54 protein-coding genes and 1 riboswitch are annotated in these 55,863 nt (G+C 64.0%); of the genes, 28 read left to right on the top strand and 26 right to left on the bottom strand.

The window, feature by feature from the left end; translation table 11 throughout:
- Positions 1–51 precede the first annotated feature (51 nt).
- A complete protein-coding gene (locus tag OUY36_RS05610; protein WP_063544655.1) occupies positions 52–1,497 on the top strand; it encodes a mannose-1-phosphate guanylyltransferase/mannose-6-phosphate isomerase in 1,446 nt (481 codons plus the stop codon).
- Between the two features lie 321 nt (positions 1,498–1,818).
- Entirely contained in the window at positions 1,819–2,040 is a 222-nt protein-coding gene (locus tag OUY36_RS05605; RefSeq protein WP_110777896.1) for a hypothetical protein, read from the top strand.
- Positions 2,041–2,119: 79 nt separating this feature from the next.
- Here OUY36_RS05605 and OUY36_RS05600 read toward each other — a convergent pair whose 3' ends face one another.
- The 3 genes from OUY36_RS05600 to purU are packed head-to-tail and all read right to left on the bottom strand — an operon-like array spanning position 2,120 to position 4,667.
- The gene (locus OUY36_RS05600) at positions 2,120–3,586 is read right to left on the bottom strand and encodes a helicase HerA-like domain-containing protein (RefSeq protein WP_253747627.1); all 1,467 of its coding nucleotides are present in this window, start codon (positions 3,584–3,586) and stop codon (positions 2,120–2,122) included.
- Positions 3,587–3,628: 42 nt separating this feature from the next.
- Positions 3,629–3,802, bottom strand: coding sequence for a hypothetical protein (locus OUY36_RS05595; protein ID WP_166082497.1), 174 nt, complete (start codon positions 3,800–3,802; stop codon positions 3,629–3,631).
- 13 nt (positions 3,803–3,815) lie between these two features.
- Complete coding sequence (purU, locus tag OUY36_RS05590) at positions 3,816–4,667, bottom strand: formyltetrahydrofolate deformylase (protein ID WP_063544647.1); 852 nt, start codon at positions 4,665–4,667, stop codon at positions 3,816–3,818.
- Between the two features lie 339 nt (positions 4,668–5,006).
- Between purU and mvaT the strand changes: the two genes are divergently transcribed.
- Positions 5,007–5,387, top strand: coding sequence for a histone-like nucleoid-structuring protein MvaT (gene mvaT, locus OUY36_RS05585; RefSeq protein WP_063544645.1), 381 nt, complete (start codon positions 5,007–5,009; stop codon positions 5,385–5,387).
- A gap of 119 nt (positions 5,388–5,506) precedes the next feature.
- Here mvaT and sbcB read toward each other — a convergent pair whose 3' ends face one another.
- Positions 5,507–6,943, bottom strand: a complete 1,437-nt coding sequence (gene sbcB / locus OUY36_RS05580; protein WP_267937125.1) for an exodeoxyribonuclease I — start codon at positions 6,941–6,943, stop codon at positions 5,507–5,509.
- Positions 6,944–7,172: 229 nt separating this feature from the next.
- On the opposite strand from sbcB, the gene OUY36_RS05575 reads away from it, so the two are divergent.
- From OUY36_RS05575 to OUY36_RS05550, 6 genes are read left to right on the top strand one after another with little or no spacing between them, the layout of a single operon-like run.
- Positions 7,173–7,880, top strand: a complete 708-nt coding sequence (locus OUY36_RS05575) for an RDD family protein (RefSeq protein ID WP_063544641.1) — start codon at positions 7,173–7,175, stop codon at positions 7,878–7,880.
- A complete protein-coding gene (locus tag OUY36_RS05570) occupies positions 7,877–8,860 on the top strand; it encodes a stage II sporulation protein M (protein ID WP_267937124.1) in 984 nt (327 codons plus the stop codon). The genes OUY36_RS05575 and OUY36_RS05570 overlap by 4 nt, the downstream gene beginning before the upstream one ends.
- Positions 8,847–10,400, top strand: a complete 1,554-nt coding sequence (locus OUY36_RS05565; RefSeq protein WP_267937122.1) for a DUF4129 domain-containing protein — start codon at positions 8,847–8,849, stop codon at positions 10,398–10,400. The genes OUY36_RS05570 and OUY36_RS05565 overlap by 14 nt, the downstream gene beginning before the upstream one ends.
- A complete protein-coding gene (locus tag OUY36_RS05560) occupies positions 10,397–11,572 on the top strand; it encodes a DUF4350 domain-containing protein (RefSeq protein ID WP_267937121.1) in 1,176 nt (391 codons plus the stop codon). Before OUY36_RS05565 ends, OUY36_RS05560 begins: the two co-directional genes overlap by 4 nt.
- The gene (locus OUY36_RS05555) at positions 11,569–12,582 is read left to right on the top strand and encodes an AAA family ATPase (RefSeq protein ID WP_230725156.1); all 1,014 of its coding nucleotides are present in this window, start codon (positions 11,569–11,571) and stop codon (positions 12,580–12,582) included. Before OUY36_RS05560 ends, OUY36_RS05555 begins: the two co-directional genes overlap by 4 nt.
- Entirely contained in the window at positions 12,579–13,910 is a 1,332-nt protein-coding gene (locus OUY36_RS05550) for a DUF58 domain-containing protein (RefSeq protein WP_267937120.1), read from the top strand. The genes OUY36_RS05555 and OUY36_RS05550 overlap by 4 nt, the downstream gene beginning before the upstream one ends.
- Positions 13,911–13,915: 5 nt before the next feature.
- Here the strand turns inward: OUY36_RS05550 and OUY36_RS05545 are convergent, their stop codons facing one another.
- The 3 genes from OUY36_RS05545 to OUY36_RS05535 are packed head-to-tail and all read right to left on the bottom strand — an operon-like array spanning position 13,916 to position 15,229.
- Complete coding sequence (locus OUY36_RS05545) at positions 13,916–14,344, bottom strand: hypothetical protein (RefSeq protein WP_063544773.1); 429 nt, start codon at positions 14,342–14,344, stop codon at positions 13,916–13,918.
- 44 nt (positions 14,345–14,388) lie between these two features.
- On the bottom strand, positions 14,389–14,811 hold the full coding sequence (locus OUY36_RS05540) for a DUF4124 domain-containing protein (protein ID WP_102840645.1): 423 nt from the start codon (positions 14,809–14,811) through the stop codon (positions 14,389–14,391).
- Between the two features lie 40 nt (positions 14,812–14,851).
- Positions 14,852–15,229: a tetratricopeptide repeat protein gene (locus OUY36_RS05535; protein ID WP_063544627.1), complete on the bottom strand. Its 378-nt coding sequence runs from the start codon at positions 15,227–15,229 to the stop codon at positions 14,852–14,854.
- A gap of 151 nt (positions 15,230–15,380) precedes the next feature.
- Here OUY36_RS05535 and pyk point away from each other — a divergent pair, with 151 nt between their 5' ends.
- The gene (gene pyk / locus OUY36_RS05530) at positions 15,381–16,829 is read left to right on the top strand and encodes a pyruvate kinase (protein WP_267937119.1); all 1,449 of its coding nucleotides are present in this window, start codon (positions 15,381–15,383) and stop codon (positions 16,827–16,829) included.
- Between the two features lie 51 nt (positions 16,830–16,880).
- On the opposite strand, the gene OUY36_RS05525 is transcribed toward pyk, so the two are convergent.
- Together OUY36_RS05525 and OUY36_RS05520 are read right to left on the bottom strand one after the other, a co-directional pair.
- Positions 16,881–17,828, bottom strand: coding sequence for an iron-sulfur-binding ferredoxin reductase (locus OUY36_RS05525; protein ID WP_267937118.1), 948 nt, complete (start codon positions 17,826–17,828; stop codon positions 16,881–16,883).
- Positions 17,821–18,951, bottom strand: a complete 1,131-nt coding sequence (locus OUY36_RS05520) for a GGDEF domain-containing protein (RefSeq protein WP_230725162.1) — start codon at positions 18,949–18,951, stop codon at positions 17,821–17,823. Before OUY36_RS05520 ends, OUY36_RS05525 begins: the two co-directional genes overlap by 8 nt.
- Before the next feature lie 196 nt (positions 18,952–19,147).
- On the opposite strand from OUY36_RS05520, the gene OUY36_RS05515 reads away from it, so the two are divergent.
- Positions 19,148–20,671, top strand: coding sequence for a fumarate hydratase (locus OUY36_RS05515; protein WP_063544616.1), 1,524 nt, complete (start codon positions 19,148–19,150; stop codon positions 20,669–20,671).
- Positions 20,672–20,742: 71 nt separating this feature from the next.
- Here OUY36_RS05515 and OUY36_RS05510 read toward each other — a convergent pair whose 3' ends face one another.
- The 4 genes from OUY36_RS05510 to OUY36_RS05495 all read right to left on the bottom strand — a co-directional run bounded on the left by OUY36_RS05510 (position 20,743) and on the right by OUY36_RS05495 (position 23,995).
- Positions 20,743–20,964, bottom strand: coding sequence for a VF530 family DNA-binding protein (locus tag OUY36_RS05510; protein ID WP_020306428.1), 222 nt, complete (start codon positions 20,962–20,964; stop codon positions 20,743–20,745).
- Between the two features lie 84 nt (positions 20,965–21,048).
- Positions 21,049–21,630 (bottom strand): DJ-1/PfpI family protein, encoded by a 582-nt coding sequence (locus OUY36_RS05505; protein ID WP_267937117.1) that lies wholly within the window; start codon positions 21,628–21,630, stop codon positions 21,049–21,051.
- A 53-nt stretch (positions 21,631–21,683) separates the two neighbouring features.
- On the bottom strand, positions 21,684–22,841 hold the full coding sequence (locus tag OUY36_RS05500) for a phospholipase D-like domain-containing protein (protein WP_267938094.1): 1,158 nt from the start codon (positions 22,839–22,841) through the stop codon (positions 21,684–21,686).
- 260 nt (positions 22,842–23,101) lie between these two features.
- Entirely contained in the window at positions 23,102–23,995 is an 894-nt protein-coding gene (locus OUY36_RS05495; RefSeq protein ID WP_267937115.1) for an acyl-CoA dehydrogenase, read from the bottom strand.
- 166 nt (positions 23,996–24,161) lie between these two features.
- On the opposite strand from OUY36_RS05495, the gene olsB reads away from it, so the two are divergent.
- The 3 genes from olsB to OUY36_RS05480 are packed head-to-tail and all read left to right on the top strand — an operon-like array spanning position 24,162 to position 26,288.
- Complete coding sequence (gene olsB, locus OUY36_RS05490) at positions 24,162–24,905, top strand: L-ornithine N(alpha)-acyltransferase (RefSeq protein WP_048328673.1); 744 nt, start codon at positions 24,162–24,164, stop codon at positions 24,903–24,905.
- The gene (locus OUY36_RS05485) at positions 24,906–25,679 is read left to right on the top strand and encodes a lysophospholipid acyltransferase family protein (protein WP_253747601.1); all 774 of its coding nucleotides are present in this window, start codon (positions 24,906–24,908) and stop codon (positions 25,677–25,679) included.
- 39 nt (positions 25,680–25,718) lie between these two features.
- Positions 25,719–26,288: an acyl carrier protein phosphodiesterase gene (locus OUY36_RS05480; protein WP_267937086.1), complete on the top strand. Its 570-nt coding sequence runs from the start codon at positions 25,719–25,721 to the stop codon at positions 26,286–26,288.
- A gap of 12 nt (positions 26,289–26,300) precedes the next feature.
- Here OUY36_RS05480 and OUY36_RS05475 read toward each other — a convergent pair whose 3' ends face one another.
- Together OUY36_RS05475 and OUY36_RS05470 are read right to left on the bottom strand one after the other, a co-directional pair.
- Positions 26,301–27,077, bottom strand: a complete 777-nt coding sequence (locus OUY36_RS05475; protein ID WP_110777915.1) for a class II aldolase/adducin family protein — start codon at positions 27,075–27,077, stop codon at positions 26,301–26,303.
- A 105-nt stretch (positions 27,078–27,182) separates the two neighbouring features.
- Complete coding sequence (locus tag OUY36_RS05470) at positions 27,183–27,635, bottom strand: flavodoxin (protein ID WP_267937082.1); 453 nt, start codon at positions 27,633–27,635, stop codon at positions 27,183–27,185.
- 205 nt (positions 27,636–27,840) lie between these two features.
- Between OUY36_RS05470 and OUY36_RS05465 the strand changes: the two genes are divergently transcribed.
- The 6 genes from OUY36_RS05465 to cysZ all read left to right on the top strand — a co-directional run bounded on the left by OUY36_RS05465 (position 27,841) and on the right by cysZ (position 31,305).
- A complete protein-coding gene (locus OUY36_RS05465) occupies positions 27,841–28,467 on the top strand; it encodes a hypothetical protein (RefSeq protein WP_063544601.1) in 627 nt (208 codons plus the stop codon).
- 67 nt (positions 28,468–28,534) lie between these two features.
- On the top strand, positions 28,535–29,239 hold the full coding sequence (gene folM, locus OUY36_RS05460) for a dihydromonapterin reductase (RefSeq protein ID WP_110777916.1): 705 nt from the start codon (positions 28,535–28,537) through the stop codon (positions 29,237–29,239).
- 17 nt (positions 29,240–29,256) lie between these two features.
- Entirely contained in the window at positions 29,257–29,631 is a 375-nt protein-coding gene (folX, locus tag OUY36_RS05455) for a dihydroneopterin triphosphate 2'-epimerase (RefSeq protein WP_003285881.1), read from the top strand.
- Positions 29,632–29,707: 76 nt separating this feature from the next.
- Positions 29,708–30,001, top strand: coding sequence for a DUF1244 domain-containing protein (locus OUY36_RS05450; RefSeq protein ID WP_063544771.1), 294 nt, complete (start codon positions 29,708–29,710; stop codon positions 29,999–30,001).
- Positions 29,998–30,336, top strand: a complete 339-nt coding sequence (locus OUY36_RS05445; RefSeq protein ID WP_063544597.1) for a HopJ type III effector protein — start codon at positions 29,998–30,000, stop codon at positions 30,334–30,336. Before OUY36_RS05450 ends, OUY36_RS05445 begins: the two co-directional genes overlap by 4 nt.
- 213 nt (positions 30,337–30,549) lie before the next feature.
- Positions 30,550–31,305: a sulfate transporter CysZ gene (gene cysZ, locus OUY36_RS05440; protein WP_063544595.1), complete on the top strand. Its 756-nt coding sequence runs from the start codon at positions 30,550–30,552 to the stop codon at positions 31,303–31,305.
- A gap of 175 nt (positions 31,306–31,480) precedes the next feature.
- On the opposite strand, the gene OUY36_RS05435 is transcribed toward cysZ, so the two are convergent.
- The 4 genes from OUY36_RS05435 to OUY36_RS05420 all read right to left on the bottom strand — a co-directional run bounded on the left by OUY36_RS05435 (position 31,481) and on the right by OUY36_RS05420 (position 34,476).
- Positions 31,481–32,590 carry an NADH:flavin oxidoreductase gene (locus tag OUY36_RS05435; protein WP_152480932.1) on the bottom strand — a complete coding sequence of 370 codons (1,110 nt, stop codon included), beginning with the start codon at positions 32,588–32,590 and terminating at the stop codon, positions 31,481–31,483.
- Between the two features lie 15 nt (positions 32,591–32,605).
- The gene (locus OUY36_RS05430; RefSeq protein WP_110777919.1) at positions 32,606–33,250 is read right to left on the bottom strand and encodes a TetR/AcrR family transcriptional regulator; all 645 of its coding nucleotides are present in this window, start codon (positions 33,248–33,250) and stop codon (positions 32,606–32,608) included.
- 143 nt (positions 33,251–33,393) lie between these two features.
- Entirely contained in the window at positions 33,394–33,876 is a 483-nt protein-coding gene (locus tag OUY36_RS05425) for a glutathione peroxidase (protein WP_063544589.1), read from the bottom strand.
- Positions 33,877–33,990: 114 nt separating this feature from the next.
- Positions 33,991–34,476, bottom strand: a complete 486-nt coding sequence (locus OUY36_RS05420; protein ID WP_063544587.1) for an FKBP-type peptidyl-prolyl cis-trans isomerase — start codon at positions 34,474–34,476, stop codon at positions 33,991–33,993.
- 239 nt (positions 34,477–34,715) lie between these two features.
- Here OUY36_RS05420 and OUY36_RS05415 point away from each other — a divergent pair, with 239 nt between their 5' ends.
- From OUY36_RS05415 to OUY36_RS05405, 3 genes are all read left to right on the top strand, one after another.
- Positions 34,716–35,903 (top strand): acetate kinase, encoded by a 1,188-nt coding sequence (locus OUY36_RS05415; protein WP_063544585.1) that lies wholly within the window; start codon positions 34,716–34,718, stop codon positions 35,901–35,903.
- A gap of 162 nt (positions 35,904–36,065) precedes the next feature.
- Entirely contained in the window at positions 36,066–38,162 is a 2,097-nt protein-coding gene (gene pta, locus OUY36_RS05410; protein WP_063544583.1) for a phosphate acetyltransferase, read from the top strand.
- 131 nt (positions 38,163–38,293) lie between these two features.
- A complete protein-coding gene (locus tag OUY36_RS05405) occupies positions 38,294–39,202 on the top strand; it encodes an acyltransferase (RefSeq protein WP_152480931.1) in 909 nt (302 codons plus the stop codon).
- Positions 39,203–39,209: 7 nt separating this feature from the next.
- On the opposite strand, the gene OUY36_RS05400 is transcribed toward OUY36_RS05405, so the two are convergent.
- From OUY36_RS05400 to OUY36_RS05385, 4 genes are all read right to left on the bottom strand, one after another.
- Positions 39,210–41,339 (bottom strand): two-component system response regulator, encoded by a 2,130-nt coding sequence (locus OUY36_RS05400; protein ID WP_152480930.1) that lies wholly within the window; start codon positions 41,337–41,339, stop codon positions 39,210–39,212.
- 125 nt (positions 41,340–41,464) lie between these two features.
- A complete protein-coding gene (locus tag OUY36_RS05395; protein WP_152480929.1) occupies positions 41,465–45,181 on the bottom strand; it encodes a CHASE domain-containing protein in 3,717 nt (1,238 codons plus the stop codon).
- A 215-nt stretch (positions 45,182–45,396) separates the two neighbouring features.
- Positions 45,397–46,050 (bottom strand): OmpA family protein, encoded by a 654-nt coding sequence (locus OUY36_RS05390; protein WP_063544575.1) that lies wholly within the window; start codon positions 46,048–46,050, stop codon positions 45,397–45,399.
- A 140-nt stretch (positions 46,051–46,190) separates the two neighbouring features.
- Positions 46,191–46,835 (bottom strand): MBL fold metallo-hydrolase, encoded by a 645-nt coding sequence (locus OUY36_RS05385; protein WP_102840624.1) that lies wholly within the window; start codon positions 46,833–46,835, stop codon positions 46,191–46,193.
- A gap of 180 nt (positions 46,836–47,015) precedes the next feature.
- On the opposite strand from OUY36_RS05385, the gene OUY36_RS05380 reads away from it, so the two are divergent.
- A complete protein-coding gene (locus tag OUY36_RS05380; protein ID WP_152480928.1) occupies positions 47,016–49,055 on the top strand; it encodes an ATP-binding protein in 2,040 nt (679 codons plus the stop codon).
- A 21-nt stretch (positions 49,056–49,076) separates the two neighbouring features.
- Here OUY36_RS05380 and OUY36_RS05375 read toward each other — a convergent pair whose 3' ends face one another.
- Both OUY36_RS05375 and OUY36_RS05370 read right to left on the bottom strand, forming a co-directional pair.
- Positions 49,077–50,744, bottom strand: a complete 1,668-nt coding sequence (locus tag OUY36_RS05375; protein WP_230725175.1) for a fatty acid--CoA ligase — start codon at positions 50,742–50,744, stop codon at positions 49,077–49,079.
- Positions 50,745–50,850: 106 nt separating this feature from the next.
- Positions 50,851–51,480, bottom strand: coding sequence for a LysE family transporter (locus OUY36_RS05370; protein WP_125868309.1), 630 nt, complete (start codon positions 51,478–51,480; stop codon positions 50,851–50,853).
- A gap of 71 nt (positions 51,481–51,551) precedes the next feature.
- Here OUY36_RS05370 and OUY36_RS05365 point away from each other — a divergent pair, with 71 nt between their 5' ends.
- The 4 genes from OUY36_RS05365 to OUY36_RS05350 all read left to right on the top strand — a co-directional run bounded on the left by OUY36_RS05365 (position 51,552) and on the right by OUY36_RS05350 (position 54,957).
- Complete coding sequence (locus OUY36_RS05365; RefSeq protein WP_230725177.1) at positions 51,552–52,511, top strand: 2-hydroxyacid dehydrogenase; 960 nt, start codon at positions 51,552–51,554, stop codon at positions 52,509–52,511.
- Between the two features lie 70 nt (positions 52,512–52,581).
- Complete coding sequence (locus OUY36_RS05360) at positions 52,582–53,580, top strand: class I SAM-dependent methyltransferase (protein ID WP_267937071.1); 999 nt, start codon at positions 52,582–52,584, stop codon at positions 53,578–53,580.
- A 54-nt stretch (positions 53,581–53,634) separates the two neighbouring features.
- A riboswitch (yybP-ykoY riboswitch) is annotated at positions 53,635–53,751 on the top strand.
- A 90-nt stretch (positions 53,752–53,841) separates the two neighbouring features.
- On the top strand, positions 53,842–54,429 hold the full coding sequence (locus tag OUY36_RS05355; protein ID WP_267937069.1) for a TMEM165/GDT1 family protein: 588 nt from the start codon (positions 53,842–53,844) through the stop codon (positions 54,427–54,429).
- Between the two features lie 84 nt (positions 54,430–54,513).
- Positions 54,514–54,957: an ester cyclase gene (locus OUY36_RS05350; protein WP_063544561.1), complete on the top strand. Its 444-nt coding sequence runs from the start codon at positions 54,514–54,516 to the stop codon at positions 54,955–54,957.
- Positions 54,958–54,983: 26 nt separating this feature from the next.
- Here the strand turns inward: OUY36_RS05350 and OUY36_RS05345 are convergent, their stop codons facing one another.
- Complete coding sequence (locus OUY36_RS05345; RefSeq protein ID WP_063544559.1) at positions 54,984–55,802, bottom strand: M48 family metallopeptidase; 819 nt, start codon at positions 55,800–55,802, stop codon at positions 54,984–54,986.
- Positions 55,803–55,863: the final 61 nt, after the last annotated feature.

Below are 55,863 nucleotides of genomic sequence, written 5' to 3'. Positions count from 1 at the left end.
GCGTCGACGAACAAGTAGAACGACCTTCGAAACGATTCAGGAGAGAGCACTATGATCCCGGTTATTCTTTCAGGTGGCAGCGGTTCCCGACTGTGGCCCCTTTCCCGCAAGTCGTTCCCCAAGCAGTTCCTGGCCCTGACCGGTGAACAGACATTGTTTCAGCAGACCGTCGAGCGCCTGGCTTTCGACGGCATGCAGCAGCCTCTGCTGGTGTGCAACAAGGACCATCGCTTCATCGTCAAGGAGCAGCTGGCGGCGCGCAAACTGGGCGTCCAGGGCCTTCTGCTCGAGCCCTTCGGTCGCAACACGGCGCCGGCCATCGGCATCGCCGCGATGAAGCTGATCGAAGAAGGCCGCGACGAGCTGCTGCTGGTCCTGCCGGCCGATCATGTGATCGAAGACCAGAAGGCTTTCCAGCGCTCCCTGGCACTGGCAACCAACGCCGCCGAGAACGGTGAGATGGTGCTCTTCGGCGTCCCACCGACCCGCCCCGAAACGGGCTATGGCTACATTCGTGGCAGCCAGGACGCCAATGCGGGCCTGCCAGAAGGCATCAAGCGCGTCGCCCAGTTCGTCGAGAAGCCCGATGAGGCACGTGCCCAGAGCTATCTGGAATCTGGCGACTACTACTGGAACAGCGGCATGTTCCTGTTTCGCGCCAGCGTCTTCCTGGATGAATTGAAAAAGCACGACCCGGACATTTACGACACCTGCTGGGCAGCGCTCGAGCGCAGCGTGAAGAATGGCGATGAAGTGCTGATCGACCCAGCGACCTTCGCCTGCTGCCCGGACAACTCCATTGACTATGCCGTGATGGAAAAGACGCAACTGGCCTGCGTGGTGCCGATGTCTGCGGGCTGGAGCGATGTCGGCTCCTGGTCCTCGATCTGGGACGTGCATGAAAAGGACGAGAACGGCAATGTGCTCAAAGGCGATGTGATCGCCGAAGACACGCGCAATTGCCTGGTTCACGGCAACGGCAAACTGGTCACCGTGCTGGGTCTGGAAGATGTCGTCGTGGTGGAAACCAAGGACGCCATGATGGTCGCTCACAAGGACAAGGTGCAGGACGTCAAGAAACTGGTGAGCAAGCTCGATGCCCAGGACCGCAGCGAAACCAAGAATCACTGTGCCGTCTACCGGCCGTGGGGCTGGTACGACTCGGTGGATATGGGCGGCCGCTTCCAGGTCAAGCGTATCTGCGTTAATCCCGGCGCCAGCTTGTCACTGCAGATGCATCACCACCGGGCAGAGCACTGGATCGTGGTTTCCGGTACAGCGCAGGTTACATGTAACGAGAAGACCTTCCTGCTCACCGAAAACCAGTCGACTTATATTCCGATCACCTCGGTACATCGCCTGGCCAACCCTGGCAAGATTCCGCTGGAGATCATCGAAGTCCAGTCCGGCAGCTATCTGGGTGAAGACGACATCGAGCGTTTCGATGATGTTTATGGTCGCGCGGAGCAGAGCAACGAAGCCAAAGTGGCCCGTTGATCACTTCAACCGATAGTGAAAAGCCCGCGCACATTGCGGGCTTTTCTTTTTCCATGCCCCCTGGCCCGCCTTGCTCGAAAGCAGGCATACTTTCACTCGCTTGGCGCGGATGCTGATTTCCGTACGGACAGCGATGTACGTTCACGCCTATTTTTTTGAACTACGCCTCGCTTCTCCGGCTTGCGCCCATTCTGCGCAAACCTTTTCAATTGAACCACGTCATAACAATCACGGTTACCGGGAAAACTCCGGCAAACTTCAGTTACAACTAGGCAATTCCAGGCAACTTACAAGCAATCGCTTCAATACAGGATCTCTTACGTGACGAAAGACGAACTGCGCGCCGAACTCGAACGCCAGGCACAGCGCTTTACGAAAGTCTACGGAGGCGAGATTACGACCTATGCCGCCGAACGCGAGCCTGAGCGTAAACCCTGGCGGAAAAAACCTTCGCTTAGAGATCAGGTGTTTCAACAGGAACTCGAGAAGCTCGAACAGGAAAAACGTGCCGGATTCGAGAGTTCGGCTGCACCACAAGCCTGAACGCTAACCAAACGACAGTCGAAGCGCCGCGCACCGCAATAAGGGTGCTGCATCGATAGCTCAGCAGAAATTCTTTAATTCAGCGCTTACCGCCCAGTAGCGAGCCCAGCAGCCCCCTGGCCAGTTGTCGGCCCAGTTGGCCAGCCGCCTGACTCAGGGCACTTTTCACGACTCGCCCGGCCAGCTCACCCAGATCGATGTCGTCACGCCCCCTGCCCTGCTTCGGCTTTTGCGCCTGCGGCTCGCTGGCCTGCCTGGCGCGAGCACTCAATATTTCGTACGCGGATATCCGGTCGACAGGCTTGTCGTAATGACCTCGCAGGGCAGAGCCGGCGATCAGCGCCGCACGCTCCGCATCACTCAATGGCCCGATGCGTGATTGCGGGGGCGCGATCGCCACTCGCTGCACCATGGCCGGCATACCCTTTTCCTCCAGCCCACCGACCAGCGCCTCGCCAATCCCCAGCTCCGTCAGGACCTCCAGCGTCTCGAAATCCGGATTGGCGCGAAAACCGTCAGCCACTGAGCGCAACGCCTTCTGCTCTCTGACGGTGAAAGCGCGGAGCCCGTGCTGGATGCGCAACCCCAGCTGCGCCAGCACCTGATCAGGGAGATCGCTCGGCGATTGCGTTACGAAATACACGCCAACCCCCTTGGAGCGGATCAGCCGGACCACCTGGACCAGACGTTCCTGCAGTGCCTTCGGCGTATCGCCGAAGAGCAGGTGCGCCTCATCGAAGAACAGCGCAAGCAGCGGCCGGTCGGCGTCACCGCGCTCCGGTAGCTGTTCGAACAGTTCGGCCAGCAGCCAGAGCAGAAAGGTCGCATACACCTTTGGCGCCTCATGCACCAGCACACTGGCATCGAGCAAATGGATAGGGCCACGCCCATCAGCGGCAGGCCGCAGCAGATCCTCAAGCTGCAGCGCGGGCTCGCCGAACAGCGCCTCGGCGCCCTGCTGCTCCAGCGTCGCCAGACGCCGTAGCAACGCCTGGGAAGATGCTCCGGTGAACAATGCACTGTCCTCGCCGAGCAGCTCGGGTTCTGCCTTGAGATGGGCGAGCAGCGCCTTGAGGTCTTTCAAATCCAGCAGCAGCAAGCCTTGCTGATCCGCCACCTTGAACGCCGCATACAGCGCCGACTGTTGACTGTCTGTCAGCTGCAGGAGATTACCGAGCAGCAGCGGGCCCATTTCGCTCAGAGTCGTTCTCAGCGGATGGCCGCTGCGACCATGCACATCCCACAGGGTGACGGGATAGGCCCGCGGCTGGTGCTGCAGCCACGGCATGCTGGCGATGCGTTCGGCGATCTTGCCCTGCGGCGCGCCTGCAGCACCGAGACCGCAGAGGTCGCCCTTGATGTCAGGGGCAAAAACCGCAACGCCGGCATCGCTGAATTGCTCGGCCAGGCGCTGCAGGGTTACGGTCTTGCCAGTGCCGGTCGCGCCAGCGATCAGGCCATGCCGATTGGCCAGTCGCAGGGACTGAGTGCTGGGCTCGCCGGTTACCTCGGCGCCGAGTACCAACCGATCGTTCGAAGCCTTCATCAACCCTCTCCTTCTCGTTCCCCGCACACTGCCACAGCCGCATCAATGCTCGTCGACGGGCTCCCGATCGGCTTGCAGCTCGGCCCAGAGCGCCTCGGCTTCCGGAAAGTCGGTGCCCAGCTCGGACGACAGCGCCTCGGGATCGTATCGCTGGGTACAGCCACCACCAATGATAGGCGGTGCCTTGGCAGCGGCGCGCTCGAACGGATCGGCCATCGTCATCCCCCTGTCAGTTGAATACCAACGTCTTGTTGCTGTGCACCAGTACACGATCCTCAAGGTGATAGCGCAGGCCGCGCGACAGCACCATCTTCTCTACGTCCTTGCCGAGCCGAACCATGTCCTCGATGCTGTCGCGATGACTGACCCGCACCACGTCCTGCTCGATGATCGGGCCGGCGTCCAGCTCCTCCGTGACATAGTGACAGGTGGCGCCTATCAGTTTCACGCCGCGTAAGGATGCTTGGTGATAAGGCTTCGCGCCGACGAAGGACGGCAGGAAGCTGTGATGGATATTGATGACCCGCTGGGCGAACTCGTCGCACAGCTCTGCCGGCAGGATCTGCATGTAGCGCGCCAGCACGATCGCGTCGGCACGCTGCTCGCGCACCAGTCTGGTCACCTCGGCGAACGCCTCCTGCTTGTTCATCGGATCGACCGGAACATGGAAATACGGAATGCCATGCCACTCGACCATGCTGCGCAGGTCATCGTGGTTCGAAATCACGCAGGGAATATCGCAATCGAGTTCGCCGCTGTGCCAGCGATGCAGCAGATCCGCCAGACAATGGGACTCGCGGCTCGCCATCAGCACGACCCGCTTGCGCTGCTCGGAGTCGGTGATGCGCCACTCCATGGAAAACTCACGGGCAATCGGTGCAAAGGCGTGACGAAATCCGTCCAGGTCGAAGGGTAGCGAGTCCGCGCGGATCTCGTGGCGCATGAAGAACCAGCCACTCTGATGATCGGAGTGATGGTTGGCCTCGGTGATCCAGCCGTTGTAGGTAGCGAGAAAGTTGCTGACCTTGGCGACAATGCCAACGCCATCTGGACAGGCAATGACCAGCCTGAAAGTGCGCATTAACGGTTACTCCGGCTCAAAGGAAACGCGGCATTCTAGCCCAGCTGACAAAAGCACAGCCATCGCATTAACGGCAACGTTTCCGTCAACTAGCAGCATCCAGCGTGGAGGTGCATCGCCCGGAAGATTGGCATCCGGCAGTACCCCGCCTGAAAACACCAAGAAAGTTGTCCATTTAAACAGGCATACATTCATTAACCCGTTGTTTCGACGCATGTCCGTACGTGAAATATCCCTTCAAATAGTAATCCCGCTTTTTTAACCGGCTATATTTACTTGCGCATACGGCAGGACTATGATTGCCAACACTTGCGTTCAAGCCTATCTCAAGGAAGCCACATGTCACTGATCAACGAGTATCGCGCCACTGAAGAGGCCATCAAGGAACTTCAGGAGCGACTGAAGTCCCTTTCCGAAGATGACAAGCTGAAAAAGGAACTGGAGTTCGAGGGTAAGCTGCGCGAACTCATGGGTGAATATCAGAAGTCGCTGCGAGACATCATCGCCCTGCTCGATCCGGATGCCTCGCGCAGCAGCAAGAGTCCGCGCGCTGCAAAGACGCCTACCACCAGCAAGCGCGCTCGCCGCGTGAAGCAGTACAAGAATCCGCATAGCGGCGAAGTAATTGAAACCAAAGGCGGCAACCACAAGACGCTGAAAGAATGGAAAGCCCAGTGGGGTTCCGACACCGTTGAAAGCTGGGCCACTCTTCTGGGCTAAGCAATAGCGGTTAATAGAAACGCCGTTTCTCGACGCGCTTATCGAGAAACGGCGTTTTTCATTTCAGGCCTTGCCAGTACTGCGTTGCAGCAGGACTGCCGGAAGGACAGCTGACGACGTCAGAGGCGCAATCCATAACGCTCGCCCAGCCCTCGGCCATACTCGAGCCATTGTTGCAGCAGTTGTTGCTGCGCCACGGTGATAGTGGGCATCAGCCGCGCAATTTCAGTTTCAAACTGCGCCAGGGTATTCGGCCCGCCATGTGCCGCATCGCTCAGCCGCTGCTGACAGAACGACCTCCACTGCGATTGCTCCTGCACGGATAATCCTTCGGGAAAGTTGCGTGCGCGATAGCGAAACAGCAACGCCTCCAACCGCACATCTTCGAAGCGGCACGGGTGCCTGGCCAATTCGGCCGGCCTGAGCCCACGTATCTGCTCGCACAGGCGCCGGTCTCGCTCGCCGAGAAAGCCGTCATACAGCTGCTGCTCCGGATCGTCGCTGCCGCCAAAGCCTTCCTCGGCATAGATCTCGGCCAGCTTATCGGCCCAGACGTGCCGACGCTCGCGCAACAGCGCCGCCCGCTCATGACACAGCGACAGGTCCAGAGCCAGACGCCGGACATCGTCGTCGCGCAGCACCTTGAGCGGCACCAGCACCGGACACTTGTTGATGTGCACCAATTTCAACGGCACCGGCAGCTCACCCTCGCCAAGCTGCTCGCGACGCGTGTAGAGGCGCTGCCGCAACGTCTGTGCACTTTCCTGCCAGAGCGGCTCCACTTCGCCCTGCAGATCGCAGACGATCAGCGCATTGCGATTGCGCGGATGCCAGGCCAACGGCAGAACTATCGACAGGAAGTGGCGGCCTGCGGCGAAGCGCCCCGAGACATGCACAAGCGGCTCGAGCAGGGTGATCTGATCCATCACTGCCTGTTTGCGGCGCAAATTGAAAAGGTACTCATACAGACGTGGCTGGCGCTGGCGAATGAGCCTGGCCAGCGCGATGGTGGCGCGCACATCGGACAGCGCGTCATGGGCATTCAGATGCTCCAGCCCGTTGGCAGCGCTCAAGCGTTCGAGCTTGAGCGTCACTCGCCCGTCCTCCTCCGGCCACACCAACCCTTCGGGACGTAGCGCATAAGCCGTGCGCACCAGATCGATCAGGTCCCAGCGGCTATTGCCGCCCTGCCATTCACGCGCGTAAGGATCATAGAAGTTTCGATAGAGGCTGTAGCGTGTGACCTCGTCATCGAAGCGCAGGCTGTTGTAGCCAGCGACACAGGTACCCGGGGTAGCCAGCTCCTCATGCAGACGGCGAACGAACTCCGCTTCGCTTAGCCCTTGCTGCTGCAGTGTTGCCGGCGTGATCCCGGTAACCAGGCACGCCGCCGGATGGGGCAGGATGTCGTCACTGAGACGGCAATAAAGATTCAGCGGCTCGCCAACTTCCTCGAGTGCTTCGTTGGTGCGAATACCCGCCACCTGCATCGGTCGGTCGCGGCTGGGCGATATCCCTGTGGTTTCGAAGTCGTACCAGAAAATGCTTGGAGTCACGGGAGGGTCCTTCTCGATCGGCGCGCAGCAGTCTAACAGCCCTCACGCCTGCAACGCGCCAGCGGCCGCTGGCGCTGCGACGACACCCACGACGACAACTCTGCGAACGACATCCGACATCGACGCAGGCATTTGGCCATAATCGCGCCTCACGCACCGTATCGTAGATTGCCGCCGGCACGCTTGGCGCATAGCATCGCCCTAGCCTGCACCTGGACGACCTTATCTCTTGCTCCCGACTCTCGCTCGATCACCGCTGCTGGACAATCGCCTGCGCGTGGAAACGCCAGAAGGCGTAGATCTGCTGTTGCGGCCTGCCGGCCTCGTTCCTCGCGCGCTGGCCTTCGCCGTGGATCTGGCGATTCGCGGCGCGATACTGCTAGCGCTGTTTATCAGCCTGGGCCTGCTGGGCAAGTTCGGGATGGGGCTCGGCGCGCTGCTGCTATTTCTGGTGCAGTGGTGGTACATGGTGCTCTTCGAGGTGCTGAACCAGGGGCGCACACCCGGCAAGCACTGGCTGGGCCTGCGCGTCGTGCACGACGACGGCACGCCGGTGGGCTGGGCCTCTTCGCTGACGCGCAATCTGTTGCGTTTCGTCGATCTGCTGCCGTTCGGCTATTTCCTCGGCGCTCTCAGCTGCCTCGGACATCCGGCGTTCAAGCGCCTTGGTGATATCGCAGCCGGCACGTTGGTCGTCTATCAGGAAAAGCCTGCCGAACGCCCTGCGCTTGCGCCGGCCGAACCGGTGGCGCCACCGGTCGGCCTCAGCCTTGACGAGCAACGTGCACTCATTTCCTTCGCCGAGCGCCAGGCCAGCCTGTCCCCGGACCGTCGCCGCGAACTCGCCGCGATCCTCGCCGAGCCGCTCGCCACGACACCTGAGGACGCCGAGCGAACTATCCAGGGAATTGCCCGCGCGCTGATGGGGGCAACGTGAAACAGGCCGAATTCGAACGTCAGCATCAGCAGCTTTGGCTGGCATTGACCACGCAGCTCGATCTGCTCGAACGGGGCCGGCCGCTGGACGAGCCTTCGCTGGACGCGTTTCCTTCCGCCTACCGTCAGCTTTGCCAGCATCTGGCGTTGGCCGAATCGCGTGGCTACAGCGGCCAGCTGATCGATCAGCTGCATCAGCTGGCCTTGCGTGGTCACCAGCAGCTCTACCGGCACCACAGTACCCTGCTTGGCCGGCTGCTGGGCTTCATCACTGGCGGCTTCGCCCGGTCGGTCCGCGAACAATGGCGTTACCTGCTGGCGGCCAGCCTGCTGTTCTACGGCAGCCTGCTCGGCATGGCTGCGCTGGTCTACGCCTTCCCTGATCTGGTTTACAGCATCCTGCCACCCGACCAGGTCGCGCAGATGGAGCAGATGTACGATCCGGACGCCAGCCGCTTGGGGCGCTTTGCCGAACGAGGTGCCGGCGACGATTGGCTGATGTTCGGCTACTACGTGATGAACAACATCGGCATCGCCTTCCAGACCTTCGCCAGTGGCCTGCTGTTCGGCCTTGGCACGCTGTTCTTCCTGCTGTTCAACGGCATGACCATCGGCGCCGTGGCAGGCCACCTGAGCGGTATCGGCTATCACCTGCCGTTCTGGTCCTTCGTCATCGGCCACGGTGCATTCGAGCTGACCGCCATTACCCTCGCTGGCGCGGCGGGCCTGCAACTGGGCGTGGCACTGCTGGCACCGGGTCGAATGACACGCGGCGATGCCCTGCGCCAGTCGGCCCGGCAGGCCATCCGCCTGGTCGGTGGAGCTATCGTGTTCTTGCTGATCGCGGCCTTCGTCGAGGCGTACTGGTCGTCCATGACGCTGAGTTCACCGACGATCAAGTTCATCGTCGGCGCATTGCTCTGGCTGCTCGTCGCCGCTTATTTCTCCTTCGCCGGACGCAGCCGTCATGCAGCTGACTGAAGCCAACGTCGCGATCCGCCCTCGCACCCCATGGGAAGCTATCGACCTCGGCACGCAGCTCGCCAGGCGCCATGCGCCTCTGTTGATGGCGGGCTGGGCCGCCGTCACGCTGCCTGTCTTCGCCGTGCTCAGCCTGCTGCTGTGGCAGCACCCGAGCCTGGCACTGCTGCTGTTCTGGTGGCTGAAGCCGCTGTACGAACGACTGCCGCTGTTCATCCTTTCCAGGGCGCTGTTCGGCGAAACACCCAGCCTCGGAGAGAGCCTGAAAGCGGTCCCCGGGTTGTGGCGCCCACAATGGTTCGCCAGCCTCACCTGGCGTCGGTTGAGCATGACGCGAAGCTTCGACCTGCCGGTTCAGCAACTCGAAGGGCTCGACGGCAGCGCCCGCAGACAGCGACTGGTGACGCTCGGTCGACGCGGTGGGCGCGCCGCAAGCTGGCTGACCGTAGTCGGAGTGCATCTGGAGGGCGCCCTCTGGCTCGGCCTGCTGGGGCTGCTCTACCTCATGCTGCCCGCCCAGCTGGTGCAGAGCTGGAACTGGGAGGATCTGCTCGGACTCAGCGCGCAATGGCTCTGGCTGGAGCATCTATCCAACCTGCTCTATGCGCTGCTGTTGATCATCTGGGAACCGGTCTACGTTGCCTGCGGGTTCAGCCTCTACCTCAATCGCCGCACCCATCTGGAGGCGTGGGACATCGAGCTGACTTTTCGCAAGCTGCGCCAGCGCCTGCTCGGTACTCTGCCGCTGCTTGCGCTTGCCTGCAGTCTTTTGCTCGTCCCGGCCGAGCGCACCGCCTGGGCAGCCGCCGAAACCGCTACGGATAGCGCTTCGTCCGGCCCGGACAGCGGCAGGCTGCTCAATCAACCTCTGACCAGCGAGGCCTCGCGCCAGCGCATCGGCGAGCTGTTGGATCAGCCGCCCTTCCAGCACCGCGAAACGGTTACCCGCTGGCGTCTGGGCGATGCCGACCAGGCGGAAGAAACCGGCACGCTGGCACGCCTGATCGAAAACCTGCTGAAAGGCGGCTCCTTCTGGCGCAGCCTCGAACATCTGGCGCAGGTGCTGGAGGTGCTGCTGTGGAGCGCGCTGGCGATTCTGGTCGTGCTGCTGTGCTGGCGCTATCGCGACTGGCTGCGCACCTTCGCGGGCCGGAGTCGAATACCGACCCGAGCGCAGGACCCGAGCCCAACGCAGATGTTCGGCCTGGACGTCGCCCCGGAAAGCCTGCCGAGCGATGTCGCTGGCGAGGCTGAGCGACTCTGGAGCGAAAACCCCAGAGCCGCGCTCGCACTACTCTACCGCGGCCTGCTCAGCATCCTGCTGCATGAGTTCCGGCTGCCGCTCAAGACTGCGCACACGGAAGGCGAAGTACTGGCCGCCGTGCACCGACTGGCTCAGCCGCAGCTGGTGCGGTTCGCCGAGTGCGTCACTCAGCACTGGCAGCGCCAGGCCTATGGACATCAGGATGCGGACGAGACTGTACGCGACAGACTCTGCGCCGAGTGGCGTGCCCTGTTTTCGACGGCGAGGCCGACATGAGCCGGCTTGGTTCGCGCCTGCTGATCGCGGTCTTCGTGGTGCTCGTCGCGCTCGCGGCCAGCTGGCTGTTTGCCAAGCTGCAGCCCTATGAGGAGGTGGTCGAACACGGCCCGTCTCCTGAAGCACAGCGCAATACTTATCTCGCCGCCGAACTGTTCCTGCGCTCTCTCGACCTGCAGGTGACTCAGCTCGAGAGTTCGGCAGGCCTCGAGACCCTGCCGAGCCGTGGTCAGACTCTGCTGTTGCTCGGCGACCGGCGCAACCTGACGCCGCGACAAACCGATCGCCTGCTGGAGTGGGCCGCAGCTGGCGGTCACCTGGTCGTGGTCGCCGAGCGAATCTGGGATGAGCAGGCGGGCAAGAGCGGCGATCTGCTGCTCGACCGCCTGAATATCCAGCAGTACCAGGCCGAGGATCTGGACGACGAAAGCGCACGCGCTTCCGTCCAGGGTACCGCCGACGATCATCCTCAGCTAACCAAGCTCTATCTGGAAAACGAGACTGCGCCGGCCTACCTGGCCTTCGATACCGACTATCACCTGTACGACGCCGACAATCGCGCCCACGCCTGGGCCAACAGCGCCGGCGCCACCCACATGCTGCAGCTGCAACATGGCGATGGGCTGATCACCGCACTGACCGACAGCTGGCTCTGGCAGAACCGCAACATCGGCAAATACGACCATGCCTGGCTGCTCTGGTACCTGACCCAGGACAGCGCAGTGACGCTGGTGCACCGCAGCGAGCATGACGGATTGTTCACGCAGTTGCGCCGCTACTTCCCGGAGCTGCTGGTCATTCTCGGCCTGCTCATCCTGCTCGGGCTCTGGCACGTCGGCCAGCGCTTCGGCCCGCTGCAACCGCCGGCCAGTCACGCCCGCCGCCAGCTGCAGGAGCACCTGCGCGGTACGGCAGAATTCCTGCTTCGTCACGGTCGCCAACATGGCCTGCTGCAGCACCTGCAGCACGACATCCGGCGCAGAGCCAATCTTCACCATCCCGGCTTTGACCGGCTTACCGAGCCTGCACAGCGCTCCGTGCTCGCGCGCCTCAGCAACATGCCGGTCGCCAGCATCGAGGCGGCCATGCAACCACGGCCGGCGCAACGGATGTCAGCGGTTGAATTCACCCGGCAGGTGACCCACCTGCAAACCCTCAGGAATGCGCTATGAGCGAATACACCCCCGAATCCAGCAGTCCCGCCCCGAACAGCAATCCAAGCAGTCAGCGCATACGAGCCAGTCAGCTGGCCCAGGCCCTGCGCGACGAACTGCACAAGGCGGTGATCGGCCAGGACGAGGTCATCGACGGTGTGCTGACCGCCTTGATCGCTGGTGGTCATGTACTGATCGAGGGCGTGCCCGGTTTGGGCAAGACGCTGTTGGTACGTGCTCTGGCGCACTGCTTCGGTGGCGGATTCTCGCGCATTCAGTTCACGCCAGACCTGATGCCCAGCGACATCACTGGCCACGCCGTGTACGACCTGCAAAGCGAGCAGTTCAAGCTGCGCAAGGGGCCGGTGTTCGCCCATCTGCTGCTGGCAGACGAAATCAACCGCGCGCCCGCCAAGACCCAGGCAGCGTTGCTCGAGGTGATGCAGGAGCGTCAGGTGACTCTCGAAGGCAAGGCGCTGCCCGTACCCCAACCCTTCCTGGTCATGGCCACGGAGAACCCCATCGAGCAGGAAGGCACCTACCCGTTGCCCGAAGCCGAACTCGACCGCTTCATGCTGATGTTGCGCATGGACTATCCGCAGGCCGAGGAAGAGCTGGAGCTGGTGCGTCAGGTCACCCGTTCGGCACGTGCCGACATGCTCGATGTCAGCGCCCTGCGCCAGCTGGTACAGCCGCGCGATGTGCTGGCACTGCAGAAAATCGCCAGTGAGCTGCCACTGGACGATCAGGTACTGGACTATGCCGTACGCCTGGTGCGCAGTACCCGCAGCTGGCCGGGACTGACGCTGGGGGCCGGGCCGCGCGCATCGATCGCACTGGTTCGCGGCGCCCGCGCACGGACCCTGCTGCGCGGCGGCGAGTTCGTGACGCCGGACGACGTCAAGGCCTGTGCAACGGCCGTGCTGCGCCATCGCGTACGACTCTCCGCCGAGCTGGACATCGAGGGAGTCGCCGTCGATCAGGTTCTGCAGCAGCTGCTCGACCAGGTGGCGGCACCGCGCGCATGACACCGTCTCGCCGTCTCCTCGCTGCGCTGGCCGCATTGGCGCTGCTGGCTTTGCCGCTTGGCGTCTGCGCCGCGCTCGATGTAGCGCTGGCCGACAGCTGGCACAGCGCATGGTGGGGGGCGCTGCTGGCCCTCTTCGGGTTTGCTTTGTTCGATGCCCTCACCCTGCGGCGTTTGCCCGTTCCGGCCGTACAACGGCAGCTGGCGGGCAATCTGCCGCTCGGACACTGGAGCGACGTGCAGCTGGTGGTTCGCAACCACCATACCCGCGCGCTGCAGATCGAGCTGTTCGATCATGTCCCGAATGGCATGCGTTTCGAACAGCTGCCACAAGGGCTGCGCCTGCCGCCTGGGCAACACTGCCTGCTTCACTACCGCCTTCGCCCGCTTCAGCGCGGCCATTTTCAGTTCGAGCGCTGCGATATCCGGCTGACCAGCCCTTTCTGTCTTTGGCGCCGCCGCCATCGCGTGGAGCGGGTCGACGAGACGCGTGTCTATCCTGACTTCGCCCAGCTGCAGGGCGCCGGCATGCAGGCCATCGACCTCTGGCTGAACCGCCTTGGTGTACGCCCGCAACCCCGCCGCGGCCTGGGGCTGGAGTTTCACCAATTGCGCGAGTTTCGCGAGGGCGACACGCTGCGCCAGATCGACTGGAAGGCCACTGCCCGCACCCGGACGCCGATCGCCCGCGAATACCAGGACGAACGCGACCAGCAAATCATGCTGATGCTCGATTGCGGCCGCCGGATGCGCAGCCAGGATGACGAGCTGACCCATTTCGACCACGCGCTCAATGCCAGCCTGCTGCTGGCCTATGCCGCCCTGCGTCAGGGCGATGCCGTCGGGCTCTGCACCTTTGCCAGCGACAGCCCCCGGCACATCGCGCCAGCCAAGGGCCAGCAGCAGCTACGGGTGCTGCTCAACGCGGTCTACGATCTGCAGGCCACTCGGCGCCCCGCCGACTACAGCGAGGCGGTAGAACGGCTGCTTGCCCGCCAGCAGCGGCGGGCACTGGTCATCGTGCTGAGCAATCTGCGTGATGAGGAGGACGCCGGCCTGCACGCAGCGCTGACACGCCTGTCGCGCCGACATCAGGTGCTGATGGTGAGCCTCAGGGAGGAGATTTTGGACCGGCTTCGCCTGCGCCCGGTACAGACCCTTGAAGATGCCCTGGACTACTGCGGCGCGCAGGACTACCTGTGTATCCGCGAGAATCTGCACAAGCGCCTGCATGCCCGCGGAGTGCCTGTACTCGATGCACGCCCCGGTGATCTGGGGCCGGAGCTGGTCGGGCGCTACCTGGCCTGGAAGAAAGCCGGATCGCTGTGACCGCGCTACAAGCCGTGACAGCAATCCTTGTCCGTAAAGCGGTTGGAGGACGGGCTCGGATGATGCGCCATGGGTACGTGCGGCATCGGCTGAAAACTGAAGTAATGGTGCAAGGCCAGGATCATGTCGCGGATTTCGATCGGTGGCTCGATCAGCGAAAAACCGGTGTCGTAGCTGCCCGGCGTGACATCCTCGTGGCTCCAGAGACTGAGCGCACTGAAATCCACATGACGCAGCTGCCCGGCCTTCCCGGGAATCTTCAGGCGCATTTCGAAACGCACCCCGAGCATCATCGGATAGGGGCTGATCAGCATGAGCCCGCCTTCGGACAGGTTGCCGATGAAACCCAAGGGCCTGTCGGTGAAACGGTTGAATACGTTGAGGTAGTACGGCAACTGTTGCCGCTGAATACGACGCTGGTTCGCCATGTTCATGTCGTCGAAGCCTTCTACCTTAGCCTTGTGCGAGTCCTTTCGGCTCAGCTGCATACCTGGCTGATTCGCGCCGCCAGGTGCTGTCGAGCCGCCTCTAGTTCACTGTCACTGTAGTAGACGCGCTCTCCGGCTGCATCGTTACGGAAAAAGCGTCCGCCGAGCTGCAGCTGCGATAAACGGTTGCGCAAGCTCTGACATTCCTGCTCCTGCGCCGCCCGAGTCTGGCTGGCCTGCTCTCGTGCCGCCTGCTGTTCCTGCCGGCGCGCATCGAAGAACCGTTCGCTGCGCGCTTCGCGCTCACGGGTCTGATCGTCGCGCTCGACTACCTGTGGCCGCACCTCGATCTGTTCGGCTCCTGCAGCAGGTCGCTGGCCGAAGTGGACGCGCCCCTCGGCGTCCGTCCAACGGTAGATCTGCGCTGATGCAAGGGTCGGCAACAGCAGGGTAATCAGCAATAGAGTTCGCATGGTCCCTCACATGAACAGTCATGAACAGTTCGCTACGGCATCAAGGTTTCGCCGGGTGAATTGCCGGCTGCGCCTCGGCATCATAGTGGCCTAGCTGTCGCAGCGTCTCCAGTCGGGCGCGGGCGCGATAGGCATATTCGCTCGCTGGGAAGCGCTCGATGATGAAACGGTAGGTTTGCGCGGCATCGACGAACAGGCTCTGTCGCTCCAGGCATTGGCCGCGCAACAGCGAAATCTCCGGCTGCACCTGGCTACGCGGCTTGCTGCTACGCTCGGCCTGCGATAGCGACTGCATCACCCGCTCGCAATTGTCCGCTTCGTAATGCCGGTATGCCTCATCCAGATGGCGATCGGACGCATGACGGGCGCTGCAGCCAACGGTGAGCAGGGTCAGAAAAAGGATCATCAGGGTGCGCATGGGGTTCCTCCGTTTTGCCGCTGTATCGACCGCGCCGGAAAAACCTGCAGACAGCCCGTCAAATGCGCCGAAAGAGTAGTGGCTGGCGAGCGATGACTACAACGGACGAGCATAGTAGCCTCGCTGCCAGCCAGAAAAAGGAGCCATTTGAATGATTCAGCGTCGCACCAAGATCGTCGCCACCCTGGGCCCGGCCAGCAGCTCACCGGAGGTGCTGGAGAAGATGATCATCGCCGGGCTGGATGTCGCCCGTCTGAACTTCTCACACGGCAGCCCCGACGAGCACCGTGCCCGGGCCGAACTGGTCCGCGAGATCGCCGCCCGTCATGGCCGCTTCGTCGCACTGCTGGGCGACTTGCAGGGGCCGAAGATCCGCATCGCCAAGTTCACCGACAAGCGCATCGAGCTGAAGGAAGGCGACCAGTTCCGCTTTTCCGTCACCCACCCGCGCGACGCCGGCACCCAGGAAGTGGTCGGCATCGACTACCCGGATCTGGTCAAGGATTGCGGCGTCGGTGACGAACTGCTGCTGGACGACGGGCGCGTGGTGATGCGCGTGGACAACGCCACGGCTGACGAACTGCACTGCACCGTGTTGATTGGCGGCCCGCTGTCGGACAACAAGGGGATCAACCGTCGTGGCGGCGGTCTGACCGCGCCGGCGCTGACCGCCAAAGACAAGGCCGACATCAGACTGGCCGCCGACCTCAAGCTGGACTACCTGGCGGTTTCCTTTCCGCGCGATGCCGCCGACATGGACCTGGCGCGCCGCCTGCGTGACGAAGCCGGTTCCAGCGCCTGGCTGATCGCCAAGATCGAACGGGCCGAAGCCGTGGCCGATGACGAGGCGCTGGACGGCCTGATCCGCGCCAGCGACGGTGTAATGGTGGCGCGCGGCGACCTCGGCGTGGAAATCGGCGATGCCGAGCTGGTGGGTATCCAGAAAAAGATCATTCTGCACGCGCGCCGTCACAACAAGGTGGTGATCACCGCGACCCAGATGATGGAGTCGATGATTCACAGCCCGATGCCGACCCGCGCCGAGGTATCCGATGTAGCCAACGCAGTGCTCGACTACACCGACGCGGTGATGCTCTCGGCGGAGAGCGCCGCTGGCGAATACCCGATCGAAGCGATCAAGGCCATGGCGCGCGTCTGCTGCGGTGCGGAAAAGCACCCGACCAGCACCAAGTCCGGTCACCGCCTCGGCCAGCAGTTCGAGCGCTGCGACGAAAGCGCGGCGCTGGCGGCGATGTACACGGCCAACCACTTCCCCGGCGTCAAGGCGATCATCGCGCTGACCGAAAGTGGCTACACGCCGTTGATCATGTCGCGCATCCGCTCCTCGGTGCCGATCTTCGCCTTCTCGCCGCACCGCGAGACCCAAGCGCGCGTCGCCCTGTTCCGCGGCGTGCAGACCGTGCCGTTCGACCCGGCCGCGCTGCCGGCAGACAAGGTCAGCCAGATGGCCGTGGAGGAGCTGCTCAAGCGCAACATCGTGCAGCCGGGCGACTGGGTGATCCTGACCAAGGGCGACAGCTACCACGACAGCACCGGCGGCACCAACACCATGAAGATCCTGCGCGTCGGCGATCAGTAATCGCTCCAGCGCAGCAGTAAAAAGGCCGGCATTTGCCGGCCTTTCTGTTTTTCAGGGAACGTCGCCCCGATTGGCCCTGATGAAGGCATCGCCGAATATCTGTCCGCGCGGTAGGCCGGCGAGGTACAGGCGCCTGGCACAGGCCTCGACGAACGACGGACTGCCACAGACCAGCGCGACATCGCGACGCGAAGTGGGCCGCAGCGTACCCAACATACGGTCTCGCCCATCCGCCCCAATCCATTCCAGCTGCAGGTTGTCATGCGTCTGCGCGAGCGCCTGCAGCGGCTCCTTCAGGTAATGCCCGTCGCGACAGGTATGCAGCAACCTGATCGGGCCCCGGTGGCCTTGGCGCAGGCTCTCGCGCAGCAAGCCCCAGAGAGGTCCGAGGCCGGTTCCGGCCGCCAGCAACAGCAACGGCCGCTCGGCCCACTCCCGCTCGTAGTGCAGAGCGCCCCCGTGCAATTCACCCAGCCGCAGCAGGTCGCCGGGACGCAGCTGACGCGCGAAGTCAGAGAAAGCGCCGGGCCGGCTGCAGTCGATATGAAACTCCAGCCACGGGTCATCGTCGGGAAGACTGGCCAGCGAATACGGCCGAGCCACGCCCGTAGCCGTCCATAGCAGCAGGTGCTGACCGGCTCGATAACGCAGCGGCCGCTCCGGCAGCACACGCAGGCGCAGCACACTGCTACCCAGCCATTCCAGGCTTTTCACGCGCGCCGCCAACCCATCGCGGTGGGGATCGAAGACCTCCAGGCTCAGATCGCCTTCGACCCGGCACTGGCATGCGAGCCGCCAGCCGGCATGACGCTGCTCGGGACGCAACAGGTCCGGCTGCAGGTCATGCGGCTCGCCCTCAAGACAGCGCACCAGGCAGGCGTGACAGCTTCCGGCCCGGCAACCGGAGGGTACCGGCACGCCGCCGTGGATCAGGGCATCGAGCAGATTGCTTGCCGCTGCCACCTGCCAACGCCTCCCGGCACAGCAGAGTTCAGGCATTGCAGACATCCCACGCCGCCTCGCAGCGGTTACGCCCGGCGCGCTTGGCGCGGTAGAGCGCCTCGTCGGCACGTTGCAGCGCGGCATCCAGGTTATCCCCGGCATTCAGCAGGGTCAGCCCGATGGACAGGCTGAGATGTCCCGACGCGATGTCGGCATCCTCCGGCTCGGCATTGGCGAACGCTTCGCGCAAGCGCTCGCAGCAGGCGCGGAACTGCTCGGCGTCGGTTTCCGGCAGCAACAGCACGAACTCCTCGCCGCCGTAACGGGCCAGCACGTCGTCATCACGCAGACAGGTCCGCGCCACCTTGGCGAACGTCTGCAGCACGCGATCACCTGTGGCGTGGCCGTGGATATCGTTGATTCGTTTGAAGTGGTCGAGGTCGATCAAGGCCAGCCCGGACTGATGCCCCCTGCGCAGGCGGCTCAGGTCGCCCTCGGCAATCCGCAGGAAGCGGCGACGGTTGTAGAGGCCGGTCAGCTCGTCGGTGGAGGCCAGATCCTCCAGTTGCCGCATCATGCCGCGCAGGGTGTCCTGATGCGCCTGCAGGGCGAATCGCCTTTGCCGCATGCGCTGCCGCAGGCGGTACACATGCCCCGTGAGCAGGCACATCCAGATCAGCGTGACCAGCAGCACGCAGGCCTGCAACAGAAACACCGTGGCATCCACCGTCCGCTGCAGGTAGTAGTCCATTGCGGCAAGCCCGATGAAGCTGAGAAAAGCCAACGTCGCATAGCGAACGAAAACCTTCGGCGGCAGGAACACGGCGAACATCAGGACCAGCAGATACAGCACCAGGAGCGAACCGCGGGCGCTGCCCAAGTTGAACAGGAAGTAAGTCAGCCACACCAGCGCGACCAGTACCTGGGGCTCCGTCAGGCTGGGGTCCTTGAAGCGCAGATTGATGCCGCGATAAAAAAGCCAGAAGAACGCCAGTTGACTCAGCACGATCAGCGCCGAATGCACGACCGCACTGGAAATGGTCGCCTGGTAGAAGCCGCCCGCCACCGCGACCCATGTCAGCAGAAGCGCAAGTCCATAAGTCACCGAAGCCATCGCGAATCGCCGCGTCACCAACTGCTGCAGCGTCCGCTCATCGGTCTCGTCACGTACCGGGCTCATAGGGATCCATCCCGCTGTGGCAATTTGCCGCACTCTACGCCTACCGAAAACAAAAACCTAGCCGGCATTCCCATCGCTCCTGGTCCGTCCGTGTACCGCGCAGCCCGACGCGTTATACTGCCGCGCATTTTTTTCGCGGCGCGTCGACTGCCACTCCCGACGCGCCTCTTACCGCCCCGCCATGAGGACGCGCTGCATGACCGTGATCAAGCAAGACGACCTGATTCAAAGCGTCGCCGACGCTTTGCAGTTCATTTCTTACTACCATCCCGTGGATTTCATTCAGGCAATGCACGAAGCCTACCTGCGTGAAGAATCCCCGGCCGCGCGCGACTCCATGGCGCAGATCCTGATCAACTCGCGCATGTGCGCCACCGGTCATCGTCCGATTTGCCAGGACACCGGCATCGTCACCGTCTTCATCCGCGTCGGCATGGACGTGCGCTGGGACGGCGCCACCATGAGCGTCGACGACATGATCAACGAGGGCGTACGCCGCGCCTACAACCTGCCGGAAAACGTCCTGCGTGCTTCGATCCTGGCCGACCCGGCAGGTTCCCGCAAGAACACCAAGGACAATACCCCGGCCGTCATCCATTACTCCATCGTCCCGGGTGACAAAGTAGAGGTGGATGTGGCCGCCAAGGGCGGTGGCTCGGAGAACAAGTCGAAGATGGCCATGCTCAACCCGTCCGACTCCATCGTCGACTGGGTCCTGAAGACCGTTCCGACCATGGGCGCCGGCTGGTGCCCGCCGGGCATGCTCGGCATCGGCATCGGCGGCACCGCGGAGAAGGCCGCGGTGATGGCCAAGGAAGTGCTGATGGAATCCATCGACATCCATGAGCTGAAAGCCCGCGGCCCGCAGAACCGCATCGAAGAGCTGCGCCTGGAGCTGTTCGAGAAGGTCAACCAGCTGGGCATCGGCGCCCAGGGTCTGGGCGGTCTGACCACCGTGCTCGACGTCAAGATCATGGATTACCCGACCCATGCCGCATCCTTGCCGGTATGCATGATCCCCAACTGCGCCGCCACCCGTCATGCGCACTTCGTACTCGACGGCTCCGGCCCGGCCAGCCTGGAAGCGCCGTCGCTGGACGCCTACCCGGAAATCGTCTGGGAAGCCGGCCCGAGCGCACGCCGCGTCAACCTCGACAGCATCACCCCGGAAGAGGTGCAGAGCTGGAAGCCGGGCGAGACCATCCTGCTCAACGGCAAGATGCTCACCGGTCGCGACGCCGCGCACAAGCGCATGGTCGACATGCTGAACAAGGGCGAAGAGCTGCCGGTAGACCTCAAGGGCCGCTTCATCTACTACGTCGGCCCGGTCGATCCGGTCGGTGACGAAGTGGTTGGCCCGGCTGGCCCGACTACCGCGACGCGCATGGACAAGTTCACCCGTCAGATTCTCGAGAGCACTGGCCTCTTGGGCATGATCGGCAAGTCCGAGCGCGGCCCGATCGCCATCGAGGCGATCAAGGACAACAAGGCCGTCTACCTGATGGCCGTGGGCGGCGCCGCCTATCTGGTGGCGCAGGCAATCAAGAAGTCCAAGGTGCTGGCGTTCGCCGAACTGGGCATGGAAGCGATCTACGAGTTCGAAGTGAAGGACATGCCGGTCACCGTTGCGGTGGACACCAACGGCGAGTCGGTGCACATCACGGGACCTGCGATCTGGCAGAAGAAGATTGCCGACAGCCTGGCGGTCGAAGTGCAGTAATCGCCCCGGTGGAAAACGAAAAGCCCGGCCTCAGTGCCGGGCTTTTCGTTGTCAGCGTCAGACCGGATCGATCAGCCGCGGCGGTGCAACTGGACGAACAGCGCTTCCACCTTCTGCCGCGCCCAGGGCGTCTTGCGCAGGAATTTCAGGCTCGACTTGATGCTCGGCTCGCTCTTGAAGCAGCGGATGTCGACGCGCTGGGCCAAACCGTCCCAGCCGTAGTGGGCATGCAGCTCGGTGAGTATGGCTTCCAGGGTGACGCCATGAAGGGGATCGTTGGGAGTTGCAGACACGGATGGCGCTCTTGCTGAAGCGGCACGAGCCGCGGGGTTTGACATGCGTGCCGCCGGCAAATGCGGGACGGCACGCCGCGCATCCTACAGCTTTATCTCGGTGCCGAGCAGCTTGAGAAAGCCGGCCAGCCAGGCCGGATGCGCCGGCCAGGCCGGGGCACTGACCAGATTGCCTTCGGTGTGCGCCTGGTCGACCGGAATATCGACGTAGTCGCCGCCGGCCAGCTTCACCTCTGGTGCGCAGGCTGGGTAAGCGCTGCACGCGCGGCCCTGCAACACACCGGCAGCGGCCAGCAGCTGTGCGCCATGACAGACGGCGGCGATCGGCTTGCCGGCTTCGTCGAAGGCCCGCACCAGCGCCAGCACTTGCTCGTTCAGGCGCAGATACTCCGGTGCGCGGCCGCCGGGAATAACCAGGGCGTCATAGTCCTCGGCACGCACCGCGGTGAAATCGAAGTTCACCGCAAAGTTGTGGCCCGGCTTCTCGCTGTAGGTCTGGTCGCCCTCGAAATCATGGATCGCGGTGCGTACGGTGTCGCCGGCCTTCTTGTCCGGGCACACCGCATGCACGCGATGGCCGACCATCTGCAGTGCCTGGAACGGCACCATGGTTTCGTAATCCTCGGCGTAGTCACCCACCAGCATCAAAATGTTCTTTGCTGCCATTGCATCGTCCTCTTTCGCGCGGGTTTGGAGCATCGCTCCGGTACGCAACGGCCTCAGCCATTGCGGTTGAAAATGTTCACCAGCAGGCGGTCCATTGCGCCCCACATGCGCTGATAGAGCCGCACGTGCAGCGGCCTGGCGTACCAGCCGGCCAGGTCGATCTCCCTGCTGTGCTGAAAGTCGCGCTCGAAACTCTGTTGGACCTGCGCACTGAAGGCGGCATCGATGGCTTCGAGATTGGCCTCCAGATTCCAACGCAGATTCCAGTAGTCGAAGTTGCACGAGCCGACGCTGACCCAGTCATCGACCAGCACCATTTTCAGGTGCGAGAAGTGTGGCTGATATTCGTAGATCCGCACGCCGGCACGCAGCAGACGCGGGTAGAAGCGCTGGCCGGCATAGCGAACCGGCGGGTGGTCGGTGTTGCGACTGGTGAGCAGCAGGCGCACGTCGACGCCACGGCGTGCCGCGCGGATCAGCGCACGGCGCACCTTACCGGTGGGCAGGAAATAGGGCGTCGCCAGCCAGATACGATTCTGCGCGCGGCGCAGGTTGCGCAGCAGGCTGAGCAGGATATCGCGGTGTTGACGCGCCGCGGCATAGGCGACGCGGCCCAGGCCCAGCCCTTCAGGCACATGCGGGATGCGCGGTGCGCGGCTCGGCAGCGGCAATTGCCAGATCCGTCGCTTCAGGCAGTGCACCCATTGGCTGTCGAACAGCGCCTGCCAGTCCTGCAACAGCGGGCCGAACATCTCGACCATCACCTCGTGCCAGTGCACCGCAGGCTTGCGCGGGTTCCAGAAGTCATCGGTGATGCCGGTGCCGCCGACGAAGCCGACGCAGCCGTCCACCAGCAACAGCTTGCGATGATCGCGGTGCAGATTGCGCAGCTTCAGGCGCAGCGACAGCGGGTTGTACAGCCGCAGCTCGACTCCGGCCGCGGTCATCCTATCGCGATTGGTCTGGCTCATCTTCAGGCAACCGAAGCCGTCGAACAGGCAGCGCACACGTACGCCCCGCTCCGCCGCGCGCAGCAGCGGCTCGAGCAAGCGTTCCAGACAATAGCCGTCCTCCACCAGATAGAGCTCGAGATCGATGCGCCGCTCGGCGCGCTCGATCGCTTCGATCATGGCGGGAAAGAACTGCGGCCCGTCGACCAGCAGACGGAAGCGGTTGTCGCTGCGCCAGGGGAATACCGCACCAGCCAGCATCACCTGGGAACACCCGGGTTGAACGCGCCAGCAGTCCAGCGAAACGACTTGGCAGACCAACAACGATACGACATGAAATCCCTTTTTCCGGCGGGCATCCCGAAGCAAAACGGAAGTGCTACATCGATCCGCGCAAGACGGACGCAGCGCGGTAGCTTACCCGCCCGTCTCGGCAAGGCAATGGCCGGCATGAACGACGCCGGCGCAATGCGGTGACTCCTATAGGCTCGCACCGAGCGGGCAGAGTTCCCGAATTGGACCTACCCCAGTCCGAGCGCGCTACAGGCCTGTTCCAGGCGTCGTGCCTGGGCACCGCGTGCAAGCGTCAGGACAGCTCGATCGCGTTGCCACAGCGCGGCGCAGTGCCCTCCCGCATGCGTCATGGCCGAATCCAAATCGGCTTGCAGCGCAGCGAACTGCTCGAGCTGTGCAGCCAGCAGCAGATGCGTGGCGGGCTCTTTAGCCGGCAAGCGGGCCACTTCCGCAGCGCCGCCGAGAATCGCTAGCAGACGAAGCTGCAGGCCGAGCGGCCACCGCTCGCGCAGCGCCACGCCATAAAGCCAGGCACTCAGCGCTGCCAGCAGGTGCAGATCCTCATGGGTACGGAAGGGTTTGACATAGTCGCTCCAGCCATCACCAGCCAGCCGCGTTGCCGGTGCACCATCGAGCTGCAGACGGGCGTGCGGGATGTCAGGCACGATCGGCAGGCTCGGTCCCTGCTTCAGCACCACGCCCGCAGCGGCTGGTTCGACGAAGAACAGACCGAGGCATGGTGCCTCGTCGACGCTCTCCTCACGGGCCGACACCAGCAACCACTGCACCGCATCGCCGGCCGTGACGAAGTCCTTGCTGCCGCTCAGCTGCACGCCGTCCCAGCGCGTGGACATGTCCGCCGGCCGCAATGTGCGTCGCTCGGTGGCGCACAGCGCTCCCAGCCCTGCCGGCGCGTCGGGCCACAGCGCACGCAACGCCGCCTGATAACCGGCAAGAAAGGCCAGCCCCGGCGTCGCCGCCAGACGCCCGCCGAGTACCGCCAGCCCCAGCGAATCTGCGTCGCCAGCCGCGCCGCACAGCTCTTCGTACCAGCCACGTAGCCCGGCGCTTGCCGCAACGGGCTGCAACGGACCGATCAATCCTGCCCAAGACATGCTCATCTCCAAGGTTTCACGCCGTCATCCAACCATCATCCGTTCGTCACAGCGGCGACATGCCTCGTCCCTAGCCTGATCCAGCCAGACCAGGCGAGCCCAACGATAACAACCAGACGCTCGCGATGCATCGCCAACCCGCCACTGCCACGGCGGACAAGGAGACAGAGCAATGAATGCCATCGTCGACCGCAGCACACGCCAGCTTCAAGCCGAACGCCTGCAAGGCGCAGAGGCCCTGCGCGAAGCCCAGGCCCTGCGCTACCGCGTATTCAGCAGCGAGTTCGAAGCTCGGCTGCAGGGCGCCGAACTGGGCCTGGACATGGACGATTTCGATAGCCACTGCCGGCATATCGGCGTGCGTGACCTGGCCAGCGGCGAACTGGTCGCCACCACTCGCCTGCTGGATCACCTTACCGCTCGCCAGCTGGGCCGCTTCTACAGCGAAGGCGAGTTCGCCCTGCATGGCCTGGCCCAGCTGGACGAGCCGGTACTGGAGATCGGTCGCACCTGCGTGGCGCCGGCCTATCGCAACGGCGCGACCATCGCGGTGCTCTGGAGCGAGCTGGCCGAGGAACTCAACCGGGGCGGCTACCGCTACCTGATGGGCTGCGCCAGCATCCCCATGCGCGACGGCGGCATCCAGGCCCACGCCATCATGCAGCGACTGCGCGACAGCCACCTCAGCACCGAGCTGCTGCATGCCGAGCCGCGTACCCCACTGCCCGCGCAAGAGCTGCCGGACAACGTCACCGCCCAGCTCCCGCCGCTGCTCAAGGCTTACATGCGCCTCGGCGCGAAGATCTGCGGCGAGCCCTGCTGGGATCAGGAATTCCAGGTGGCCGACGTGTTCATCCTGCTCAAGCGCGAGGAGCTCTGCCCACGCTATGCGCGCCACTTCAAGGCAGCGGTATAGATGCCGCGCCTGCGCCGGTACTGGCGCCTGCTGCGGGTCGCCGGGGTGGTGCTGAGCGGTCTGATCGTGGCTGGCGCACTGGGTATTGCCGAACGCTGCGCGATACCCGTCTCGGCCTTGCGCAAGCAGCGGCTGACCCAGTGGTTCCTCACCCGGCTGGCGGCCGCCCTGCCCTTTCGCCTACGCGTCACGGGCGAGCTACCAACTCAGCCGATGCTGTGGGTCGCCAATCATGTCTCCTGGTGCGATATCCCGCTGCTGGGCATGCTCGCACCGCTATCCTTTCTGGCCAAAGCCGAGGTCCGTGCCTGGCCGGCCCTCGGCTGGCTCGCTCAGGCCGCCGGCACGCTGTTCATACGCCGCGGCGGCGGTGACGCGGCGCTGGTCAATCGGCAACTGGCCACGCAGCTGGTACAGGGGCGCCATCTACTGATCTTCCCCGAAGGCACCTCGACCGATGGCACCGACGTGCGAACCTTCCACCCCAGGCTGTTCGCCTGCGCGCTCGAGGCCGGCTGTGCCGTCCAGCCGGTCGCCATTCGCTATTGGCGCAACGGCAAGCCGGACACCGTCGCCCCCTTCGTCGGCGACGACGAATTGCCCGCCCATCTGCGCCGCTTGCTGACGAGCGATATCTGCGACGTGGAAATCCAGCTGTTGCCACCAATCGATGTGATGGCGCTCGATCGCAAGACCGTTGCGATGACCGCGCAGCAAGCGATCGCCAACGCGCTACTGGTCGAGCCCCGTGCGCAGATCAGCAAGGCCGCCTGAGGCGTACGGAAAAACAGGTGGCTGCGCTAAGCTTCGCCCATGAACTATCTTGCACACCTTCACCTCGGCGGCCCGCGGCCGGGCGACCTGCTCGGCAGCCTCTACGGCGATTTCGTCAAGGGGCCGCTACAGGGTCGCTGGCCGGCCGAGATCGAAGCCGGCATCCGCCTGCATCGCCAGATCGACGCCTTCACCGACAGTCATCCGCTGGTCCTGCAGGCCAAAAGCCGCTTTCCCAGCGAACGGCGCCGCTACGCCGGCATCCTGGTCGATCTGTTTTTCGATCATTGCCTGGCGGCCAACTGGGCGGACTACTCCACAGAACCGCTGGAACGCTTTACCCAGCGCGTCTACGGCGTGCTGGCCGCCGAACCCGAACTGCCAGGCAAGCTCGCGGTGATCGCGCCGCACATGGCGGCGCACGACTGGCTGGGCAGTTATCGCGAATTCGGTGTACTGGAACGAGTGCTGGCCAATATGAGCCGGCGCCTGAGCCGACCGGATGGCCTCGCCGGCGGGCTGGCCGAGCTGGAGCAGCTATACGAGCCGCTGCTCCAAGACTTCCGTGACTTCTATCCAGCCCTTCAGCATTTCGCCCGAACGGCCTGAGCCACTGCTGCCTCAGGCACCGTAGCCGGGGCTTTGCATATCCAGCTTGCGCAACAGGGCCGGCCAGGCCAGCGCACCGCCCATGCCCGAGCGGGAACGGGTCACCCCGGCTGCCATGGCCTTGGCGCCGGCCAGGATCTGCTCCGGAATGGCGATCAGTTCGCTGCCACCAGATTGCGCCATGACCTGAATTTCGCAGGCGCGCTGGAAGATGAACATCATCAGAAAGGTGTCGGCGATGCTGCCACCGCAGGTCATCAGGCCGTGGTTGTGCAACAGCATGAAGCCGGTCTCGCCCAGATCGGCCTGCAGCCGCGCCTTTTCGTCGTGGTTCAGCGCAACGCCCTCGTAGCCATGCGTCGACAGGCTGGCCAGTACGAACAGCGATTGCTGGCTGATGGGCAGCAGGCCCTGGCGCTGTGCCGACACCGCGACCCCGGCGGAGGTATGGGTATGCATCACGCAGGCGACGTCGTGGCGTACCTCATGCACCGCACTGTGGATGGTATAGCCGGCGGGATTGATCTCGTACGGACTGTCCATCACCTTGTTGCCGGCCAGGTCGACCTTGACCAGGCTCGAAGCGGTGATTTCGTGGAACATCAACCCGTACGGGTTGATCAGGAAGTGCTCGGTGTCGGGAATCTTCGCCGAGATATGGGTAAAGATCAGGTCATCCCAGCCGTGCAGCGCCACCAGGCGGTAGCAGGCGGCGAGATCGACCCGCGCCTGCCATTCGGCGGGGCTGACCTGGGACTGAAGCGAAGGCAGGCTGTGCAGCGCAGTCATCGATGGCACCTCTTGTTATTGTCATGAAGGTGCCATCGATTCTAGCCAGCCACCGACAGCGCGGCAGTTGCCTTTGCAGCCAGGCCGCTGACCCGGCGAGCCAGGTCAGCCACGCAGGGCCGCGGCGAACGCCTCCAGCCAGGGCTCGGCATCGCTTTCCGGGGTGACCGTCTCGCTGGCATCGAGACGCAGCATCTCCACCACTTCCCGCACGCCCAGCTCGGCGTACAGCTCGCGAATCAATTCGCCACCGCCACAAAAAGTATCGCCGTAGCTGGCATCACCCAGCGCAATGACGCCACCGGGCAGGCCGCTCCAGGCTGGAAACTGGTCCCGAATGGCTGAATACAACGGAATGAAGCTGTCCGGCAGTTCACCCATGCCAGTGGTCGAGGTGACGGCCAGCAAGGCATCGGGCGCGAAGTCGATGATCTGCTGCAGCTGGGCACGAGGGTCGTGCCAGGTTTCGAAGCCAGCGGCCTTGAGCTGGTGTTCGGCGTGGCGAGCGACATCTTCGGCAGTGCCGTAGACGCTTGCGGAAAGAATGGCGACTTTCATGTGCAGCTCCGAGACGAATCGAGCCGCGCATTATGCCGCATTCGCCGTCCGCGAGCGGCGCTGGCACGAGCGGCATGCCCATTGCTGAAGTTGAACTAAAATGAGAAACGCCAGTCATAGCGCCGATTGCCACAATGCAGCCAGCTGCTGCACCCGCATGCAGCGACGCTGGACGGGAGAGGCATTGCCCTCCGAGGTTATCCGCATGGCGGAACAGACGATTCTCAGCAAAGACGAACTGACCTTCATCCGCAAGTTGATGCAACGCAATGGCGAGGCCAGTGGCGAACGCCCGACAGGCTTCCGGATCGACGGTGGTACGCACTCCAACGAGCTGCTCATGCAACTGGCGGCCCGTGCCAACCTGTCGTTGCAAGCCGAGTTCGAAGATTTCTGCATGTCGTTTCCCGTGCAGCTCGAGGAGGACGAGCTTCACAGCCTCAATCTGCAGCTGGCGCCTCCGGTGATCTACGAACGCGGCCCGACGACGCGCGCCTGGCGTCTGCACCTGGACGAACCGCTACCCTTGCTGGAGAACGACGGTGGCAAAAGCTCGCTCAGCGTGCATGAGCTTTCTCCCCACGGCCTGCTGGTGGAGTCCGGCAAACATCGTAGGCCACCCAAGCATTTTCACCTGCGCCTGGCCCTGCCGGACGACGCACCATTGGAAATCGATGCCCATCGTGTACGCGAGCTGACCGGAGGACTGGCCGCCTACGAGGTGGAATTCCCGCAGGAACGGGACGCTGAGCGCATCCGCTCGTTCCTCTACCGTCAGCACCAGCGGCTACACCCCCGCCTGCAGCCTGAGCCGCCAACCGATCTGGTGTAAGCTGCCACGCCTGTAGCGGCCGCTGGCAAAGACCAGCGGCCCATTCATGATCCGGCAGTGGACTTTCATGCATCAGGCACCGATTCTAATCACCGGAGCCAGCCAGCGAATCGGCCTGCATTGCGCCGAGCGGCTGCTGGATGACGGCTTCCCGATCATCGTCACCTATCGTCGCGAGCGCGACAGCATCACTCGTCTGCGTGCCCGCGGTGCGCTGGCGCTGCAGGCGGACTTCGGCACCGAAGCCGGCATCCATGACTTCATCGCAGCCATCCGGCAACAGATCTCCAGCCTGCGGGCCATTATCCACAACGCCTCCGAGTGGCGCGCGGATACCCCTGGGCAGGAAGCCGAGGCGTTTCGCCAGCTGTTCCAGGTGCATATGCTCGCGCCTTACCTGATCAACCTGCACTGCGCCGAGCTGCTGCGCCATGGCGGCCCAGCGGATATCGTGCACATCGGTGACGACGTCACCCGCAAGGGCAGCAAGAAGCACATCGCCTACGCCGCGAGCAAGGCCGGTCTGGACAACCTGACGCTATCCTTCGCTGCCAGCCTGGCGCCGCAGATCAAGGTCAACGGCATTGCACCGGCGCTGATCCAGTTCAATCCGGACGACGATGAGGACTATCGCCGCAAGGCGCTGGCCAAGTCCGCACTGGGCATCGAGCCCGGCGCCGAGGTGATCTACCAGAGCCTGCGCTATCTGCTCGACAACCCCTACGTCACCGGCACCACACTGACCGTCAATGGCGGTCGCCATCTGATCTGACACGACAAGGAGACGACATGCCCAGACTGGAACCCGCGATGGCGCGCATCCGCGTCAAGGACCTACGGCTGCGCACCTACATCGGCATCAAGGAAGAAGAAATCCTCAATCGCCAGGACGTGCTGATCAACCTGACCATGCTCTACCCTGCCGCCGAAGCGGTACGCGAGAACGATATCGAGCAGGCACTGAACTACCGCACCATCACCAAGGCGATCATCCAGCACGTCGAGGACAACCGATTCGCCCTGCTGGAGCGGCTGACCCAGGAAATCCTCGATCTGGTGATGCGTTATCCGCAGGTCCGTTATGCCGAAGTCGAGGTCGACAAGCCCCACGCGCTGCGCTTCGCCGAGTCGGTATCGATCACCCTGGCAGCCCATCGGGATTGACCCTGCGCAAGGCTGGTTCGCTCAACGACGCGAGGTTATGATCCGGCCGACCTCAGCCAACGCCGAGACCCGAGAGATGAACGAGCAAGAACGCACCGAACTGGAAGCTGCCGCTTTCCGCCGCCTGGTCCAGCACCTGCGCACCCGCCCCGACGTCCAGAACATCGAACTGATGAACCTGGCTGGCTTCTGCCGCAACTGCCTGTCGAAGTGGTACAAGGCCGCCGCGGACGACCTGGAAGTCGAAGTGAGCATCGACCAGGCCCGCGAAGAGGTATACGGCATGCCTTACAGTGAATGGAAAAAACGTTATCAGAAGGAAGCGAGCGCCGAGCAGCAGGCCGCTTTCGACAAGGCACAGAAACCATGAACGACCTCAAGGACTTCCGCGCCAGCCTGCGCAATCGCAACCACGCGTTCAGTGAAACGCTCGCCTTTATCGAGGCCGCCTATGACTACCAGCCCACTCGTTTCGTCAACGGAGCCGTCGAGAACGCTGCTGGCGAGAACGAAGGTTCCTGCAAGGCACTTGGCCTGGCGGTACTGGAAGGTTTCAGCACCGAAGAGGCCTTGCTCGCATTCGGCGAACACTACCAGGCGGTGCTGGCCAACCCGAACGGCAGCGACCACCGCAACATTCGCGCGCTGATGGAAACCGGGTTGCCAGGCGTGCGCTTCGACAGCGTGCCGCTCAAGCGCAAGTAGACGCCGTGCGTTGCGAGCCGGTTCGCCCGACTCGACTGAAATAAAAAGGGTCATCCAAGCACTTGGGGAAGGCTTAAGGAGCGGATGACCCGAAAAGCGATGGGCGCCACCTTACCCATGCCGCAGTGCTGCGGATAATTCAGCTTTTGCATCCTGCCCATAGTCGTGGACTATCCCGCCTTCCCGTCGCGACAACGCCTCACAGGAGATGCCATGCCCGTATCCGCTCTTTCCGGCCCGCAGTACCTGCGCGAAGGCCTGCGGCTGGTGCTCAGCCCGGGGCTGCGGCTGTTCGTGATCCTGCCGCTGACGGTCAACGTGCTGCTGTTCTTCGGCCTGATCTGGCTCGCCGTGGGCCAGTTCAGCGGCTGGGTCGACACCTTCATGCCGAGCCTGCCGAGCTGGTTGGCCTTTCTCGAATATCTGCTCTGGCCGCTGTTCGTTGCACTGGTGGTGCTGATGGTGTTCTTCACTTTCACCATGCTGGCCAACATCATCGCCGCGCCGTTCAACGGCTTTCTCGCTGAAAAGGTCGAGGTGGTGGTACGCGGGGAAGATGCCGCCCCGCCTTTCAGCTGGACCGAGCTGCTCGCCATGCTACCGCGCACCATCGGTCGTGAATTGCGCAAGCTGGCCTACTTCGCACCGCGTGCGCTGGCCCTGCTGGTGCTCTCGTTCATCCCGGTGCTGAACCTTGCGGCTGCACCGTTATGGCTGTTGTTCGGCGTGTGGATGATGGCGGTGCAGTACATCGACTATCCGGCGGACAACAACAAGCTGAGCTGGGCGGACATGATGACCTGGCTGCGCCAGCGCCGCTGGCAGAGCCTGAGCTTTGGCGCGGTGACCTATGCGGCGTTGCTGGTGCCGGTGCTGAACCTGCTGATCATGCCCGCGGCGGTGGCGGGGGCGACGCTGTTCTGGGTCCGGGAAGGCGGGCCGAATCGGCAGTTGGACCGACCCGCATAGACGTCAGGCGTCGCGCTCGGCGGTCACGGTTCCAGCGCCGCAAGGTGTGAGGGTTAGAGTCTCTCCGTCCGCACCACGTCACCATGCTGACAGCTCAGCACGAAGGCCTGGCGAGACCGGATGCTGCCGGGTAAGGGGGAATCGGCAGCCAGATCACCCTGGCTGCCGCCGTCACTCACGCCAGCGTCTTCAACGCTTCCCGACTGAACGGCAGGATCTCTTCCATCCGCCCTTCACGCACCTTCACCGCCCATTCCGGATCGCAGATCAGGGCACGTCCCACAGCGACCAGATCGAACTCGGCCTTGTTCAGCCGCTCCAGCAATCCCTCGATGTTGGCCGGCTGCGCCACCTTGTCGGTCTTGACCATGAACTGCAGGAATTCGCCATCCAGGCCGACGCTACCCACGGTGATGGTCGGCTTGCCGGTCAGCTGGCGGGTCCAGCCGGCGAGGTTGAGATCGGAGCCTTCGAACTCCGGCTCCCAGAAACGCCGCGTCGAGCAATGGAAGATGTCCACGCCGGCCGCCGACAAAGGTGCCAGGAACTCGCCGAGTTCTTCGGGCGACTGAACCAGGCGTGCCGTGTAGTCCTGCTGCTTCCACTGCGAGAAGCGGAAGATGATCGGGAAATCGGGGCCGACCGCTGCGCGTACGGCCTGTACCAGCTCGATGGCGAAGCGCGAGCGGTTGGCCAGGCTGCCGCCGTACTCATCGGAACGCTGGTTGCTGCCTTCCCAGAAGAACTGGTCGATCAGATAGCCGTGAGCACCGTGAATCTCGACGCCGTCCATGCCGATCGCCTGCGCATCGCGGGCAGCCTGGGCGAAGGCCTCGATCACATCTTGAATGTCCTGCTTGGTCATGCCGTGCACGACGACCTGCCCGTCCTTCTGCTTTTCCATCGGCCCATAACCCGGCACTTCCGGCTCCGGCTCGGTGCCCTTGCGGCGCACGTTGCCTACGTGCCAGAGCTGCGGGACGATCTTGCCGCCAGCGGCATGCACCGCTTCGACCACCGCCTTCCAGCCAGCCAGGGCATCCTCACCGTAGAAGCGCGGCACATGGGGATAGCCGTTCGCCGCGGCATGACCGACCGTGGTGCCTTCGGTGATGATCAGTCCGACCCCGGAGGCAGCACGCCGGCGGTAGTACTCCACCACGTCGGCAGTGGGCACGCCGTTGGGTGAGAACGAACGGGTCATCGGTGCCATGACCACACGGGTCGGCAAACGAAGGGCGCCCAATTCGAAGGGTTCAAACAGGGCTTGTACGCTAGCGGTCATCGATACGACTCCTTTTTATTCATCTGGGCAAGGCAACCGGGCGCTCGCGCCCGGTGAATGAGGTGCGACCGGCGCCAGCAGGCGCTCGAGCTGCTGGAGGAAAACCTGCAGTGGTGCGACGCTGCCGCTCACTTTCATGCGTAGCAGCGCGCCTTCCCAGGCGTTGCTGATGAACTCGGCAACGACCTGGCTATTGCTGTCCGGCGCAAGCGCCCCCGTGTTGCGCGCCTGCTCCAGGCAGTGCGCGAGCAGCTCGACGGAGCGCGTCAGAATCTCGCTGAGCCGGGTGGCAATAGGCGGACAGAGTTCGGCCATCTCGAAGCTCAGGCTGCCGATGAAGCAGTGATATTCGGGCTTTTCCTGGCGGGCGAAATGCGCAACGAGATCGGCGTAGTAATCGAGGATGCGCTGCGCGGGCGGCAATACGGCGTTGCTCAACGCCAGCCGATAGCGCTCCAGCCGCGGCGCATAGATGTACTCCAGCGCCTGCAGGGCGAAGTCTTCCTTGCTGGCGAAGTAGTGGTAGAACGATCCCTTTGGAATACCGGCAGCCTGGACGATTTCCTGCACCCCGGTACCGTGGTAGCCGCGGCGGGTCATCACCTGGGCGCCCTTGGAGAGGATAAGGTCGCGCTTGTCGTTGCGTGCTGGATTGCTCATGCGCCGAGAATATGACCGGTCGTCTCGCCGGCACAGCATCATCCATGGCGCTTATTCAGCCGCAACCATGGCAGCGATGGCATAACACGCAGAGCGGGAGGAAAGATGCGCGACCGCAATCGCGGCCGCGCGATCTGGCGGGATCAGCTCAGGGCGCTTTCGATTGCCTGGATCAGGGCAGGATCGTCCGGCGTGGTGCGCGGCGAGAAGCGCGCCAGTACTCGGCCATCCTTGCCGACGAGGAACTTCTCGAAGTTCCAGCTGATGTCCCCGGGAAAATCGGCGCCCTCACCTGCCAGCAGCCGATACAGCGGATGACGCTGCGGTCCGTTGACTTCGAGCTTGCCGCTCAGGGGGAAGCTGACGCCGTAATTCAGCGTGCAGAACGAGCGGATCTCATCGTCGCTACCTGGTTCCTGCGCAGCGAACTGATTGCACGGCACGCCCAGCACACTGAAGCCGCGCGCGGCGTACTGCTGCTGCAACCGCTCGAGGCCGGCGTATTGCGGCGTCAGGCCACACTGCGAGGCGACATTGACCACCAACGTGATCCGATCGCCGAACTGCGCCAGCGGCAATTCCTCGCCACCCAGGCCTGGCAACACCAATTGATGGAATGCGCTCATGACATTTCTCCTGACAAAAAAACGCCCCGGCACACGACCGGAGCGCTCTCTTTTTCGATCGGCACGGCAGCCATTCCTGCCGCCGTGCGTGCGGTCGCCGTTAGGGCAGCCGGATCAGTGGTGGTGACCACCCTCGCCATGGATGTGACCGTGGGCCACTTCTTCCTCGCTGGCGTCACGCACGCTGACGACCTTGACGTCGAAGTTCAGGCGCTGGCCGGCCAGTGGGTGGTTGCCGTCGACGATCACGTCGTCGCCTTCGACGTCGCGAATGGTGACGATCTGCATGCCGCCATCGGGACCCGAGGCGTGGAACTGCATACCGACTTCGAGTTCGTCGACGCCTTCGAACATGGCGCGATTCAGCGTAGCGACCAGCTCCGGGCTGTACTCACCGTAAGCGTCCTGCGGCTCGATGGCGACCTGAATCTGGTCACCGCCCTGCTTGCCCTCAAGCGCCTTTTCCAGGCCGGGGATGATGTTGCCTGCGCCGTGCAGGTAGACCAGCGGCGCGCCGCCGGCCGAGCTGTCGATCACCTCACCGGCGTCGTTGGTGAGTGTGTAGTCGATGGAGACAGCCTTGTTAGCGGCAATCAGCATGGGGCAGAACCTTTGCTTTAGAGAATGGATGTCGAAGTTTAACCATCCGCCACGCCGATTGCGAACCGACCTTGGATGAACGGGCCAATCGCCGCTCGTCGCAAGCGGTCACGATGTAGTCCCATCGAACGTGGGACTACAACCTTTGGATGGCATCGCTTTCATGGCCGATGTGCAAGAATCCGCGAAAAGTATCTTTGGCACCCATTTCAATAACATTAGAGATCCAAGGAGCACCGATGTCGGCTCGTAACATCCTGGTGATTAACTGTGGCAGCTCGTCGATCAAGTTCGCCCTGGTCAACGAAGCGCAAGCGACCTTCCCACTACAAGGCCTGGCCGAATGCATCGGCAGCCCGGAGGCCGTCATCCACTTCGAGAGCGCCGCTGGCAAGGAAAGCGTCAAGGTGCCCAATGCCGATCATCAGGCTGCTCTGGCCCAGATCCTGCCGCGCGTGGAAGAAGCCGCCGGTGGCCACCTGGACGGCATCGGCCACCGTGTCGTGCACGGTGGCGAGAAGTTCTTCGCCTCGTCGCTGCTCACCGATGAAACCCTGGCCGGCATCGAAGCCAACATCCAGCTGGCACCGCTGCACAACCCGGCCAACCTGAGCGGTATCCACGCCGCCATCAATCTCTTCCCCGAACTGCCACAGGTCGGCGTGTTCGACACCGCCTTCCACCAGACCATGCCCGAGCACGCCTACCGTTATGCCGTGCCGGACGTGCTCTACAAGGAGCACGGCGTACGCCGCTATGGCTTCCACGGCACCAGCCATCGCTACGTCAGCAAGCGCGCCGCGGAGCTGGCCGGCCTGCCGGTCGAGAACAGCAGCTGGCTGGTCGCTCACCTGGGCAACGGCTGCTCGACCTGCGCCGTGGTCAATGGCGAAAGCCGCGACACCAGCATGGGCCTGACCCCGCTCGAAGGCCTGGTGATGGGCACCCGCAGCGGCGACGTCGATCCGAGCCTGCACAACTTCCTAAACAAGACCCTGGGCTGGGATCTGGCCAAGATCGACAACATGCTCAACAAGGAGAGCGGCCTGAAGGGACTGTCCGGTCTGTCCAACGACATGCGCACCCTGGCCGAAGCGCGCCAGGCCGGCCATCCGGGCGCCGTGCTGGCCTTCGAGGTGTTCTGCTATCGCCTGGCCAAGTCGCTGGCCGCCATGTCCTGCGCCCTGCCGCAGCTGGACGGGCTGGTCTTCACCGGCGGTATCGGCGAGAACTCTTCGGCCGTACGCGAGCGCACACTGGATCACCTCAAGCTGTTCGGCTTCAAGCTCGATGCCGAGGCCAACGCCCGCTGCACCCGCGGCGTTGCCGGCGAGATCCAGGCCGAGGGCAGCCCGCGCGTCATGGTCGTGCCGACCAACGAGGAGCGCCAGATCGCCCTCGACACGCTGGCCCTGCTGGACGCCTGAGCACAGCAGGCGAGCAGCGATACGAAACCCGACTGGCTCTGCCGTCGGGTTTCCGCTCTTGAGCGCCGCGGCAATCCGGCAGTTTCCGCCCCCGGGCGAGTCGCCTAGCCTAGCCGGCGCCCAGCTCCCGTTACCCGAGCACCCTGTCCACTAGGAGATGCCATGCACACACTCTTCCTTGCCCCTACCGGTTTCGGCGGCGGCCTCAACTCCATCAGCCTTGGCCTGATCCGCGCGCTGGAAAGCGCCGGGCTGAAGGTCGGCTTCTTCAAGCCGATCGCCCAACCCTTCCCGGTCGATCAGGGCCGTGAACGCTCCTGCATCCTGGTCGAGCGCACGCTGAACCTGACTTCTCCCGAGCCGCTGCCGCTGGAACAGGTCGAGCGCCAGCTCGCCGATGGCGAGATCGACCTCCTGCTCGAGGACGTGGTCAGCCGCTTCCAGCAAGTTGCTGTGGGCAAGGACGTGGTCATCGTCGAAGGCATGGTGCCGACCCGCGAGTCCAACTACACCCAGCGCATCAACACCCAGCTGGCCAAGAGCCTGGACGCCGAGGTCATCCTGATCGGCGCCCAGGGCAGCGACAGCCTCAAGCGCCTGGCCGAACGCATCGAGATCCAGGCCCAGCTGTACGGCGGCGCCAAGGATCCGAAAGTGCTCGGCGTGATCCTCAACAAGGTCAAGACCGAGGAAGGTCTGCCGGCCTTCATCGACAGCCTCAAGCAGCACCTGCCGCTGCTGGGCAGCGCCGACTTCCAGCTGCTCGGCGCCATCCCGTTCTCCGAGGAACTCAACGCGCTGCGCACCCGTGACATCGCCGAACTGCTCGGCGCCCAGGTGCTCAACGCCGGCGAGGCCGACCAGCGCCGCGTGAACAAGATCGTTCTCTGCGCCCGCGCCGTGCCCAACACCGTGCAACTGCTGCGCTCCGGCGTGCTCGTGGTGACCCCGGGCGACCGCGACGACATCATCCTCGCCGCTAGCCTGGCCTCGCTCAACGGCGAGAAGCTCGCCGGCCTGCTGCTGTGCAGCGACTTCGAGCCGGACCCGCGCATCCTCGAGCTGTGCAAGGCCGCCCTGGATGGCGGCCTGCCGGTGATGACCGTGGAGAGCAACTCCTACGATACGGCCAACAACCTGTTCGGCCTGAACAAGGAAACCCCGGCGGACGATATCGAGCGCGCCACCCGCGTGACCGAGTTCATCGCCAAGCACCTGCACCCGGAATTTCTCCACACCCGCTGCAGCGTGCCGCGTGGCGAGCTGCGCATGTCGCCTGCCGCATTCCGCTACCAGCTGGTCAAGCGCGCCCAGGACGCCAACAAGCGCATCGTCCTGCCGGAAGGCAACGAGCCGCGCACCATCCGCGCCGCCGCCATCTGCCAGGAGCGCGGCATCGCCCGCTGCGTGCTGTTGGCCAAGCCGGAGGAAGTCCAGCAGGTCGCCCGCGAGCAGGGCATCACCCTGCCCGCCAGCCTGGAGATCCTCGATCCGGACAGCATCGCCAACCGCTACGTCGAGCCGATGTGCGAAATGCGCAAGGCCAAGGGCCTGACGCCCGACGATGCCCGCGAGCAGCTGAAGGACACCGTGGTCCTCGGCACCATGATGCTGGCGCTGGACGAAGTGGACGGCCTGGTTTCCGGTGCCGTGCACACCACCGCCAACACCATCCGCCCGGCCCTGCAGCTGATCAAGACCGCACCGGGCTACAGTCTGGTGTCCTCGGTGTTCTTCATGCTGCTGCCGGACCAGGTACTGGTCTATGGCGACTGCGCGGTAAACCCGAACCCGAGCGCTACCGAGCTGGCCGAGATCGCCCTGCAGAGCGCCGAGTCCGCCGTGGCGCTGGGCGTCAACCCGCGTGTCGCGATGATCAGCTACTCCACCGGCAGCTCCGGCAGCGGAGCGGAAGTCGAGAAGGTCGCCGAAGCCACGCGCATCGCCCAAGAGCGCGCACCGGAGCTGCCGATCGACGGCCCGCTGCAGTACGACGCCGCCTCCGTGCTCAGCGTCGGCCGGCAGAAGGCGCCGAACAGCAAGGTGGCCGGCCAGGCCACGGTGTTCATCTTCCCCGACCTGAACACCGGCAACACCACCTACAAGGCCGTTCAGCGCAACGCCAACTGCCTTAGCGTCGGCCCGATGCTGCAGGGCCTGGCCAAGCCGGTGAACGACCTGTCGCGCGGCGCCCTGGTGGACGACATCGTCTTCACCATCGCCCTGACCGCACTGCAGGCCGCCAACCAGAAGGCCTGATCGGCCTCGACGATCGCTGTCGCCGCGCCTTGGGGCCGGCGGCAGCAATCGCCTTTCGCTCTCGATAGTTGCAGTTCAGCGCATAATCGCTACTCTTGGCGCCTCGAATCAGCCGTATCGATGAGAATTCCATGCTGAATTTCCTCCCCGCGCCAGTGCGAGGCGCCCTCGCCGCGCTGTTGCTGGCGCTCAATACCCTGTTCTGGTGCTGGCCGCTGTTCGCCCTGTCACTGCTCAAGTTGGCGCTTCCCATTCCAGCGGTACAACGCACACTGCGCTTCGGCATGCACTGGATCGCCGAGTCCTGGATCGCGATGAACAGCTTCTGGATGGACCTGGTCCGTCCAATCCGCTGGGACGTGCAGGGGCTGGATCAGGTCGATATGCATCACTCCTACCTGGTGACCAGCAATCACCAGAGCTGGGCGGACATTCTGGTGCTGCAGTACCAGCTCAACCGGCGCATGCCGTTCCTCAAGTTCTTCCTCAAGCAGGAGCTGATCTGGGTGCCAGTGATCGGCCTGTGCTGGTGGGCGCTGGAGTTTCCGTTCATGAAGCGCTTCAGCAAGGAGTATCTGGCCAAGCACCCGGAAAAGCGCGGCGAGGACCTGGCCACCACGCGGCGGGCCTGCGAGCGTTATCGGACCAACCCGGTGTCGGTGTTCAACTTCCTCGAAGGCACGCGTTTTACCGAGGACAAACACGACGAGCAGGCGTCCCCTTACCGCCACCTGCTCAAGCCTCGGGCTGGGGGCATCGCCTTCGTCATCGACGCCATGGGCGAGCAGCTGACGGCATTGATCAACGTCACCATCCACTACCCGCACGGTCGACCGAGCTTCTGGGATCTGCTCGCCGGCAACATTCCCGAGGTGGTCCTGCGGCTCAAGGCGCAGCCGATCCCTGGCGAGTTCCTGCGCAGAAACTATGACCAGGACGAGGCCTATCGACTGAGCTTCCAGCAGTGGGTCAACGAACTGTGGAGCGAAAAGGACGCCGAGCTGGCGCAACTGCACGAGCAGTTTGCGCCGCGCCGCTGAGGCAGCTCTAGCGGCTCGGCGGCTGCCAGACGGGCTGCGCCGCAAAGGCGCGCGCCTGCTCAGCGGTAACCGCAGGGGACACGAGGAAGCCCTGCATGACATCACAGCCGTTTTCCACCAGCCAATCGCGCTGAGCGAGGGTTTCCACGCCCTCCGCCACCACTTCCAGCCCCAGGTTGCGACCCAGGTCGATGATGGTGCTGACGACCGCCGCATCGCGCGGCGAGTCCAGCATATTGGCGATGAACAGCTGGTCGATCTTCAGCGTGTCCAGTTCGAAATGCCGCAGATAGGCCAGTGATGAATAGCCGGTGCCGAAGTCGTCGATTGCCACGCGCACTCCGAGCTTGCGCAGCTGCCGCAGCTTCTCGCAGCTTTGCTCGAGATCCTGCATCAACGTGCCTTCGGTGACTTCCAGCTCCAGCTGAGCCGGGTTCAGCTGGTATTCATCAAGCAGCCGTCGCAGTGAATCGAACAGCCCGGCCCGGCTGAACTGCACCGGACTGACGTTCAGGCTGAGGATCAGGTCGGTGCCGAGGGCTGGCAGCCAGCGCACGTACTCGTTCATCCCTTCGCGCAGCACCCAGTCGCCTACCCGCTCGATCAGCCGGGTTTCTTCCAGCAACGGGATGAACACGCCGGGCTGGTTCTCGCCGGCCTCGCCCTGCGGCCAGCGCAACAGGCCTTCGAAACCGCGCAGGGCTCCGCTGTCGAGCATCACCTGCGGCTGGTAGAGCAGCTCGAAATCGTTGCGGTCGGTGGCGCTGCGCAGGTTCTCCTCCATCATCAGCCGCGCATGCGCCCGCTCGTTCATATCGCTGGAGAAAAAGCGATACTGCCGCCGACCGGCGCGTTTGGCCTCGTACATCGCCATATCGGCCGAGCGCAGCAATTGGTCGACACTGACTCCGCAGTCGGGAAAGTGCGCGATGCCGATGCTGGCGCCCAGGGTTACCTCGGTGCCATCGATCTTGTGCCGCACCGAGATCAGTTCGATGAGTTTTTCCGCGACCCGCGCGGCGTCCTCCGGCTGGTCTAGGGAATCGAGCAGCGCGGTGAACTCGTCGCCACCCATGCGCGCGATGATGTCGTACGGGCGCATGCAGGTTTCCAGCAGGCGCGCCACCTTGCAGAGGATTTCATCACCGGCGTCGTGGCCGAGCGAATCGTTGATGCGCTTGAAGCCGTCCAGATCGATGTAGAGGATCGCCATGCGCTTGCCGTTGCGATCGACCCGCGCCAGCGACGATTCCAGCGCCTGATGGAACCCGCGGCGATTGAGCAGTCCGGTGAGCGAGTCGGTGACCGCCTGGGTTTCCAGCTGCGTGTGCAGGTTGCGCACCACTGACATATCCAGGGCGATCACCACCATCGAGCGCTGCTGGCGCGGCAGCGGCGAGCTCGATAGCGCCACCGGCAGCGGCGTTCCGTTGGCGGTATGCAGCTGCGCTTCGTGCAGGCGGAAGGTCGAGCCACTGCGCCAGTAACGATAGAAGTCCGATTCGTGCCACTCCGCGGGCATATCCGGTGCGGCCAGGTGTGCCAGCAACGGCGTGCCCTGCAGGTCTTCGACGCGGGTGTGCAGCATGCCGGCGATCGCCGGGTTGGCAAAGCTGATGATGCCATCCTCGGCAACCACCAGAATGCCTTCGGCGGCGTTGCTCAGCACCGACGCGTTGAACGCGCGGGCACTGTCGAGTTGCTGGGTGAGCAACTGCAGATCGCGCCGGTTGTGCTCGTGGGCCAACAGCGTGTTGATCTTGTGCTTGAGCACCTGCGGGTCGAACGGCTTGAGAATGAAATCCACCGCGCCGGTGGCATAGCCGCGCAACACCGAATCACGGGTATGCGCGATGGCCGAGACGAAGATGATCGGCGTATAGCGGGTATGCGGACTGCCGCGCATCAAGCGGGCAACCTCGAAGCCATCCATGCCGGGCATCTGCACATCCAGCAGGACCAGCTCCACGTCGAGCTCCAACAACGCCTTGAGCGCCGCCTCGCCGGAGTTGACCGTATGCACCTGCCAGTCACCGTCGCCGAGCAGCGCCTCCATCGCCACCAGATTGGCCTCGCGATCATCCACCACCAGCAGCGTACGGCTTCGCGGTCTGGCCTTGAGCTGCGCCTGACTCATCGCCAACCTCCGGGCCGACACTGCAGGACCGTCAGCGGTGAACACCCGCCGACGGGAGCATGCACCACGTATACCGATGACTGCGCTACCAGCTTGAAATCACGTTGTTCAGCCTGTTCCACTCGCTACTCCTTCTCCGCATCGGTCGCGCCCTGCTCCAGGCCCAGCCTCCGCCGCACCAGTTCCAGCAACGCCGTGTCCTCGACCGGTTTGGCCAGCACATCATCCACACCCGCCAGAAGAATAGAGTCCTTCGTCCGCGCCGCCTCGGGGCCGGTCAGCGCCACGATCGGCACCTGGCAATCGAGTTCATGCTTGAGGCGTCGAGTCACTTCCGGACCTTCCACCCCCGGCTGATCCATGTCCAGCAGTACCAGATCGAAGGCATCCTCCTGGAAACGCGCAACGGCCTCTTCGGCGCTGGTTGCCGGGACTACCTGCAGCCCCAGCGCGTCGAGCTGGGCCGTCAGCGAATAGATCAGACGCACGTCTTCATCCACCAACAGCACCCTTCGCCCAGGCGCCGCCAACTGCAGCGCAACCACCGGGCTCGGTGCTGCTGAATCGGATTGTGGGCGCAGCACCTGCCCCATGCGCTCGAGCGCTTCGGTCTTGGCCAACGCGGTCGCCGAGTACCGCTGCAGCCGCTTGAGGTCGGCGTCAGAAAGCGGCTCGCGACTGTTCAGCAGCACGGTCACGCCACGCAACGAGCGCACCTGGTCGAGCGCGTCCAGCAAATCCAGACCACTGCCGTCGGCCAGTTCGTTGTCGACCACCAGCACCGGGAAGACCTGCTCGGCATAGGCCAACCTCGCCCCGCCGGCGGTAACGGCGAGCGTGACGCGGTAGCCGAGCCGCTCGAAGTAGTTGCGAATCAGCTCGCGGCGCTGCGAATCGGCCTCCACCAGCAACAGCCGCAACGGGTTGTGCTCATGCCGCGCCAGCTCGGAGAAGATGCGTTCGAGTTCGGCCTGCGCGACCGGCTTGACCAGGTAGCGAGTCCCGTCGTCACGCCAGTCGTTGGGCTGCGGCACACAGGAAATGATCAGCACCGGCAAACCCTGGTGTCGCTCGTCGTTGCGTAGCTCGCGATGGACCTGCCAACCGCTCATGTCCGGCAGCAGGATATCCAGAATCACTGCGGCGAAATGCTCTCGCTGCAGAGCTTCCAGGCCCTGCTGCCCGGTATTGCAGATCAGACTGGTGAAACCATGACTCTGCCCCACCTCGGCCACGACGGATGCGAAGTCGGCGTCGTCCTCGATGATCAACAGCCCCGGACCACGCCCACGACGCTGCGGCTGGCGCGGTAGCTCGGCCTGCGTCGGTGCAGCCGACGCACCAATCGGCAAGCGCACGGTGAAGATGGCTCCGTGGCCCAGTTCGCTCTGCACGCTGACTTCGCCGCCCAGCACCTCCACCAGCTGGCGGGTGATCGCCAAGCCCAGGCCAGTGCCGCCGTAGTGACGGCTGATCGAGCCATCGATCTGCTGGAACGCCTGGAAAATTCGCTCCTGCTGATCCGCGGCGATGCCGATGCCAGTGTCGCGGACCTCGATCTGCAGTTGCTGATCGGCCTCATGAGCGGCACTCGGGCAGCTTACCCGCAGCTCCACCTCGCCCTGCTCGGTGAACTTGAGCGCATTGGTCAGCAGGTTGTGCAACACCTGCCGCAGCCGCGCCCGGTCGGAACTCAGGCTGGACGGCACGTCGGGATCGACGCTGACCTTGAACAGCAGGCCGTTCTGCTCGGCCATCGGCCGCAGTGCCGACTCCAGTTCGCTCAGCAGCTCGCGCAGATTGAACGGCTCCAGCTTCAGCTGCATGCGTCCGGACTCGATCTTGGCCAGATCCAGCACATCGTTGATCAGCTGCAGCAGTTCATGACCGGCACGGTGAATGATGTCGGCATGGCGCACCTGTTTGTCGTTGAGATTGCCCGAGCCATTCTGCCGCAGCTGGTCGCTGAGAATCAGGATGCTGTTGAGCGGGGTACGCAGCTCATGGGACATATTGGCGAGGAACTCGGACTTGTAGCGATTGGCCACTGCCAGCTGGTCCGCCTGCTCGCGTAGCCGGCGCTCGGCGGCCTTGCGATGGCTGATGTCGATGATCACCGCCTGAACCAGTTGCTCGTCGCCGCTGCGCAGCGGTGACAAACCGATCTCCACCGGCAACGCACTGCCATCGCGATGGCGTCCGAACAGCTCGCGATTGCCGCCCATGCGCCGCGGCTCCGGATGCTCGGCGTAACCCTGGCGCAAGCCTCGATGGGCTTCGCGAAGGACTTCCGGCAGCAGCAGCTCGACCGGTTGCCCGAGCAGCTCCTGGCGGGTGTAGCCGAACAACAGCTCCGTCTGGCGATTGACCATGACGATTTCGCCGTGCTCATCAACCAGCACGAACGCGTTGGGCGATGCCTCTACAACGTTACGAAAACGTTCTTCATCACGCTTGCGCGCCTGCAGGTCGAGCAGGTTGAGTACGTAGTACAGGGTCTCGTCGTGACTGAAGCTGGTCAGGCTGACCGCCAACGGGATCGGCCGACCATCGTCGCGCTGACCCTGCAACTCGAGCTGACTGGTTTCGCGCAACTGTCGCAGGATCTGCTCGCCGAGCACGCCCGGCACGTAGCGACTCACCCGTTCGCCGGCCAACAGTTCGGCCGTGCTGCCGAGCAGCAGCCCGGCACTCTGATTGGCCAGCTCGATGCGCCCACTGGCATTGCACAGCAGCGTCGCGACGGGAAGCTGCTCGATGAGCTGGCGAAAGCGCGCTTCCCGTTCCTGCAGCTGCAGACTGAGCGCCTGGCTGCTGCGCAACGCACGTTCGCGCAGATACAGGTAACCGCCGACCAGCAACGAGAACAGAGCCGCCGCGGTGAGGGCCGCCGCCAGGCTGAAGGCCCGGTTGTTGTCGCGCAATACCGCCTCATACTCCGGCGTGCTGGCGACCTGCAATTGCCAGCTGCGGCCATACATGTAGATATTGCGCACCCGCTGGAAGGCCGCATCGTTGCTGACCGGGGCTCGGCCAGCCAGCAACGGCTCGTCCGGATTAGCGGCGTCGAACAACTGCAGCTGCAGCATTCGGCTGCGCGAACCGAGGATGCCTTCCATCAGATCGGTGAGGCGAAACGCACCGTGCAAGGTCCCAACGAAGGCTCGCTGGCGCTCCTCTTCCGTAGTTACCGGAGCGGCCGCAGCGTAGAGCGGAAGGAACAGCAGGACGCCGACCTGTATGTTCTGCTCGGTTTCCTGCTTCAAGCGCAACGGTCCGGTAAGCACCGGGTTACCACTGTTGCGCGTATTGATGATGGCTTCCCTACGGGTGGCCTCGCTGAACAGATCGAAGCCCAGCACCCGTCGGTTTCGCCAGTCGGTGGGATGGATGTAGTCGACGACCACGTACTCGGCTCGCTCACCGGTCGGGTACATGCGGAAGCGTTCACGCCCGCTGGCGCGAATCTGCTCGATCATGTCGTTGATGGTTTCCGGCGTGGCATGCCGGGCCAGCGCCACCGCCTGAATGCCGGGATAGAAGTCCTGCAACTGCAGCTGATCGGCAGCCCGCGCCCAGTCGTCCACCGTCACCAGATCGCTGCCCGCGACGACGCCGGCCAGGCCGCGCAGCACCATCTCGTAAGCGCGCATGCGCTCGCGCAGCGTGTGCTCGATGTCATCGACCGCGAAAGTGAAGCGCTGCTCCTGCTCGACCTTGCTGCGTTGCTCCTGGACATGCCACTGCCAGCCAATCCATCCACCCAGCCCCGCCATCAGGGTCAGAGCGACCAGTAATGGCAGCCAGGACCTGCGGGAATGGAGAGCGGGACGATCATCCATTCGACCTCCTCTGTGCCACTACTGGCGCGCTATCGAATGTCAGATTCGCATAGCGCAGAGAGGTTCCATGGTCGCGAGCGCGAACGGATTGATGGCGTCTGAATAACGACGGCATCGACATCATTGCGATGCCGATGCCTATGGGGCGACCCGTAAGCAGGCCGTGCAAACTCCGCCTGAGCGGGACTCAACCAATCGGCCGCCGGGACCGGCAATTACAACGGACGGAGATTGATCTCGACGCGGCGATTCTGCGCGCGACCAGCTGCAGTGTCGTTGCTCGCGATCGGCTGGCTCGGGCCGGCGCCGTAGGACGAAATGCGCGCAGGGGCGACGCCATTGGCGATCAGGTAGGACGCGACGCTCTGCGCGCGGCGGTTGGACAGGTCCTGGTTGAGCTGCAGCGAGCCGGTGCTGTCGGTATGGCCGACGATATCGACACCGTTCTTGTTGAACTCCTTGAAGACCTGCACCAGCGAGTTCAGGGTGGGGTAGAAGCTGCTGGAAATGTCCGCGGAGTTGCTGGCAAAGGTGATATTGCCCGGCATGATGAGGGTCAGGTTGTCGCCGTTGCGCTGCACCTGAACACCGGTGCCCTGCAGCGTCTGGCGCAGCTTGGCTTCCTGGGTATCGACGTAGTAACCGTAGCCACCGCCCGCCGCACCACCCACCGCGGCGCCGATCAGCGCGCCCTTGGTACGGTCCTTCTTGCTCGAAGTCGCCGCGCCGATGACTGCACCGCTGACCGCACCGATGCCGCCGTAGATACCAGCCTTACCTGCCTGCTGCTCGCCGGTATAGGGATTGGTGGTGCAACCAGCCAGCAGGACGACACCCGCTGCGAGAGCGGTGATGTTCAGCTTTTTCATAGGTACTTCCTTCTCTCGACAGTTACCAGGGCGATCCCGTGCTCATGCGAGCCCAGCCCTGAGTGCGGCGCTAGATTAACACCGACCATGATTAGCGATTGGAACCGTGCAGCAGAACCCGCGCAACGCCCCCTGCCTGCTCAGCCACGGACGAAAGGATTTTCGCGCATCTCGTCGCCCAGCCGGGTGTCCGGACCGTGGCCCGTCACCACCGTGGCCTCCTCATCAAGCTTGTAGAGCCGCTGCCTGATGGAGCGCTCGATCGCCGCGTAGTCGCCGCCCCACAGGTCGGTCCGCCCGATACCGCGGCGGAACAGGGTGTCACCGGCGATCAGCAGCTTGGCGTCGGCGAACCAAAAGCTCATCGAGCCCGGCGTATGCCCGGGTGTATGCAACGCCACGCCGCAGCCGCAGGCCAGCTCCTCGTCATCGGCCAGCCACCGATCGGGCGCCGGCACTGGCGTATAGGGCACGCCGAACAGGCGGCACTGCATCTCCAGGTTGTCCCAGAGAAACTGATCGGCCTTGTGCAGATGCAGCGTCGCGCCGGTGCGCTCCTTCATCTTGCCGGATGCAAGAAAGTGATCCAGATGCGCATGGGTATGGATGATGCTGACCACCTTCAGACCATGAGCATCCAGCCGCGCCATGATCAGCTCAGGATCGCCGCCTGGGTCGACGACGATGGCCTTCTTGCTCAGCGGGTCGCCAATGATGGTGCAGTTGCACTGCAACGGGCCGACGGGAAAGGTTTCGCGGATCAAGGTGGGTCCAGTGTCAGTCATGACATCCTCAAGCAGGGCAAGGTTAATCGCGGCGCTGGCGCAGTAAGCAACAGATTGCCGCCTGCGTGGACGACAGGCAATCACGCGGGCCGCCTGTGACCTGGCGGGCAATTTTCCCGCTGCGATGGAGTCACTACATAGACGCGCATGAGGCGCGCCGCAAAAGGGAACCTGATCGTTATGCATGATTTGCAGGCAATCATCGACGGCCTGCCCGGTATTTACCTGATCGTGGCGGCAGACGCCGATTACACCATGGTTGCCTGTAGTGATGAGCGACTGCGCATCACTATGACTCGCCGCGAGGACGTAATCGACAAGCCGCTATTCGAGGTGTTCAGCGACCAGCAACCGGACGACCCGAACTCGGGCGCCGCGACGTTGCGACGTTCACTGCAACAGGTAATCGCCACCGGGCAGCCCCAGCGCCTGACCCAGGTGCGCTACGCGATTCGGCGCCCCGATTCCAGCGGCGGTAGTTTCGAGGAACGCTTCTGGAACGTGGTCAACGCTCCGGTGAAGGATGCCGCAGGGCAAGTGCGCTATATCATCCACCGGGTCGAGGATGTCACAGCACAACGGCACGCCCAGGAGCTGGCTCGCGCACAGCTGCAGGAAAGCGACGAACGCCTGAATGCCGCATTGCTGGTATCAAGCACCGGAACCTTCTACTGGCAACTCGCGAGCCAGCGAATCGACATGGATGCCGCCATGCTGCGCCTGGTGGGTATGGAAGGCTTCGGCGAGATCTACCTGAGCGACCTACTCGAGCGCGTGCATCAGCAGGATCGCGAACGCTTGGTGCTCCTCGGCGAACGCTGCGCCATCGACGGCGATGACTTCGAGATGCACTTTCGCGTGCTGCTACCGGCCCTCGGTGAGCGCTGGCTGTTCGGTCGGGCGATGAACGTGAGCGACCAGGCCGGACAGCCTTCCTACCTGGTCGGCGCGTGCATTGACGTCACCGACCACAAGCGCACCGAACTGGCCCTGCAGCGGCTCAACGACACCTTGGAAAGTCGTGTCGAAGAAGCCATCGCCGCCCGCGCCGCCGCCGAATCGGCCCTGCACCAGGCGCAGAAGATGGAGGCGGTAGGCCAGCTCACCAGCGGCCTCGCCCATGACTTCAACAACCTGCTGGGTGGCATCGTCGGCGCGCTGGGCCTTCTCGGCCGGCGCCTGGAACAGGGGCGTCATGACGAGCTGCGCCGCCATCTCGACAGTGCGCTGAGTTCCGCTGACCGGGCGGCAGCGCTTACTCACCGGTTGCTGGCATTCTCCCGGCGTCAGCCGTTGCATCTTCGCCCGACCGATGCCAACGCGCTGGTCGATGGCATGCGCGAATTGCTGCAGCGAACCATCGGCCCGCTGGTGACCTTCGACCTGGCATTGGCGCACGACCTCTGGCTGACCCAGTGCGATGCCAATCAATTGGAGAATGTACTGTTGAACCTGGCGCTCAATGCGCGAGACGCCATGCCCGACGGCGGCCGCCTGGGCATCAGGACCGCTAACCAGACACTCGATGAATCAACTGCCGCGCGCCTGGGCATGACTGCAGACGACTACGTGGTGTTGAGCGTGGAAGACACGGGCAGCGGTATCGCCCCGGAAAAGCTGCCCTACGTTTTCGACCCCTTCTTCACCACCAAGCCGCTGGGCGCCGGTACCGGGCTCGGCCTGTCGATGGTCTACGGTTTCGCCCGCCAATCGGGAGGCAGCGCCCAGATCGACAGCACACCCGGACAGGGCACCTCGGTCTGCCTGTATCTGCCGCGCTACAGTGGCGCGCTGGGCGAGCAGACGGAGCAGAGGGCTCCGCGGCAGCTGCCGAGCGGCATAGCTGGCCGACGGGTGCTGGTGGTGGATGACGAGGACAGTATCCGCACGCTGGTCTGCGAGGTGCTGGAGGAAATGGGCCACCGGACGTTGCAGGCGGCCAATGGCGTCACCGCCCTCGACCTGCTGGCGGAGGCCGGTTCGATAGACCTGCTGATTACCGATATCGGTCTGCCTGGCGGCATGAACGGCCACCAGTTCGCCGAGCAGGCGCGCCGGCAGCTGCCCGACCTGAAGGTGCTGATGATCACTGGTTACGCCGAGCAGGCGCAGTTCGCCGAGCAGCCCTCGGCGCCAGCGCAGGAGGTGCTTGGCAAACCCTTCACGCTGGATGCCTTGCAGACGCGGGTGCAGACGCTGTTGGAGTCCACCCCCGCCTAGCCGAACGCCTCCGCGCGAAGCCTATTGCGCACTCTCCTCCTGCCAGCGGGCGATTTCGCTGCGGATGCGCTTCTTGTCCAGCTTGCCGACGCTGGTCTTGGGAATCTCGCTCACCACGGCGATCTGCTGGGGAATCGCCCACTTGTTGATATGCCCTTCGGTGACCGCCGGTTCGAGGAAGGCGCGCAGCTGCTCGGCATTCAACTCGCGGCCTTTGGCCAGTACCACCAGCGCAAACGGCCGTTCGCCCCAGCGCTCGTCCGGCACACCGACCACGGCCACGTCACGCACCGCCTCGTGGCGGCTGATCAACCCCTCGAGCGTCAGTGACGACAACCACTCGCCGCCGGTCTTGATCACGTCCTTGATGCGGTCACGGATCTCGATATTGGCCATCTCGTCGATCACCGCGACGTCGCCGGTGTGCAGCCAGCCGCCGGCCCAGAGCTCTTCACTCTTTTCCGGCTCGTTGTAGTAGCCCTGGGTCAGCCAAGGTGCACGCAGCACCAGCTCGCCCTGAGAAGTGCCGTCCGCCGGCAGGAAGCTGCCATCGGCGGCCTGGATCGCCGCATCGACCAGCACCACCGGTACGCCGGCCTTGAGGTGGAAGGTGCTGCGGGTGTCCTCGTCGGCCTCGAGCAACTCGTCGTTGATGTGCGCTCCTGAAATCAGCGGGCAGGTCTCGGACATGCCGTAGGCCGCGATCAGGTTCATGCCGCGGGCCTTGGCCTGGTCGTACAGGCCCCGGGTCAGCGCGCTGCCGCCGATGGTGATCTTCCAGCCCTTGAAGTCGGTGCCCTGGGCCGCCTTGGCGTTGAGCAGCATCTGCACGATGGTCGGCACACAATGGGAGAAGGTCACCTGCTCGCGATGCCAGAGGTCGATCAGATACTCGGGGTCGTAGCGGCCCGGATAGACCTGTTTGAGGCCGAGCATGGTGGCGACGTAGGGCAAACCCCAGGCATGCACGTGGAACATCGGCGTGATCGGCATGTAGACGTCGTCCGAGCCCATCAGCCGCGGGTTCTCCCGACAGCCGACGGTCACCGCCGCGGCCAGGGTGTGCAGCACCAGCTGACGATGGGTGAAATACACGCCCTTGGGATTGCCGGTGGTGCCCGTGGTGTAGAAGGTCGTGGCGACCGAGTCCTCGTCGAAGTCCGGAAAGTCATAGCTCGGCGCAGCGGCGGCCAGCAGGCTTTCGTATTCGCCGACGCAATCCGGCAGGCCTACGTCGTGCGCGTCGCCATCGGTGAGCAGCAGTGTCTTCTGCACGGTGGTCAGCTGCCCGGCGATCGCCTGGTACAGCGGCACGAACTCGCTGTTGACCAGTACGAAACGGTCGTCGGCGTGGTTCATGGTGTAGAGGATCTGATCCGGTGAAAGCCGCACGTTGATGGTGTGCACCACCGCGCCGATCATCGGGATGGCGAACATGCATTCGAGGTAGCGGTGGCTGTCCCAGTCCATCACCGCCACCGTATCGCCCGGCTTGACCCCGGCCGCAGTCAGCACGTTGGCCAGCCGCGCGACCCGTTCGTTGAGGGTGCGGTAGTCGTAACGCAGCTGGTCGCGGTAGACGATTTCCCGGCTGCGCTCGTAGCGCACGCCGGACAGCAGCAGGCGCTTGATCAGCAGGGGATACTGGTAGGCGTTCGCCGCGGGCTTGATGACACGGGTCTGCAGCATGGGGGGCATCCTGTTCTTGTTGGACTTGTACGCTGCACTCTAGAGCGTCGCCCCCCGGGCAAAATCAGTCCAAAGGATTATTTTCCCCACACCTCGTTTCAGCGTGTTAACCGATTTCGCTCAGGGCCAGGCGAGCACCAAGGCCGATCAGCACCGCCCCCGTCAGCCGATCGAACCAGTGGCCCATGCGCGCAAAGCCAGCACGCACGCGGCCTCGACTGAACAGCCAGGCCACCAGCAGGAACCACAGCGCGGTCGCGCCGGCGAGATAGACGCCGTAGCCGGCCTGCACCAGCAGCGGCGTATCGGGGCTGATCACGACGGTGAATAGCGAGAGGAAGAACAGCGTGGCCTTGGGATTCAGACCATTGGTGACGAAGCCGATCACGAACGCCCGCCACGCGCTTCGCGCCACCGCTGCGTTCGCCCCGTCGATTGCCTCCAGGCTCATCGGCCGCGCCCGCAGCGCTCGCCAGCCGAGGTACACCAGATAAGCGGCCGCAAGCCACTTGAAGAGGTTGAACAGCACAATCGACTGCGAGACGATCAGGCCGATGCCGAGCAGGGAATAGGCGACATGGACGAATATTCCGCAGCCGACTCCCAGCGCGGTCCAGCTACCCGCACGCCGACCCTGCGCCACGCTTTCGCGCACCACCACCGCGAAATCCGGGCCGGGGCTCGCCACCGCGAGCAGATGCACCAGCGCCACGGTCATAAACTCCATCCAGTACACAATCCGCTCTCCACGCTTAAGCCGGGCTAGACATTGTCGTCCAGCCCCGGCGACTTCGAAAGGTACAGTTGATGCCCATTCGCGCCGTTTTCCTCGACCTCTCCCCGCTCGACCAGGGCGATCTCGACCTCGCCCCGCTGCGCAGCGCCTTCGACGAGCTGGTCTGCCACGACCTGAGCTCGCCGGAACAGATCGTCGAGCGTCTGCGCGGCGCCCAGGTGGCCATCGTCAACAAGGTGGCGCTTGATGCAGAGACGCTCGCCGCCTGCCCGGAACTCAAGCTGATCCTCGTCTCGGCCACCGGCGTCAACAACATCGACCTGCAGGCCGCCCGCGACCGCGGCATCGTCGTCAGCAATTGCCAGGCCTACGGCACGCCCACTGTTGCCCAGCACACCCTGATGCTGCTGCTGGCCCTGGCCACGCGGCTGCCCGACTACCAGGCCGCCGTCGCCCGCGGCCGCTGGCAGGAAAGCGGACAGTTCTGCCTGCTCGACTTCCCCATCGTCGAGCTCGAAGGCAAGACCCTCGGCCTGCTTGGGCATGGCGAGTTGGGCAGCGCCGTGGCGAAGCTCGCCGAAGCCCTGGGCATGCGCGTGCTGGTCGGCAACCTACCGGGACGGCCGAAGCGCCCGGATCGCCTCGACCTGGACGAGCTGCTGCCGCAGGTCGATGCGCTGACCCTGCACTGCCCGCTGACCGAACAGACGCGCAATCTCATCGGTGCCCGCGAGCTGCAGTTGATGAAGCCGAGCGCCTTCCTGATCAACGCCGCCCGTGGCGGTCTGGTGGACGAACAGGCATTGGCCGATGCGCTGCGCCGCGGCCACCTGAGTGGCGCCGCCACCGACGTGCTGACCAGCGAGCCGCCACGCGACGACAACCCGTTGCTCGCCCCGGACCTGCCGCGCCTGATCATCACGCCGCACAGCGCCTGGGGCAGCCGCGAGGCACGCCAGCGCATCGTCGGCCAGCTGGCCGAGAACGCCACGGCCTTCTTCGCCGGCAGCCCACTCCGCCAGGTCAATTGAGCCGGCAACTACGGCTTGCGAGAGAAGCCACCGCGCCCCTAAGCTTCCGGCCTTTTTCAGGGAGACCCCAATGGACCCGCGAAGCGAAGTGCTGCTGCGTCAGGCCGAGCTGTTCGGCGGCCGGGTATTGCTCGCTGGCCTGCCGGCCGACGATCTGCTGGGGCAGCTGGCGGGCGCCACCGCCTGGAGCTGGCACGCTGGCGAACAGCAGCAGCTGGACAAGCGCTTCGGCGGGCGCTGCAGCTTCGGCGTCGCCCCGCCGCAGGGGGCGTTCGACACGGCCGTGCTGTTCTTGCCGAAGTCCCGCGAGCTGACCGACTACCTGTTGCAGGCCCTGGCGGCACGTTTGTCCGGCCGACCGCTGTACCTGGTGGGCGAGAAGCGCGGCGGCATCGAGCGTGCCGCCAAGCAGCTGGCCGGCTTCGGCCGCGCGCGCAAGCTCGACAGTGCCCGCCATTGTCAGCTCTGGCAGGTCGAGGTCGAGCAGGCGCCCGCCGCGCCGGATCTTGATGCGCTGGCCAGCCGTTTTACCCTGCAACTGGCTGACGGGCCGCTCGAGGTGGTCAGCCTGCCCGGCGTGTTCAGCCATGGCCGCCTGGATCTGGGCAGCGCCCTGTTGCTCGAGCACCTCGACGACCTTCCCGGCGGCCGACTGCTGGATTTCGGCTGCGGTGCCGGCGTTCTCGGCGCCACGCTGAAACGCCGTTATCCGCAAAGCGAGCTGGTGCTGCTGGACGTCGACGCCTTCGCCGTCGAGAGCAGTCGCCGGACGCTCGCAGCCAACGGGCTCGAAGCTGAAGTCATTGCCGGCGATGGCATCGGCGCCGCGCCTCGGCAACTGGCTGCGATCGTCAGTAACCCGCCGTTCCATCAGGGCGTGCACACCAGCTACCGGGCCAGCGAGACGCTGATCGAACGCGCCGCCGAGCACCTGGTCAGCGATGGCGAGCTGCGGCTGGTGGCCAACGCGTTCCTCAGGTATCCCCCCCTGATCGAGCAGCATCTTGGCCCCTGCCACACGCTCGCCGAGCGCGACGGCTTCCGTATCTACCGCGCCGTGCGGCCCTGATGCCCGCGACCGGCGGTTGCACCGACCGGCCGGTTGCGGCAAACTCGCCGCCGTCCTTGGGGGAGTAGTCTCCGACGAGCGCCCTGCTCGTCCGGCATGCGTCAACATACTTGGTCCGCAGACCATGGCGCATGCGACCGGCCAGCGCGTAACGATACGCCAGGCCAGGTTTGACAAGACCCATGACATGTACACCTGACCCGGGCGGGCAGGCTGCGCATGTCATGGTGAATCTGTCGACCCGCCCTAAAGGAATGCCGCTTGGAATCGTTTTTCGCCCCCACCCTGATCGTTGCGCTCGCCGAAATCGGCGACAAGACGCAGTTGCTCGCACTGCTGCTGGCCGCGCGTTACCGGCGACCCTGGCCGATCATCTGGGGCATCGTCGTCGCCACCTTGGCCAACCATGCCGCCGCCGGTGCGGTCGGCAGCTGGGTATCGAGCCTGCTCTCGCCGGTAGCGCTGAGCTGGATACTGGCGGCCAGCTTCGCCGCCGTGGCGCTATGGACGCTGGTGCCGGACAAACTCGATGACGACGACGCCAAGCTGGGCCGCCCCTACGGCCCCTTCGTCGCGACAACGATCGCCTTCTTCATTGCCGAGATGGGCGACAAGACCCAGGTTGCGACGGTGATGCTCGCCGCGCAGTATCCGGAATTCGTGCTGGTCATCCTCGGCACCACGGTCGGCATGCTGCTGGCCAACGTTCCGGTGGTACTGGCCAGCCACTTCGCCGCCGACCGGCTGCCGCTGACGCTGATCCGCCGGGTCGCCGCCGCCGGCTTTGCCGCACTGGCGCTGTACGCCGGCTATCAGGCGCTGACCATGAGCACGATTGTCTCAGGCTGATACCCAGCGCAAATCTGCGCAACCGGGGAGCTGATAGAGTGCGCTACCGCAGCGCACATCAGCGCCCCGAGGAGATCAGGCTGAATGTCAGCGGATGGACGCAAGAAACGAGTCTGCAACCATATCGATCTGAGCTGGAACAAGGGCCGTCTGGCCCTTTCCGAACAGATGCAGAGCAAGTATTTCGCCTACAAGGGCTCATTCATTGGCCAGCCGCTGAACAGCGCAGGCTTCGCCGAGCTCGTGCGTAGTGTGCGTAGCGCCATGCCGGACCTGGAAGTGGTGGTGGACGAGTGCATCTGCGAGGGCCACAAGGTGGTCACCTCGAGCACGGTGATGGGAACACTGGCGACTCCGCTGTTCGGCTATTCGGCCACCGACAAGATCCTCGCTATCGCCGCGATGAGCGTCTGGACGCTCAATCCGGCCGGAGATATCGAGGAAATTCACACGTTGATCGATCTTGAAGGCGTGCACCAACAGCTGGGTATCGAAACACCTCTCTCGACGCTGCTGTCGCCGACCTGAGCGGGCGGCGAGCAGCGTCGCCTCGGTCAGCGGCCGCTGCGGGCCTGCTCGTAGAGCGGCATCACTTTCGGAATATTGGCACGCAGCGCCGCGGTGCGAGTCGCCGAGGAAGGGTGGGTGCTCATGAACTCAGGCGGAGCCGAACCACCGGCCGAGGCCATTTTTTCCCACAGCGTGATCGCCGCGTTCGGGTTGTAACCGGCACGGGCGGCCAGTTCCAGACCGATCAGGTCCGCTTCGTTCTCGTTGCCGCGGCTGTTGGGCAGCGTCATCAGGTACTCGACGCCCATGTTCGCCAGCTGCAGGCCACCCGTACCGACACCCATGGCCGAACCCAACTGAGTCGCCATCTGCACGCCGTATGCCTTGGACATGGCTTCGCGGCCGTGCTCACGCAATGCGTGGGCGATCTCGTGGCCCATCACCGCCGCGATTTCGTCGTCGGTGAGTTTCAGCTTTTCGATCAGGCCGGTGTAGAAGATGATCTTGCCGCCCGGGCCGCAGTTGGCGTTGAGCTCCGGGCTGTCGATGACGTTGACCTGCCAGTCCCATTGCGTGGCATCGGGACGGAACACTCCGACCTTGGCGATCAGCCGCTGGGCAATGCCGTTGACCCGCTTGGCGATTGCACTGTTCTTCTCCAGCACGCCCTTGCTCGACGCCGCACTGAGCGTCTCCTGGTAGGACTGGGCATACATCTGGTTGACCTGCTCGGTCGACAGCATGCTGAACATGTACTGCTTGCGGTCGACGCCTACGGCGCCGCCGCTGGTGGTGTTGACGGCCTGACAGCCCGCCAGCACGACAGCAGCGGCCAACAGCGACAATCTGTGCGGCTTGAACATCGAGTTTCTCCGGAAAACCTGCGCCGTATCCTAGGGTCTGTTCCCGTTTCGTCGCAAGCCA

This window comes from Stutzerimonas sp. R40042 (assembly GCF_026642215.1).
Lineage (GTDB): Bacteria > Pseudomonadota > Gammaproteobacteria > Pseudomonadales > Pseudomonadaceae > Stutzerimonas > Stutzerimonas frequens.
The sequence above is the reverse complement of the archived record's forward strand: the minus strand, read 5'-3'. Positions and strand labels throughout refer to the sequence as shown.

What these genes read in the sequence shown, in the direction of transcription:
- OUY36_RS05610 (WP_063544655.1), top strand. Translation starts at nt 52, where the DNA reads ATGATCCCGGTTATTCTTTCAGGTGGCAGCGGTTCCCGACTGTGGCCC.
- OUY36_RS05600 (WP_253747627.1), bottom strand. Translation starts at nt 3,586, where the DNA reads ATGAAGGCTTCGAACGATCGGTTGGTACTCGGCGCCGAGGTAACCGGC.
- OUY36_RS05595 (WP_166082497.1), bottom strand. Translation starts at nt 3,802, where the DNA reads ATGGCCGATCCGTTCGAGCGCGCCGCTGCCAAGGCACCGCCTATCATT.
- purU (WP_063544647.1), bottom strand. Translation starts at nt 4,667, where the DNA reads ATGCGCACTTTCAGGCTGGTCATTGCCTGTCCAGATGGCGTTGGCATT.
- mvaT (WP_063544645.1), top strand. Translation starts at nt 5,007, where the DNA reads ATGTCACTGATCAACGAGTATCGCGCCACTGAAGAGGCCATCAAGGAA.
- OUY36_RS05565 (WP_267937122.1), top strand. Translation starts at nt 8,847, where the DNA reads ATGCAGCTGACTGAAGCCAACGTCGCGATCCGCCCTCGCACCCCATGG.
- OUY36_RS05560 (WP_267937121.1), top strand. Translation starts at nt 10,397, where the DNA reads ATGAGCCGGCTTGGTTCGCGCCTGCTGATCGCGGTCTTCGTGGTGCTC.
- OUY36_RS05555 (WP_230725156.1), top strand. Translation starts at nt 11,569, where the DNA reads ATGAGCGAATACACCCCCGAATCCAGCAGTCCCGCCCCGAACAGCAAT.
- OUY36_RS05550 (WP_267937120.1), top strand. Translation starts at nt 12,579, where the DNA reads ATGACACCGTCTCGCCGTCTCCTCGCTGCGCTGGCCGCATTGGCGCTG.
- OUY36_RS05545 (WP_063544773.1), bottom strand. Translation starts at nt 14,344, where the DNA reads ATGAACATGGCGAACCAGCGTCGTATTCAGCGGCAACAGTTGCCGTAC.
- OUY36_RS05540 (WP_102840645.1), bottom strand. Translation starts at nt 14,811, where the DNA reads ATGCGAACTCTATTGCTGATTACCCTGCTGTTGCCGACCCTTGCATCA.
- OUY36_RS05535 (WP_063544627.1), bottom strand. Translation starts at nt 15,229, where the DNA reads ATGCGCACCCTGATGATCCTTTTTCTGACCCTGCTCACCGTTGGCTGC.
- pyk (WP_267937119.1), top strand. Translation starts at nt 15,381, where the DNA reads ATGATTCAGCGTCGCACCAAGATCGTCGCCACCCTGGGCCCGGCCAGC.
- OUY36_RS05525 (WP_267937118.1), bottom strand. Translation starts at nt 17,828, where the DNA reads ATGCCTGAACTCTGCTGTGCCGGGAGGCGTTGGCAGGTGGCAGCGGCA.
- OUY36_RS05520 (WP_230725162.1), bottom strand. Translation starts at nt 18,951, where the DNA reads ATGAGCCCGGTACGTGACGAGACCGATGAGCGGACGCTGCAGCAGTTG.
- OUY36_RS05515 (WP_063544616.1), top strand. Translation starts at nt 19,148, where the DNA reads ATGACCGTGATCAAGCAAGACGACCTGATTCAAAGCGTCGCCGACGCT.
- OUY36_RS05505 (WP_267937117.1), bottom strand. Translation starts at nt 21,630, where the DNA reads ATGGCAGCAAAGAACATTTTGATGCTGGTGGGTGACTACGCCGAGGAT.
- OUY36_RS05500 (WP_267938094.1), bottom strand. Translation starts at nt 22,841, where the DNA reads ATGCTGGCTGGTGCGGTATTCCCCTGGCGCAGCGACAACCGCTTCCGT.
- OUY36_RS05495 (WP_267937115.1), bottom strand. Translation starts at nt 23,995, where the DNA reads ATGAGCATGTCTTGGGCAGGATTGATCGGTCCGTTGCAGCCCGTTGCG.
- olsB (WP_048328673.1), top strand. Translation starts at nt 24,162, where the DNA reads ATGAATGCCATCGTCGACCGCAGCACACGCCAGCTTCAAGCCGAACGC.
- OUY36_RS05485 (WP_253747601.1), top strand. Translation starts at nt 24,906, where the DNA reads ATGCCGCGCCTGCGCCGGTACTGGCGCCTGCTGCGGGTCGCCGGGGTG.
- OUY36_RS05480 (WP_267937086.1), top strand. Translation starts at nt 25,719, where the DNA reads ATGAACTATCTTGCACACCTTCACCTCGGCGGCCCGCGGCCGGGCGAC.
- OUY36_RS05475 (WP_110777915.1), bottom strand. Translation starts at nt 27,077, where the DNA reads ATGACTGCGCTGCACAGCCTGCCTTCGCTTCAGTCCCAGGTCAGCCCC.
- OUY36_RS05470 (WP_267937082.1), bottom strand. Translation starts at nt 27,635, where the DNA reads ATGAAAGTCGCCATTCTTTCCGCAAGCGTCTACGGCACTGCCGAAGAT.
- OUY36_RS05465 (WP_063544601.1), top strand. Translation starts at nt 27,841, where the DNA reads ATGGCGGAACAGACGATTCTCAGCAAAGACGAACTGACCTTCATCCGC.
- folM (WP_110777916.1), top strand. Translation starts at nt 28,535, where the DNA reads ATGCATCAGGCACCGATTCTAATCACCGGAGCCAGCCAGCGAATCGGC.
- folX (WP_003285881.1), top strand. Translation starts at nt 29,257, where the DNA reads ATGCCCAGACTGGAACCCGCGATGGCGCGCATCCGCGTCAAGGACCTA.
- OUY36_RS05450 (WP_063544771.1), top strand. Translation starts at nt 29,708, where the DNA reads ATGAACGAGCAAGAACGCACCGAACTGGAAGCTGCCGCTTTCCGCCGC.
- OUY36_RS05445 (WP_063544597.1), top strand. Translation starts at nt 29,998, where the DNA reads ATGAACGACCTCAAGGACTTCCGCGCCAGCCTGCGCAATCGCAACCAC.
- cysZ (WP_063544595.1), top strand. Translation starts at nt 30,550, where the DNA reads ATGCCCGTATCCGCTCTTTCCGGCCCGCAGTACCTGCGCGAAGGCCTG.
- OUY36_RS05435 (WP_152480932.1), bottom strand. Translation starts at nt 32,590, where the DNA reads ATGACCGCTAGCGTACAAGCCCTGTTTGAACCCTTCGAATTGGGCGCC.
- OUY36_RS05430 (WP_110777919.1), bottom strand. Translation starts at nt 33,250, where the DNA reads ATGAGCAATCCAGCACGCAACGACAAGCGCGACCTTATCCTCTCCAAG.
- OUY36_RS05425 (WP_063544589.1), bottom strand. Translation starts at nt 33,876, where the DNA reads ATGAGCGCATTCCATCAATTGGTGTTGCCAGGCCTGGGTGGCGAGGAA.
- OUY36_RS05420 (WP_063544587.1), bottom strand. Translation starts at nt 34,476, where the DNA reads ATGCTGATTGCCGCTAACAAGGCTGTCTCCATCGACTACACACTCACC.
- OUY36_RS05415 (WP_063544585.1), top strand. Translation starts at nt 34,716, where the DNA reads ATGTCGGCTCGTAACATCCTGGTGATTAACTGTGGCAGCTCGTCGATC.
- pta (WP_063544583.1), top strand. Translation starts at nt 36,066, where the DNA reads ATGCACACACTCTTCCTTGCCCCTACCGGTTTCGGCGGCGGCCTCAAC.
- OUY36_RS05405 (WP_152480931.1), top strand. Translation starts at nt 38,294, where the DNA reads ATGCTGAATTTCCTCCCCGCGCCAGTGCGAGGCGCCCTCGCCGCGCTG.
- OUY36_RS05400 (WP_152480930.1), bottom strand. Translation starts at nt 41,339, where the DNA reads ATGAGTCAGGCGCAGCTCAAGGCCAGACCGCGAAGCCGTACGCTGCTG.
- OUY36_RS05395 (WP_152480929.1), bottom strand. Translation starts at nt 45,181, where the DNA reads ATGGATGATCGTCCCGCTCTCCATTCCCGCAGGTCCTGGCTGCCATTA.
- OUY36_RS05390 (WP_063544575.1), bottom strand. Translation starts at nt 46,050, where the DNA reads ATGAAAAAGCTGAACATCACCGCTCTCGCAGCGGGTGTCGTCCTGCTG.
- OUY36_RS05385 (WP_102840624.1), bottom strand. Translation starts at nt 46,835, where the DNA reads ATGACTGACACTGGACCCACCTTGATCCGCGAAACCTTTCCCGTCGGC.
- OUY36_RS05380 (WP_152480928.1), top strand. Translation starts at nt 47,016, where the DNA reads ATGCATGATTTGCAGGCAATCATCGACGGCCTGCCCGGTATTTACCTG.
- OUY36_RS05375 (WP_230725175.1), bottom strand. Translation starts at nt 50,744, where the DNA reads ATGCTGCAGACCCGTGTCATCAAGCCCGCGGCGAACGCCTACCAGTAT.
- OUY36_RS05365 (WP_230725177.1), top strand. Translation starts at nt 51,552, where the DNA reads ATGCCCATTCGCGCCGTTTTCCTCGACCTCTCCCCGCTCGACCAGGGC.
- OUY36_RS05360 (WP_267937071.1), top strand. Translation starts at nt 52,582, where the DNA reads ATGGACCCGCGAAGCGAAGTGCTGCTGCGTCAGGCCGAGCTGTTCGGC.
- OUY36_RS05350 (WP_063544561.1), top strand. Translation starts at nt 54,514, where the DNA reads ATGTCAGCGGATGGACGCAAGAAACGAGTCTGCAACCATATCGATCTG.
- OUY36_RS05345 (WP_063544559.1), bottom strand. Translation starts at nt 55,802, where the DNA reads ATGTTCAAGCCGCACAGATTGTCGCTGTTGGCCGCTGCTGTCGTGCTG.